This is a genomic window from Streptomyces sp. NPDC051677 (assembly GCF_044453465.1).
Lineage (GTDB): Bacteria > Actinomycetota > Actinomycetes > Streptomycetales > Streptomycetaceae > Streptomyces.
In genome coordinates, this window is the sequence record NZ_JBITCT010000038.1 from 55472 (window position 1) to 112481 (window position 57010).

Sequence of the window (57010 nt, forward strand, 5' to 3'; positions counted from 1 at the left end):
GCGGTGGCCACGGTGGCCTCGCTCCTCGGCGCGTTCCGGGAGGCGGTGCTCGACCAGTCGGCCCTGGAGGCGGTGGCCGCCCGCCTGGACCGGCGGCTGGTGGTGGACTCGGCGCGGGTCGCGCACGCCGAGCTGTTCGCGACGGCCGTCCTGCTGGAGTTCACCCCGGGCGCGGACGCCGTGCGGATCGTGGCCTGCGGGCATCCGGCGCCGGTGTTGCTGCGCGACGGCACGGCCACGGAGGTGGACGTCGTCCCGTGGACGCCGCTGGGGCTCGGCCTGATGGAGGACGCCCCGCTGACCGCCCTCGTCCTGCCGCTGCGCCCCGGCGACCGCCTCTTCGTGGCCTCCGACGGCGTCTCGGAGGCCAGGGACGCCGACGGCGTCTTCTACCCGCTCCTGGACCGGCTGCCCGCCCTCGCCGCCGGCGCCGACCCGGCGACGACGGCCGACCGTGTGTGGAGCGACGTCCGGCGCCACTGCCCCGCCGTCCGCGACGACGTCACGATGCTCGTTCTTGCGCCTTGGAGTCCGCAGCGCTGAGGGTCTCCGCGTCGCCCTCGGCGTCGATGTGCGGCAGGATCCGGTCCAGCCAGTGCGGGGTCCACCAGGCCTTCTCCCCCAGCAGTGTCATCACGGCAGGCACCATGAGCAGCCGGACCACGGTGGCGTCGATCAGCACGCTGACGGCGAGACCGAGGCCCAGCATCTTGACGACGATGTTGTCGCTGATGATGAACGCCGCGAACACGCTCACCATGATCAGGGCGGCGCAGGTGATGACCCGGGCGGTGATCTCCAGGGCGTGGGCGACGGAGTCCTTGGCGTCGCCGGTGCGCAGCCAGTTCTCGTGGACGCGGGAGAGCAGGAAGATCTCGTAGTCCATGCTGAGGCCGAAGATGATCGCGAACATCATCATCGGCACATAGCTCTCGATGGGCACATCGCCGTTGACGCCGAGCGCGGGGCCGCCCCAGCCCCACTGGAAGACGGCGACGACGACACCGTACGAGGCCGTGATGGACAGGACGTTGAGGACGGCGGCCTTGACCGCGACGAGCAGGCCGCGGAAGACCGCGAGGATGATCAGGAAGGCGAGGCCGACGACCACGCAGATGATCAGCGGCAGCCGGCTGGCGACGATGTCGCGGAAGTCGACCTGCGCGGCGGTGGTACCGGTGACATAGCCCTTGGCGTCGTAGCCGGAGACCGCGTCGGGCAGGGTCGTGTCCTTGAGCCGGTTCGTCAGGTCGGTGGTGACGGCGTCCTGCGGGGCCTGGGTGGAGTAGACGGTGGCGAGCAGGACGTCGCCGTCCTGGGTAGGCGTCAGCGGGGTGACCGTGGCCGCGTCGGGTACGGCGTCGAGGGTCTGCTGCGCCTGGGACTGGAGGTCGGAGCGCTTGTCGGAGGGGACGGACGTCTGGTCGACGACGACGGTGAGGGGCCCGTTGGAGCCGGGGCCGAAGGCGTCGGTCATCAGGTCGTAGGCCCGCCGGTCGGTGAAGGAGGTCGGGTCGGCGCCGTCGCCGATGTGACCGAGCTGGATCGAGAAGACGGGGATGGCGAGGATCGCGATGACGGCGACGCCGCCCCCGAGGTACTGCCAGGGTCTGCGCTCGACGCGCTTGGCATAGCGGTGCCAGGTGCCGTGCGGGGTGGCGCCCGGTTCGGCGTCGGTCTCGGCGACGGGCTTGCGCACGTGCCAGCGGTCGATGTGGTGGCCGATGAGGCCGAGCAGGGCGGGGACGAGGGTGAGGGCGCCGACTACGGCGGAGACCACGGTGATGGCGGCGGCGAGGCCGAGTTTGCCGATGAAGGACACCCCGGACGCGTACAGGCCCATCAGCGCGATGATCACGGTGGTGCCGGAGACCAGAACGGCGCGGCCGCTGGTGGCGGTGGCGTGTCCGGCGGCCTCGGCGGGGTCGGCGCCGTTCATCAGGTTCTGCCGGTGCCGGGTGATCAGGAACAGGGCGTAGTCGATGCCGACGCCGAGGCCGATCATGGTGGCGAGGGTCGGGGAGACGGTCGCGAAGGTGAACGCGGCGGCCAGCAGCCCGAGAATGGCCAGTCCGCCGACGACCCCGATCAGTGCGGTGATCAGGGGCAGTCCGGCCGCGATGACGCTGCCGAAGCCGATGAGCAGGACGACGACGGCGACCGCGAAGCCGATCGCCTCACTGATGAGGTCGTTGGCCTTGGGCCGGGCCAGTTCGCCGAGTGTGCCCCCGTACTCGACGTCGGCGCCGGCCGCCCGCAGCGGCTGGACGGCCTGGTCGACGCCGTTCAGGTAGTCGTCGCCGAGGGTGTTGGGCTGCTCGTCGAAGCGGACAGTGACGTATCCGGTCTTTCCGTCGCTCGACACCGGGCCGACCTTGGTCTGGGTGACCGAGAGAGGGTTCTGCACCGAGAGGACGTGGGGCAGCTTCTGCAGGTCGCCGACCGTGGTGGACATCTGCGAGCTCAGCGCGCTCAGGGGCTGTTCGTCGTGCAGGACGATCTGGGCGCTGTATCCACCGGCCTGCGGATCGTGCTCCTTCAGGACGTCGAGGCCCTTTTGGGACTGGGTGTCCGAGAGCTGGAAGTTGTCCTCGAAGGTGCCGCCGACGGCGCGGTCGACCAGCTGCAGGGCGACCAGGGCCACCAGCCAGGCCATGATGACGATCAGGAAGTGTCGGGCGCACCAGGCACCGAGCCTGCGCAGTCCCCCGCGTCGCGGTGTCCCAGCGGTGGTGGGTGCCATAGCGCCCATTGGACACCAGCCCGATCTTCCCAGCATCCCGGACGCGTCTGCTCCGGGCAGCGTGGGATTGCAGGGTGCGGCGCCAGGATGAATGGTGTTAGTGGACCCGATGACCGCACCGGGCCGAAGCAGCCCTTCGGACGCGAGGAGCAGACATCATGTCGACGTCACAGCCCGGCGCCGCCCGGCTCTCCCCGGACCGCGCCACCCCGGACAGCCTGCTCCACACGCGTACCGGCACCGAGGTGTCGCCGGAGGACGTGGTCCTGGCCGCGGGCAGGGACCTGACCCCGCGCAATCTCGAGTGGGCCAAGCGCAAGATCGACAAGGAGGGCCAGAGCGCGATCGAGAGGCTGCTGCCCTGAGGGCTGTCCCGTCGTCCCTGGCGGGACAGCCCTTGGCCGCGCTCTTTCGCGGCGGCCCCTCGCACTGCCAGACTGCGGAGGGTGCCCGACTTCGACATGCTCGTCCTCGGATCAGGTCCCGGCGGTCAGAAGGCCGCCATCGCCGCGGCCAAACTGGGCCGCCGAGTCGCCGTCGTCGACCGCTCCGACATGGTCGGCGGGGTCTCCCTCCACACCGGCACCATTCCCTCCAAGACGCTGCGCGAGGCGGTGCTCTATCTCACCGGCCTCACCCAGCGCGACCTGTACGGACAGAGCTACCGGCTCAAGGAGAACATCACCGTCGGCGATCTGACGGCCCGCACCCAGCACGTGGTCGGGCGGGAGATCGACGTCATCCGCAGCCAGTTGTCCCGTAACCATGTCGCCCTGTTCGCCGGCACCGGCCGGTTCGTCGACGCCCACACGATCGCCCTGCGGGAGATCACCGGGCAGGAGCGGCTGATCAGCGCCGAGCACATCGTGATCGCCACCGGGACGCGGCCGGCGCGGCCGGACAGCGTGGAGTTCGACGGGCGGACCATCCTCGACTCCGACAACGTCCTGACCATCGAGCGGGTTCCGCAGTCGATGGTGATCGTGGGCGCCGGCGTGATCGGCATGGAGTACGCGAGCATGTTCGCCGCGCTCGGCAGCAAGGTGACGGTCGTGGAGAAGCGCGCCGGGATGCTCGACATGTGCGACGTCGAGGTCATCGAGTCGCTCAAGTACCACCTGCGGGACCTGGCGGTGGCGTTCCGGTTCGGGGAGACCGTCGCCGCCGTGGAGCGGCATCCGCGGGGTGCGCTGACCGTGCTGGAGAGCGGCAAGAAGATCCCGGCGGACGCGGTGATGTACTCGGCGGGCCGGCAGGGTCTGACCGATGAACTCGACCTGGGCAAGGCCGGGTTGGCGGCGGACCGGCGCGGCCGGATCGAGGTCGACGAGCACTACCGCACGCCGGTGCCGCACATCTACGCCGTCGGTGACGTCATCGGTTTCCCGGCGCTCGCGGCGACCGCGATGGAGCAGGGCCGGGCGGCCGCGTACCACGCCTGCGGCGAGCCCGTCGGGCAGATGCACCACCTCCAGCCGATCGGCGTCTACACCATCCCGGAGATCAGTTTCGTGGGGCGCACGGAGGACCAGCTCACCGAGGACCGGGTGCCGTTCGAGGTGGGCGTCGCCCGCTACCGGGAACTGGCCCGCGGGCAGATCATCGGGGACGCGCACGGCATGCTGAAGCTGCTGGTCTCGCCCGAGGACCGGACACTGCTCGGGGTGCACTGCTTCGGCACCGGGGCGACCGAGCTGATCCACATCGGACAGTCGGTGATGGGCTGCGGCGGAACCGTCGACTACCTCGTCGACGCGGTGTTCAACTACCCGACGCTGGCGGAGTCGTACAAGGTCGCCGCCCTCGACGCCACCAACCGGCTACGGCAGTTGGACCGGATCGGCGACTGATCCGCGAGCGCTGCCCGCGGGCCTGCAGGACAGGTCCTGGTCGTCATGAACATTACCCATCCGTCAATCTTGAAAGCTCAAGCGGTAGGGCTATAGTCACTCGCACACTCGGTGTGACCGTTCGGCGACGCAGTGCTGGAACGGTACTCTCCGCGCGCTCTTCTCCGCCGACGTTTCCCGAGGTCGTTCCCTCTCGACGCGCGGCGGCGCTCCACTGCTCCACTCCTCACCCCCCATACGCCGTCGGGCGGTCCCCGCCCGGGCGGCGTGCACGAAGGAAAGCAGCACAACCATGAGCAACAGCACCGGAAGAGGGCTCCAGGCGAATGTCCTGGGCACCTTCGACACGGTGGTGATGGCGGTCGCCGGCAGCGCCCCGGCGTACTCCATCGCCGCCACCACGGCGGTCCTGGCCGGCGCCGTGGGACTGGCCGGTCCGGCGGCCCTGCTGTACTGCGCGATACCCATGCTGGGCATCGCGCTGGCGTTCAGCCGGCTCAGCCGGATCGACGTCAACGCGGGGGCCAGTTACTCCTGGGTGGGGCGCACGCTCCATCCCTTCCTGGGCTTCATCAGCGGCTGGGCGCTGGTGATCTCGGCGACCATCTTCATGGTGGCGGGGTCGCTGCCGGCCGGGTCGATGACGCTCGCCCTGTTCGACGAGGGCCTCGCCGACGACACCGCGCTGGCGACGATCGTCGGCGCCGCCTGGTTCCTGGTGATGCTGGCGGTGGTGCTCGGCGGGGCCCGGCTCACCGTGCGCGCCCAACTGATCATGTCCGGTGTGGAGCTGGCGATTCTGGCGCTGTTCGCGGTGCTCGCCGTCTTCCACACGGACAACGCGCTGCCGTTCGACTGGTCCTGGCTCGGGTTCAGCCACTTCCACGGGGTCTCCGGGTTCGCCTCGGGCGCGCTGGTCGCCGCGTTCTACTACTGGGGCTGGGACGTCACCAGCAACCTCAGCGAGGAGACCCGCAACAGCCGCCGTACGACCGGTCTCGCGGGACTGATCGGCGTCGGCATCGTCTTCCTGCTGTTCGAGGTCTTCACCATCGCGGTGAACGTCGTCCTCAGCTCGCAGCGGATCGAGGACAACGGGGCGAACGTGCTGGCGGCGCTGGGCGAGGAGGTGTGGCCGGGCTGGGGCGGCAAGCTGCTGATCGTGGCGGTGATGCTGTCGACCGTCGCCACCCTGGAGACGACCCTGATCCAGGTCACGCGCTCGCTGTTCGCGATGGGCCGCGACCGTACGATGCCGTCCGCGCTGGGCCGGGTGCACCGCACGTGGAACACGCCCTGGGTGGCGATCGCCGTGGTGGGCGGCGTGGCGCTGGTGCTGTTCGTCGCCTCCAACGCGCTGGGCTCGGTCGGCGACATCCTGGCCGACGCGATCTCGGCGATCGGCCTGCAGATCGCCGTCTACTACGGGCTGGCGGGCCTGGCCGCGGTCGTCGCGTACCGCAGCACCCTGCTGAAATCCGTGTCCGACTTCCTCCTCGGCGGGCTGTGGCCGCTGTTCGGCGCCCTGTTCATGTTCTGGATCTTCGCGGAGTCGCTCGGTGAGCTGGACCCCGCGGCGGTCGCCATCGGCATCGGCGGGCTCGCCGTCGGACTGGTGCCGATGCTCTGGTACTGGCGGCAGGGCAGCGACTACTACCGGCCCGCCCGGCTGGACGCCTCACGGACCGTGGAGGCCGGCTACGTGCCCGAAGGGCATCCGGCCGGGCACTCCACCGCCCATGAGGGTCTGTCCACCGACTTCTGAGAAGGAACCCGATGGCGCGGGACCGTTTCGCTCCCGATTTCGACCCCGACTGCGGGGACGCCCCTCTCTCGTCCACCCGGCACGACATCGTCATCGGCCGCTGGCAGGGGCTGCGCGACCTGCTGAACACGACCGGACCCGACTGGCTCGCCCGCGGTCACCGGGTCCGGCTCCTCGCCCAGGCCTGTGCGGGCAGTTCGACGGCGGAGACCTGGCTGGCCGCCGAGCCGCACAGCGGCGACGCGCTGGTGCTGCGGGCGGCCACGGAGACGGCCAGGGCGTTCAACCTGGCGATCACCGCGGGCCGGGGCATGCCGATCGACCAGACGCGGATCGACGCCGCCGTGCTGGCGTGTCTGGCGGCGGCCGAGGCGTACCTGGACGATCCGACGCCGTGGACCTCGCTGATCTCGGTCGCCCGCCTCTACCCGGCCGGGGTGCGCCGACAGGAACTGGCCCGCTGGTGGGACGAGTTGTACCAGCGGGATCCCTACAGCATGGAGGGCCACCTCCAGGTCCTGCACTACTACTCCGCCCGCTGGCACGGCTCGCACGGTCTGATGTACGACTTCGCCCGGGACGCGGCCGGTGTGGCCCCGCCGGGCTGCCCGCTGCCGGTGCTGGTGCAGTACGCGCGCGTCGAGGAGTTCCGTCACTCCCTCGACACCGCGCAGGGCCGTTCCGCGTCGGTGGGCCTCGGCCAGCACTGGAACAACGACGGCGCCGTCAGCGACGTCCGCCGCACCTGGGACCGCTGGATCATGGGCCGCAAGGAGGACACCATCGCCCCGGGCGAGCTGCGCGACGTCAACTACCTGGCCCACGCGGCGTGTTCGGCGGGCGTGGCGGACGTGGCGATGCCGCTGCTGGGACTCCTCGGCCGGCGGGCGACACGCACCCCCTGGTCGTACACGGGAGACCCGGCCCAGCAGATCGCGCGGTGGCGCAAGGAGTGGGGGGTACGCGACTGAGCGCGGACACCCGCGTCAGGTCGCCTGCGGGGCCGATCGTCCGTGCCGGCGGCGGTCCGTCAGGCGCGGTGGGGCGCCGGCTGCGGCTCGGCGAGGGGCGCTGCCGCGCGGCGGGGGAGCAGCAGCGGGGTCGCCAGCAGGAGCACGCCGGCCAGGCCGATGGCCGTGCGCAGGCCGAGCAGGCCGCCCAGGACGCCCCAGACGGCCGTCAGCAGCGCGGTCGAGGCCTTGGTCGTCACCGCCCAGGCGGACAGGGTGCGGGCGGCCCGCTCGGTCGCCGTGCGTTCGAGGCGACAGGTGGCGGAGACCGGGTTGAAGACGCCGCAGCAGAAGATGAGCCCGAGCTCGACGCCGATCACCAGCAGCAGCCCGCCGGCGCCGGGCCCCAGGAAGGCCAGGCCGACGGGCCAGACGGCGCGCAGCGCCCCGGCCACGACCAGGACCCGGTGCTGCCCGAACCGGGTGACGAGCGGCCGGGCCAGCCGCGAACCGAGCAGCCCGGCGATCGAGGGCGCGGCGAAGGCGAGGCCGTACTGCCACGGTGAGAACCCGAGCCGGCCGAGCATCAGGACGGCGAGCAGCGGCTGGGCGGCCATCACCAGGGCGTTGAACAAGGCGGTGTTGAAGAACAGCGGGCGCAGCGTGGCGTCGGCGAGGATGTACCGCCACCCGTCGAGCAGGTCGCGGGCCCGCAAGCGCTCGGCCGCCCGGGGCTCGGGCCGCGGCTCGGGCCCGCCCATCGCGCGGATGCCCAGGGCCGAGAGCAGGTAGCTGACCGCGTCGGCCACCACCGTCGCCACCGGACCGAGGAGCCCGATCGCCGCGCCGCCCAGCGGCGGTCCGATGATCGTGGTCGTCCAGGCCGTGGACTCGAACCGGGCGTTGGCGACGAGCAGGTCCTCGGCCGGCAGCAGCGTCTTCAGGTACGCGCCGGACGCGGCGCGGAAGGTGATGTCGGCCGCCGCGACGACGACCGAGACCAGCAGAAGGTGAAGGAAGGTGAGCACGCCGAGCGCGAAGGCGGCGGGGACCGTCAGCAGCGCCGCGAACCGCACCAGGTCCATCGCGATCAGCACCGGCCGCTTGCGGCGGAACTCCACCCACGGGCCGAGCGGCACCGCCACGGCCGCACCGACCGCAGCCCCCACGGAGGAGAGCGCGGCGACCTCGGCCGGTCCGGCGTGCAGCACCTGGATGGCGATCAGCGGGAATGCCCCGAAGGCGAGCCAGGTGCCGAGCGCGCTGGTCCCGTACGCTCCCCAGAGCCACCCGAACCGCCGCCCCAGCCGGTGCCCGCTCCTCATGCCCGCCACCCCTCGCCACTCACCTGCACAACCGATCCGCGATCGGAAGCATCAAAGCGAGCACCCTGTGCAGGGATCAAACAACCACAGGCCCTCCTGGCCACAACCGACGGTTGTACCCCTAGGGTGGCGACATGGACCTCGACACCGTCCGGACCTTCGTCGCCGTCGCCGACGCGGGACAGTTCCAGGAGGCCGCCGCCGAGCTGGCGGTCACCCAGCAGGCCGTCTCCAAGCGCGTCGCCGCGCTGGAACGCACCCTCGGCGTGCGGCTGTTCACCCGCACCGCGCGCGGCGCCCGACTCACCATCGACGGGCAGGCGTTCCTGCCCAACGCGCGCGAGCTGCTGCGCGTCGCCGAGCGCGCGGTCGCGTCCGTGCGCCCCGCCCGCCGTCCGCTGCGCGTCGACGTGATCGCCTCTCGCGTCGCACCGTCGGGCCTGATGCGCGGCTTCCACCGCGCGCACCCCGAGATCGAGCTCGACGTGGTGTGGCTGTTCGACGTCGAGGCGGCCGTCGCCGCCATCCGGTCCGGTGAGATCGACGCGTCCTTCCGTGCCGTCGCCATGCCCGGCCGCCCCCTCCCCGAGGACATCGAGTCCGTTCGCGTGCTCGACGAGCCTCTGCAGCTCCTGACCGGCCCCGCCCACGCGCTGGCGGGCGCCCGGTCGGTGACCGTCGCCGAACTCGTCGGGCACCGGATCTGGATGCCCGGCATCGTCCCCGGAACCGAGTGGGCCGCCTACTACGACGATCTCGTCGCCGAGTTCGGCCTCACCATCGAGGCGACCGGCCCCAACTTCGGCTCCGACGCGCTCCTCGACACCGTCGCCGACACCCCGGCCCTGGCCACCTTCATGAGCGAGCAGACCCGACTCGTCTGGCCCTCCGGCCACGGCCTGCGCCGCATCCCGGTGACCGACCCGACACCCGTCTACCCGCACTCGCTCCTCTGGCGCCGCGACAACCCCCACCCGGCGCTGACCGTCCTCCGCTCCCACCTCGCCGCGACGGCGGCCGACCACGACGCCGCCGGGACCTGGACGCCGGACTGGGTGATTCCGCGCTGAACGCCGCCGCGTCAGTGGTAGGACGGGACTGTGGTCGGCGCAGCGCAGCGCACCGCAGCCGGGGCGCGGGCCGAACGAGGAGCCGGGAGAGGGGAGTCAGGCATGGCGGCGGAGAACATCGACGATGTCGTGGACGGGCTTGCCGGGATCGTGCGGGAGGCCGGCCGCGCCGGTGACCGGGTGGGGTACTTCGCGGCGCTGTACCGGCAGGTGACCGTCCAGGTCCGGGCGGCCGTTCACGCGGGGCAGTTCGACGACGGCGCCCGAATGGACCGTTTCGACACGCACTTCGGCAACCGCTACTTCGACGCGTACGACGCCTGGCGTCGTGACCGGAGCGGGCCGCGTTGCTGGCGTGCGGCGTTCGGGCTGCTCGACGACGCCGACACCGTCATCGTCCAGCACCTGCTGCTCGGTGTGAACGCGCACATCAACCTCGACCTGGCCGTCGCCGCCGCGCGGACCAGCCCCGGCGAGGCCATCCACGCGTTGCGGCGCGACTTTCTGCTGATCAACGACATCCTGGCGCGGGTGGTGCTGGTGGTGGAGGACTCGGTCGGCGCCGTGTCGCCGCTCCTGTCCCTGCTGGACCAGGTCGGCGCCCGCACCGACGAGCGGATCCTCGACTTCAGTGTCCGTCAGTCCCGCGAGGAGGCGTGGTACAACGCCGTCCTGCTCGCCGGCCAGAGCGAAGCGGAACGCGAGGCCGCCATCGAGCGGCTCGATGTCCGGGCCGCCGTTCTCGCACGGTTGATCGCCCGGCCGGGCGGCCTCGTCCGGCCGGCCCTGGAGCTGATCCGGAGCACCGAGAGCGACGACGTGCCGGCCGTCATCGCCCACCTGGACGACGCCATGGAGCGACCCTCCGCCCGGCAGGAGACGGCGTGAGGCCCGGCGGATCGGCCAGGGGTGTCACACAGGGGCGTTCGGGCCGTCCGGGCTGCTGCGGCGCCGGTCGACCACCTCGCGGCTGAGCTGCTCCGTCTCCGACTCGGGCAGCCGCTCGAAGCCCTCCTCGGTGATGACCGAGACGATCGGGAAGATACGGCGGTTGAGGTCGGGGCCGCCGGTGGCGGAGTCGTCGTCGGCCGCGTCGTACAGCGCCTGGAGCGCGGCCAGCGCCGCCTCGCGCCGGGACATGCCGGCGCGGTACAGCTTCTTCAGCGACCCTCGGGCGTACGGGGAGCCGGAGCCCTCGGCGTGGAAGGGCGACTTCTCGTACAGGCCGCCGGCCACGTCGAAGCTGAAGATGCGGCCCCGGGCGCCCGGGGCGGCGGCGGTGTCGTAGCCGGCGAGGAGCGGGACGACGGCGAGGCCCTGCATGGCCTGGTCGAGGTTCTGCCGGATCATGGTGGCGAGCCGGCGCGCCTTCGCGCCGAGGGTCATGGGGACGCCCTCGACCTTCTCGAAGTGCGTGAGTTCGACCTGGTACAGCTTCACCATGTCCAGGGCGAGGCCGACGCTGCCGGCGAAGGCGACGGCGGTGAGGTCGTCCGCCGGGTGCACCTTCTCCAGGTCGCGCTGCGCGATGAGGTTGCCCATGGTGGCCCGGCGGTCACCGGCGATCAGCACGCCGTCGCGGTAGGCGAGGGCCAGCACGGTCGTGCCGTGCGGGAAGCTGTCCGGGGCGGCCCGGACGCCGTCGGGGAACGGTGGGCGCGTGGGCAGCAGTTCGGGTCGGTGCGCCGCCAGGAAGTCACGGAAGGACGAGCCGCCCACCGTGAAGAACTGGTCCGCGGGCCGTCCGTCGGTTCCGCTCTCCGCCATGCCGCTCCCCCTCGCCGTCGCCTCCGACACCCCACTACCTACCTGCGCCGGACGACCGGGAAACACGTGTACGACTCACAGAGGCCGATGGCCGGAAGCCGACGTCATGCCGCCCGGTGCCCGCGCGCCGTCGGTGCGATGTGCAGGTCCAGGCGGCCCACGTGGTGGGATTCCCAGGCGCGGGCGTAGGCAGGGGGCGGATCGCCCGGCCGGGTGAGGGCGGCGACGGGCATCCGGCGGGCGCTGCGCAGGATCGCCGCCTCGGTGGTGTCGGCGTTGTGGCCGCGCGTGCTGGCCGAGGAGCAGCCGGTGTAGAAGGCGACGGGGACCGCCTCGTGTCCGGTGAGCAGACAGGGCGGGCGGACGCCGAGCCGGTGCAGTTGTGCGGCGGCGCGGGCCCAGTCGCGGTGGTTCCTGGTGGTGCGGTCCACGGTGCGGTCCAGGACGGCGTACTGCACGGCCAGGTGGCCGGCGAGCGCGAGCGCGGCCAGGGACGCGACGATCGGACGTGGGCGGCCGTCCGGCCGGGTGACCAGGTGCAGCAGCGCGTCGGCGACCGGGATCGCGAGCAGTGCGTAGGCGGGCAGCAGGAAGCGCGGGGCGGCGTAGCCGATCAGGAACAGATAGGGGACGGCGGCCGTCGTGGCGCAGGCCAGCGGGAGCAGCGTGGGTGCGGTGCGCCGGGCTCGTACCGCGACCACGAGTCCGGCGCCCGCGAGCGCCGGCAGGACGAACCACCAGGCCATGACCGCCGGATCCGGCAGGGCTCCGGTGCACGGGCGGCACAGGGTCCGCCCGACGAGAGCGCGCAGCTGGTCGTCGACGGCGAGGTGCCAGCCCAGTCCGCCCTGGATGCGGGAGGCGTCGGACAGCCGCCGCCCGAGGCCGCCGTACGCGGCGTACGCCTCGATCACCCACGGTCCGATGCCCGTGGCGAGCCCCGCCAGGAGCGCGAGCGCGATGCGGCGGTGGCGGACGGCCGCCGGCACGAGAAGCGGCGAGGACAGCCACACGGCGTCGGAGGGCCGCATCCACGCCATCAGCGAGGCGCCCGCGGCGACGCCCCACAGGGCCGCCCGGTCGGGGCGGCCGGTGCGGGCCCGCAGGAAGCAGCCGACGCAGGCCAGGCCGCCGAGGGCGACCCAGTAGTTGGGCATGGCCTGCGGCCCGTAGAACAGGGTCACCCACAGCGAGGCGAAGAGCGCGCCGGCGACCGCCACGACGCGGGCCGGGAACAGGCCGCGCCACACGCGCAGGGCGAGGTACAGGCCGACGCCCGACGCGAGGGCCAGGTAGATCCTCAGCAGCTCCGTCGACGTCGACCAGGACGTCACCGGCGCCACCAGCAGGGTGACCCCTCGGGCGCGTGGCGCGCTGAAGAAGGCCGGCGGCGCCTGGGCGGCGACCTGGCTGACGTACACCGTCTCGTCCCAGCCGAGGCCCATGCCCGGGCGGACCAGGAGCAGTTGGGCCAGGGTGAAGACGCCGGCCACCGCCGCGAGCAGCCAGTGGCCGCGCGTTCGCCACGGCCTGCCGGGCCCGCCCGCGGGTACGCGTCGTCGTCTGCCGGCGAGCAGGGCGTTCGCGCCGTTGGCCATCGTCCGTCCCCTCACCCGAGCTCCGGTGAAACGCGGATAACCGAATAACCGGATAACCCAATTGCCGAAAAACCGAAAAACAGGGACAAACTAACCCGCACCGGTCGGGCGTGCAGGGTGGCGTGCGCCTCTCGCCTCGTCCTCGGCGTCAGTCGTGCGGGAAGGAGTGGTGCTCGTGGGCGATCAGCCAGCGGCCGCGCTCCTTGCGCAGGCCGAAGGTGAGCCGCAGCCGCAGCGAGGGGCATGCGGCGAGCTCCTCGGGCGTGCCGCAGCGCAGCAGGGCGTGCGCGAAGGCGACGTCGTGACCGGCGGTGACGTCGAGCGTGTCGATGTCGAAGCGGGCGCCCTGGGCCTGCCAGACGAAGAACGGCGGCCAGGTCGCCCGGTAGGCGGCCAGACCCCGGATGCCCTCGTGGGGCGCCGGCACGTCGTACATCACGAGGTCCTCCGCATGCTGGTCGAGGACGGTGTCGAGGTCGCCCCGGTGGACGGCGTCGGCCCAGCGGGTGATCAGCGCGCGGATCTGCGTCTCGTCGTCGGACACGGTCGTCCTCCTCTCGCTCACGGGTCTCCTTCCAGGAGACTGCGACACTCTGCTGTGTGCTCACTTTCGACGACCTGCTCATACGCGCCCGCGCCCTCGCCGGGGACCGTCGCCGACGCGCGCTCCTGGGCGTCACCGGCAGCCCCGGCGCGGGCAAGACGACCCTCGCCGAGCGCCTGGTGCGGGAGCTGAACGGGGCCGGGGACCCGTGGGTCGCGCATGTCCCGATGGACGGTTTCCACCTCGCCGACGCCGAACTGGACCGCCTCGGCCGCCGGGACCGCAAGGGCGCGCCCGACACCTTCGACGCGGCCGGGTACGCGGCCCTGCTGCGCCGGCTGCGGGAGGAGAGCGACGGCGACGACGTCGTGTACGCACCGGGCTTCGAGCGGGTCCTGGAGCAGCCGGTCGCCGGCGCGGTGCCGGTGCCGCCGACGGCCCGGCTGATCGTGACGGAGGGCAACTACCTGCTGCTGGACACGGGCGCGTGGAGGCGCGTGCGGGCCGCGCTGGACGAGGTGTGGTTCTGCGCGCCGGCGGAGGACGAGCGCATCCGGCGGCTGGTCGCCCGCCACGAGGAGTTCGGCAAGGAGCACCAGGAGGCGGTGGCCTGGGTCCTGGGCACCGACCAGCGCAACGCCGAGCTGGTGGCGGCGACCCGGGACCGGGCGGATCTGGTGGTCACCCTGACCGTCAGCGACTGACCGCGCGGAGCGTCAGCTGCGGCTCGGCGTGCGCGTCGTCCGGTCCGAGGACGGCGGTGAAGGCGTCCGTGCGCAGGGTCAGCCCCTGCTCGCCCCGCTCGACCGCCACCGTGAACGGCTCCTCGGCGCCGTACCGCACGGCGAAGACGTGCAGGTCGTCCGGTGCGTCGGCGACCGGTCCCGCCTCCAGGGCGGTCGAGCTGACCAGGTGGCGCCAGCCCTCGTCCGGGTCGCCGTAGCCGCGCGGGTCGGCGGCGAGGGCGAAGGCGGCCTGTTCCTGGGTGAGTTCGGCGCGGGCGTCGAAGTGTTCCGGCCCCTGTGCCTCCGGGTGCGTGAGACGCAGGGCGCCCGCCGAGGAGACGGCCGCGTGCGCCGTACGCCGGACCCGGTCGCCGTCGTCCTCGGCGTACGGCAGGCCGGCCAGCAGGTACGGCGTGCCGTCGAGGCGTTCCACGGCGACGGTCGTCCACAGGGTGGCGCCGTCGGTGACGTACAGGGAGCGTACGTGGCGCAGGACGTGGTCGCGGCCGACGACCGGCTTGGTGACGAGCTTGGCGGTGAGGCCGTCGGCGCGGACGTCGCGCACCCGGACCTCGCCCATGGGGCGGCACAGCAGGAAGCCGTCGGCGACGGGTCCGAAGCCGTGCCGGCGGTCCACCGCTGCGGGCAGGAGGTAGGCGCCGGCCGCCTCGATCACCGCCGGGGTCATCCGGTCGTCGAAGGCCACCGAGACCGTGCCGGCCCGCAGTTGGTGCCGTGCGGTCCGGGAGGAGGGCTCGCGGCGCCAGGGCGTGGTGTCCTGGATCTGCCAGACCAGCATCCACGCGAAGTGCCCGTCGACCCCGCCGTCGGCCTTCGCCGCGTATCGGGCCCAGCGGCTGTCGCCCCGGTAGCGGCCGAGGTCGGCGCCGATGCGGGCGCCGAAGTAGCGCAGGCCGAGGACGGACTCGAAGGCGGAGTGCTGTTCGCTGTAGCGGGGGCCGCCGTTGTCGAAGCCGCCGCCGGTGAGGCGGGCGTCGATGTAGCGGGCGAGCGCGTCGCCGTCCTCGGCGAAGACCTCCTCGCCGCTGACCCGGTGGGCCTGGGCGAGGAAGGAGAGGGAGATCGGGCCGTAGTTGTTGTCGTAGGCGCCGCCGTGCTCGGGGGGCAGCAGGGCGCCCCGGTCGCGGACCCGGTGGGCGCGGATCTCGTCGGAGTACAGCTCCAGGGCCCGCGCGCGGACCTTCGCGCCCTCGGCCTCGGGCAGCTGACGCGCGAGCATCAGGCCGCCGACCACACACCCGATCGCCTGGTTGCCCGCCTCCTGCGGGTTGAAGAAGGTCGCCTCGGTCAGCCAGCTCCAGTAGCCGCGCGCCACGTCCAGCAGTTCGGCGCGCTGGTCTTCGTCGACCAGGCCGTCGGCCGTGTCGAGGACGTTGACGGCCTGGAGCAGTGCCCACACCGTGCTCGGCCAGTCGCCGATGGGGTGCGCGCCGGCCGCCAGGGTGTAACGGGCGTACGGCAGACCGGAGTTGCGGATCCGCAGGTTCGGGTAGCCGGGGTTGTCCTCGCGGTAGACCCGGTCGCGCAGGTGGAAGGCGAGGCTGCGGCCCACCGCCGCCGGCAGCCGCGGGTCCTTCGCCCGCTGCCAGGCGAGTGCCAGCAGCGAGGTGATGCCGAGCGAGGTGTCGCCGATGTCATCGACGCAGTCGGGGTGTTCGAGATTGCCCTCCGGCGTGAGCCGGGCCAGAGCCTGCTCGACGACGTCGGCCAGGACGGTGTCGTACGCCTCCTGGGTGTCCGGGAGGTCGTGCAGCGGGCCGCGCTGGTGGAGGAGGTGCACGGGTGGATCAGCCCTTCATGCCGGAGGTGGCCATGGCGTGGTTCGTCGGGTCAGACGACAGGTGCGGGCCGGCGGGCGCGCAGTGCGACGGTCAGTGTGTGCGGGCCGAGCCCACCGAGGTAGACGCGGTTCCCGGTCGTCGCGTCGGTGCCGCCCACCACGGTGTGGTCCTGCCCCGGGTCGTACCGCAGTACGTCGCTGCGGTCCGGCCCGGCCAGCGGTTCGCCCGCCTCGACGTCGGCCTCGATCCGGATCTCGTCGTCACCGACCCGGTAGGTCATCGGCCCGGTCGTCAGGCACCAGCGCCCGTCGCCGATCGGTACGGCGCCCGTCGGCACGCCACCCGGCCGGAAGGTCAGTTCGAGGGCCCAGGGCACCCGTGGTCCGCTGATGTCGATCCGCAGGTCGGCGCCGTCCTCCCGCAGGTCTGCCTCGACGCGGGTCGTGTGGGAGACCTCGTCCCGAGGCCGGTCGGGGAAGGCCATCGCGGCCGAGAAGCGTCCTTCGTCCACCAGCCGGTAGACGCCGTCGTCCCGTCGATGGTCCGGCGGCAGCGGCTGGTAGTAGGAGGCCGTCAGGGTTTCCGTGAGCCGGTACCGGTGGTCGGCGGGCTGCTGCATGCCGGCGGCGCGGAACGGGCCCAGGTCGAAGAACCCCCGCGAGAGGCGGACCGCGTCGAGGACGGCGTCGCCGGCGAACAGGCGCAGGAAGGTGGGATTGCAGGCGAGGCCCGAGCGGATGCGCCGGTGCTCGGGCACGTCGGAGCCGCCGTACACCACCGTGTGCGCGGTGGCCGAGGCGTGTACGGCGAGGCGCGCGGTGGTCAGGTACCGGTCGCGCGGGAGTGTCTCCTCGGCCGGTGCCGGCAGGACGCGGCACAGGTCCGGGGTGAGGAGGGTCTCGGCCAGCAGGTCGGGGTCGTCGATGCCGCCGGCGGCCGCCAGCCGCGCCGCCCGGCTGAAGTCGCCCCGGCCGGTGCGGATCGCGAGCAGCCGGTAGTGCGGCAGGTAGGGCGCCAGCGGGAACGGGTGGTTCTGGTCCTGGCGTCGCGAGTGGACGGTCTCCACCGTGCCGTCCGGCCTGATGAGGTCCAAGGTGGTGGCGAGGTTGCGTTCGACGGCGTCCCGCAGGTCGTCGCGGCCGAGCACATCGGCCAGCAGGAGCAGGGCGGGGTTGGACACGAGGGCCGCGTAGACGGCGCTGCGTTCCGAGTACAGGCCCTCCGCGTCGATGTCGACGCCCTCCGCGAGCCACCCCTCGACGCGGTCGAGCAGCCGGTCGTCGGGGAACGACCGGTGCAGCCGGGCCAGCGCCGCGCACAGCTCCCAGCGGTGGTTCGGGGTGTGCACCCCACCGGTCAGGAGAGCGCCGGTGGCGGCGTCGGCGATCTCGGCGAGCGCGGCCGTGACGTCCTGCAGTTCCGGCCCCGCGCCGGCGGCGAGGACGTGCGCGTCGCACACGTCGTTGACGGTGAACGCGGAGTCCGGCGGTGACTGCACGTTGTCGCCGCCGGCGAAGAGGCCGGTGGCGGTCTGTGCGGCCCGCAGGGCGCGGACGTGGGTCATCGCGGCGGCGACGGCCTGCCTGCTGCCGTGCAGTGCGGAGTCCGGGGAACGGTATGCCGCGACCAGCGTCTTCACCCGGCGTGCCAGAGCGCGGTGGGTCACACCGGCGCGTTGCTCGTCGGGGCCGGCCGCCAGCGGGGCGGCCGGCCGGTCGGCGGCGCGGGCCGCCGCGCGGACGAACTCGTGGTCGAGCGGGGTGGACAAGGTCAGTCCTTCAGTCCGGCGTTGATGTCGGCGCCCATGACGTAGCGCTGGAAGACCAGGAAGACGGCGATCAGCGGGATCATGGAGATGACCGATGCGCCGAGCAGTACCGACCAGTTGATGTTCTGCGCGCCGACGATGCTCTGGATGCCGATCTGCACGGTGAACTTGTTGGGGTCGTTGAGCATCAGCAGCGGCCAGATGTAGTCGTTCCACCGCCACTGGAAGGACAGGATGGCGAGGGTCAGCATGATCGGCCGGGAGAGCGGCACCATGATCCGCAGGAAGATCGACAGTTCGCGGGCGCCGTCGATGCGTGCGGCCTCCACGAGTTCGTCGGGAACCGTCAGGAAGAACTGGCGGAACATGAAGCATCCGGTCGCGGTGAGCACGGCCGGGAGGATGATGCCGGCGAACGAGTTGTAGAGGCCGAGGTTGCGGACCACCAGGAACTCAGGGGCGAGCATGACCTCGGACGGCAGCATCGTGGTGGCCAGGATGCAGATGAAGAAGAACTTGAGCCACCTGTTGTCGTACTTGGCCAGCGCGTACCCCGTGCAGCAGCTGACTCCCACCGTGAGGATCGTCGTGATCACGCACACGATGGCCGTGTTGATGAAGTACTGGGAGAAGTTGGCGCTGTCCCACGCCGCCTTGAAACCCGACAGGGTGGGGTTGTGCGGAACCAGCGTCAGCGGATAGGAGAACAGGTCGCTGGACGGCTTGAAGGAGCTGAGGATGAACCACAGCACCGGCAGCCCGTACAGGCACGCCATGATCCACAGCAGTGTCGTCGCGGACACCGCCTGGCGGAGCCCACCGGTGGCCGCCCTGCGGGGCCGCTTCTTGGAGACGGCTCGTCCGGGACCGGCGTCGGCCGGGCGCGGCATGTCTGTGGTTGTCATCGGTTCTCCACCCGCCGGTTGACGATCAGCTGGATGATCGCGACGGCCATCAGGATGAGCATGAGCACGAACGACGCGGCGCTCGCGTAGCCGATCTGGCCCCGTTTGAAGCCCGTCTCATAGATGTACTGGACGAGCAGGTTGTTCGAGGTGCCGGGTCCGCCGTTGTTGAGGGCGACGAACACCGGGTATTCCTTCATCGCGTTGATCGTGTTGAGCAGGATGACGATGAACGAGGTGGGCGCGATGCTCGGCAGCGTGATGCTGAAGAACTGGCGCCACGGGCCGGCGCCGTCGAGCGAAGCCGCCTCGTAGTACGACACCGGTACGTTCTTGATCGCCGCGATGAACAGCAGCATCGAGAAACCCGTCCAGGCCCAGGACGCCGCCATCACCACCACGATCAGCGACAGGTCCGCGTTCGACTGCCACGGAACGGCACTTCCGCCGAGCTTCTCGATGACGTAGTTGACCAGTCCGAAGTTCTCACCGAACAGCCACCGCCACAGGACGCCCACGACGATGGGCGACAGAAGCCACGGGATGAAGAAGATGACGCGGGCGACCGACGCGCCCTTGGCGTGCTTGCTCACCACCAGGTTGGCGGCGAGCAGCGAGAGCACGAAGTTCAGCGGCACGAAGAGCACGGCGTACAGCAGCGTCCGCGTCAGCGCGTCGTAGAAGGTGGAGTCCCCGAACAGGTTGTGGTAGTTGTCCAGCCCGATGAACTGGAACGCCCCCACGCCCGTGTAGTTCGTGAAGGAGTAGACGAGCCCGATCACCGCCGGCCAGACGAAGAACAGCGCGAAGAGCACGACATTGGCCGCGATGAGGACGAGGGGCGCGACGACGTACTTGTTGCGTCTCCTGGGCGGGCTCACGGACACGTCCGAGGCGCGTTTTGTCATCTTCCTGACTCCGTGCTGGTGGATTGGATTGCTGTGGGCTCACGCCATGAGCCGGGCATCGTGGGGACGCCGGAGACCGGGCGGCGGTGTCTCGACCCCGCCGCCCGGGCCCGTCGGCCTGGGCTCAGCCGCCGACCTGCTGGTTGTAGCCGGCCACGATGTTCTCCAGGGCCTTGTCGGCCGACTGCTGGCCGTTGATCGCCTTGCCGAGCTCCGTCTTGGTCGGGTCCTCGGTGAGGCTCTTGCCCTTCAGCACCCAGTTCGTCTGCGCGCCGTTGAAGTAGCCGGAGATCGGGGCGTAGAGCGGGATCTCCTCGTTGTACAGCTTGAACGCCGCCTGCGCCGCCTCCGAGGTGAAGGGGTACTTCGGGTCGAGTCCGCTCTCGACCGGCAGGAAGCCGGACGTCTCGCACAGCACGCGGTAGTGGTCCGGCTCGTAGAGCCAGGACATGAACTTGGTCGCGGCGGTGGCCGCGTCGCCGTTGTTGTTGAAGCCCACCATCAGGCCGCCGCTGTTGACGTCACTGGCCTGCACCGGCTGGGCGGGGGTCGGGACGCTCGCCCAGTCGAACTTCTTGATGCTCTCCGCGAAGGAGGCGACCTGCCACACGCCGGACCAGTAGGCGACCACGTCACCGCTCTGGAACATGGCCGACGGGTCGGCGCCGCTGGTCCACACCGACTTCGGCATGGTCTTGTCGTCGTTCAGTCCGACGAAGTAGTTCACGGCCTTCTTGGTGGCGTCGTCCGCCGAGAACTTGCCGGAGGAGTCCGCGTGGACGTACTTCCCGCCCATCTCGTACACCATGGCGCGCAGCCGGGACGGCGACTGGTCGAACGTCAGCGAGTACTTGGCGCCGGTCTTCTCCCGGACGGTGTTCGCCGCCTTGATGAAGTCGGTCCAGGTCCAGGTCTTGTCGGGCGAGGTCGGGAAGGCGACGCCGGCCTTCTTGAACAGCGTCTCGTTGATGAACATGCCGGACGCGGTGACGTCCGAGGGGATGGCCAGCACCTTCCCGGAGGAGTCCTTGGCGATGAAGTTCGCGTTGATCTTGTTGGTCTTGTTCTCGGCGATGGACTTGAGGTCGATCAGCTTGCTCGACCAGATCGGGTCCAGCGCCGGCACGGCCGCCACGTCGGGCAGGGAGTTCGCCTGCGCGGCGTTCTTCAGCTTCGTCGCGTAGCCGTCGTAGGGAATGTTGACGAGCTTGACGTCGACGCCGGCTTCCTTCTTGTACTGCGCCACGAGCTTCTTCCAGCCCGCGTCCTGTCCCGGAACCGTGGAGATCCAGAACGTCAGCGACTTGGAGGTCCCGCCCGAGCTGCCGCCCGACCCGCAGGCCGAGAGCAACAGGGCGCCTGCCGTGGCCACGGCAGCGAGGGGAATCACCCGGCGTATGCCGCCGCGGCCGAGTCGGCGGGAGCGCCGCACACCCACACTGGTCATCTTCGATCCCTTTTCGTCGTAGGGGGGACGGAGCACGGCGCCGATCGAGGCGGCACGGGTGCATTTTGCAGGAAGGTTCGCTTTCCGGGGGGCGCGGCCTCGCCCGGCCGCGTCGTTCCTTCGGGTGCGATCCCCGGCCTCTGGGCCGTCGCCTCGCGAGTACGCCCTCGCGTAGCTGCCGTACATCTTGGTGTACCGGCGGGACGCTCACCCCAAGCCGGTGTCCCGACCGACTTAGAAAGCGCTTGTCCGGACATTGGCAGACCGAGTCGGAGGCCGTCAATCCTTAGCCCGCGCGGTCTCGGTCACGGTTTGGACTCCCCGGGCGACCGCGAGCCGCGCGGCCCCCACGACGGTGCCGGAATCGCCGACCGTGCTGCTGACCACCTCGGTGGGCCAGCTCAGCCGGGCGAGCTCGGCCCGCACCCCGGGCAGGAGCCGCGGATCCGCGCCGGTGCTGCCCCCGAGCACGATGAGCCCCGGGTCCAGCACGGCCGTCACGGCGGCGGCGAGCCGGCCCACGTCCGCGGCATGGCGGCCGACGACGGCGCCGGCCGTGGCTCTGCCCTCCCCCGCGAGGGCGAAGAGCCGTTCGGTGGTGCGCGGGCACGGCCCGTCCGCGGCCTCCCAGGCCTCCCTGGCCCGGCGCAGCAGGGAGCGGGCCCCGATGTACTCCTCCAGGGCCTCCTGGCGCGGCTCACGGTCGTCGTCCCAGGGATAGGGCAGCCGGGCCAGCTCGCCGGCGGCCCCGTTCGATCCGCGCAGCACCTGTCCCCCGACGACGATGCCGAGACCGATGCCCACGCCGATCCGCAGATAGCCGAAGGTGTGGCGGCCCCGGGCGGCGCCCTCGTGCAGTTCGGCGAGGGCCGCGCAGTTGACGTTGTTCTCCAGGTGGACGGGCACGCCCGGCGGCAGCGCGACGGCCATGGCGTCGAAGACCGGGCCTGCTTTGGCGGTCGCGGGACGCATACCGCTGCCCTGGCGGTCCCGCGCGGCGACGTCGCCGACGGCGACGACGATGGAGCGCAGCGGAACGCCAGGGGGCAGCGCGTCGAGCGCCTCGCGCACGGCCTCGGCGGCGTCCTTGCGGGAGGCCGTCGCCTCGGCGAGCAGCCCGCCGTCCAGGGCGCAGCCCCGGACCCGGGTGAGAGCCGGGCCCAGGTCCACGGCCAGCACGGCGCCGGCGGCCGGCCCGAGGCAGTAGACCGCGGCGGAGCGGCCGGTGCCGCTGGAGGCGGTCCCGGAGTGCGCGGCGAGCCCGGCTGCCTCCAGTTCCGCCACGGCGGAGGACACCGTCGGCTTGGACAGTCCCGCGAGGCTCGCGAGCTGCGGCCGGGTCGCGCTGCCCGCCTGGGCCAGCACGGCGAACACGGCGCTCGCGCTCTCGGTCAGGCGGGGGGCGTCCACCACGTCGAGTTCCACAGTTTCCCCCACACGGGTACAGGGCCGCGCGCCCCGCCGATCGGCTCGGCTGGCTGCGGCGATGGGATGCTCCGACGTCGCGCGTTCCCGCCCCGCGGCGGCCCGGACGGGCCTGACGGTGGTCGAGTGCGCGATTCCTCTTGACGCACTGTACTTCGTTAGTTAACTTCCTAACGAACTTCACGGTATACGCCTGCCGTGTTCGTCAGAAGCCCGTCCCGGGGCTTCCCTAGTTCGCTCAAGAGTTCATCCAGGCTCGCCTTTCCTTCGGTCACGGTTCGCCCGCCGTTGCAGCTCGACGCATCGACGAAAGAGGATCCGTGCAGGACTCTCCCCCTTCGCGCCCCCTTGTGGTCGGCATCGACGTGGGCGGTACCAAGACGCACCTGCGCGCCACCGCGGGCGACGACGTCGTGTCCGACCACGTCCGTGCCAGCAGCGGCTGGCGGCCGCACGACCCGGCCGCCGCCGCGCACTGGCTGGCCGCCCTCGTCCGTGAGGTGCTGCCGGAGGCCGCGCACCCCGCCGCGCTCGCCGTGGGGGCGCACGCCTGCGAGACCCCCCTTCAGTGCGCACGGATCCGTGTCGCGCTTCAGGAACTGCTCGGCGTTGCCACCTGCATCGTGGGCGACGCCGAGTTGCTCGTTCCCGCCGCCGGACTGGACAAGGGCGTCGGTCTCGTCGCCGGCACCGGTTCGGTGGCCGTGGGCCGACTGCCCGACGGCGCGCCCGTCCAGGTGGGCGGCTGGGGCGCGGTCCTCGGCGACGAGGGCGGCGCCGCAGGCCTGGTCCGCGAGGCGGCCCGGGCCGTGTGGGCCGCGCACGACCGGGGCGAGAAGCCCGACGCCCTCGCGCTCGGCCTGGTCGCCTCCTTCGGCGTGCCCGAGGTCCAGGCGCTCGGCGCGGCCCTGGAGAGCGCCACGGACGTCTCCGCCGAGTGGGGACGGCACGCCCCCGTCGTCTTCGCGGCCGCCGCCGAGGGCTCCGCGCTCGCCCGGACCGTGATCGCCGAGGCCGGCTCCGCGCTCGCGTCGCTCGTCGGCCGGCTCGCCGCGCGCGGGGTCCCGGTCGACGACGTGGTCGTGGCCGGCGGTACGGTGCTCGGCCAGCCCGCGCTGTACGAGGCGTTCACCGCCGCGCTCGCCGACGCCGTGCCGGGGGCCCGGCCGCAACCGCTCACCGCGGCCCCCGTCGAGGGCGCGGTGGCGCTGGCGCGTTCGCTTCTGTGAGCCGCCGGTCTCACGTTCACCTGCACGCCATGTACCGGTCGCCGGGCCATCGCAGAAGAGACACAGCCCGGCCGTAGATCTTCGCTCGTACGCGTCATCCGGCTCACGGGTCAACACAAGGCCCACGAGCCGCACATGATCGCACCTCCCCTCTGGCCTCACGGCCGTAGAACTCGAGAGAGGCACACCCATGCCGTCATCCGCCGGGCTCAGCTCCCCCTCGGCCGTGAACAGAAGGCGTTTTCTGAAGGTCTCCTTCGGTGGCTCGGCGGCTCTGGTCGCCGCTCCGACGCTGGTCTCCTGGCTGGGCGCAGCGGACGCCAAGGCCGCCACCGCGCCGCTCCCGTTCGTCGACGACTACAAGACGAACGTCATGGCCAACCTCACGGCGGAGACCAACGCCGTGGTGCGGGTCCTCGGCGGCTTCGCGCAGGTGTGGAAGACCGGCTCGGCCTGGAACACCGGCACCCCGCTGCGGCCCGACGTCCTGCGCGCCAACATGCGCTACTGCATCGCCGTGACCCGCTCCCGCACGGAGGCGCAGGGCAGGGAGGCGTTCGTCTACGACCGCCAGCACCAGAGCTACGCGATGATCGGCGGCCTGGGCCCGCTGGCGGACCTGTACAAGGCCGGCGCCAAGGCGGTCACCTCGATCACCAGCGCGCCCGACACCACCCCCGCCGCCAAGATCGACGACGCCGTGCCCGCCGGCGCGCCCGCCGGTTCCGCGACAGGCGCCGGCTCCTACACCTCCGACCTGGGCCTGGTCGCCAAGCTGGTGGACACCGTGCGCGGCCCGTTCGCCTCCGGCAACCCGGGCAAGTACGCCTTCCAGTACCCGCGTCCGTGGCGCATGAACGAGAACAGCGAGATCGTCGACACCGGCAGGACCGACGCGCTCGGCTTCCCGGTGTACGACTCGCAGGTGGTCGTGGTACCCCAGCTGCTGCGCCAGCGCGGCGCCTCGCCGACCGACGACGGCGGCTTCCCCAGCGGCCACACCAACGCCTTCCACCTGGCGTCGCTGGCGTTCGCGTACGCCGTGCCCGAGCGGTTCCAGGAACTGGTGACCCGCGCCCTGGAGCTCAGCCACACCCGGATCATGTCCGGCATGCACTCCACGGTGGACGTCATCGGCGGCCGCATCATGGCCACCGCCCTCGCCGCCGCCACGCTCGCCGACCCGGCCAACGCCGACCTGAAGGCCGCCGCCCGCGCCCAGGCCCTCGCCTACTTCCAGGCCAAGACCGGCACGACCGCCGACACCCTGTACGCCTACGCCCACTCCGACGCCGGCGACGCCTACGCCGACCGCGAGGCCAACGAGCGTGCGGCGCTCCCCCGGCTGACCTATGTCCTCGACCGGGAGGGCCGCCGGCAGCCCCTCGCCGTGCCCAAGGGCGCCGAGGTGCTGCTGGAGACCCGGCAGCCCTACCTCACCGCGGCCCAGCGCCGTGAGGTGCTGCGCACCACCGCGCTGCCCTCCGGGTACGTCCTGCTGGACGGCTTCGAGCAGTGGGGCCGGCTCAACCTGTTCGCGGCGGCGGACGGCTACGGCGCCTTCGACTCCGACGTCACGGTCACCCTGGACGCGTCCAAGGGCGGCTTCCAGGCGGCCGACGCCTGGCGCAACGACATCGAGGGCGAGGGCGGCCTCACCAAGCGCGGCACCGGCACACTGACCCTGACCGGCCACAACCGCTACCACGGCGGCACCGTGGTGGAGGAGGGCGTGCTCGTCGCCGGGCACGCGAACGCCCTCGGCCAGGGCGATGTGCGGCTGGCCGGCGGCACGCTGCGCGCGGACGCGCCGGTGCGGGTGCGCGGCGCATGGGCCCAGGAGTCCGGGGCGGTGCTGGATCTGACGCTGCGTGGACACCACGGGCCCGTCCTCACCGTGTCCGGGCGGGTCCGGCTCGACCGGGGCTCGGTGCTGACGCTGCGCCTCGACGCCGAGCAGCCGCCGGCCGCGGGGACGACCGTCCCGGTGATCGACGCCTGCGCGCTGCGCGGTCAGTTCGACCGCGTCGAGCTGAACTCCGACCGCCTGCGGGCCGTACCCGTGTACACGGCAGACGGTCTGTCGGTACGACTCCTGAAGCGGTAACGCCCCGAGTGGCGGGAGCTGATGCAGAGTAGGCCCATGAGGCTGCTCCGGCTCGCTCCCGCCACCGCCCGGCCGGTGTCACCGCAGGGCGGATGATGGCGCGCGAACTGCACACGGTCCTGGAGCCCGCCTCCGACGCCGGGCCGCGAGAGCCCTCGCCGTCGGCCCGCCGGCGCCGGCTCGTCCCGCTGCTGGCAGCCGTGCTGCTCGCCCAGATGGCCGTCGCGATGGTCACTGCCGCGGTGCGTCAGACGCCGACGATCGACGAGCCGGTGTACGTCGCCACGGCCGCCGACTACCTGCACGAGCACCGTGTGCACTACAACCCGGAGCACCCGCCCCTCGGCAAGCTGGTCGTGGCCGTCGGCGTGGCCTTCGCCGACCCGCACGTCGATCCCTCGTTCACCGGCGCCCAGGAGGCGGCGGGCCGGCATCTGCTGTACGAGTCCGGCAACGATCCCTGGCAGGTGATGCTGTGGGCCAGGCTGCCGGTGATCGTGCTGACGCTGCTGTTCGGCCTGGTGGTGTTCGCCTTCGCCCGCGACCTCGCCGGCCGCGCCGCCGCGCTCACGGCGCTCGCCCTGTACGCCTTCTCCCCCGACGTCGTCGCGCACGGCTCGCTGGCGACGCTGGACGTCCCGGCGGCGGGCTTCCTGCTGACCTCGGCGTGGCTGCTGTGGCGGGCCCGGCGGGGCAGGGCGCGCCTGTACCTGCCGCTCGCCGGGGTCGCACTCGGCGCGGGCCTGGCCACGAAGATGAGCACACTGCCCGCGATCCCGGTCCTGATGGCCCTGGCGGCCCTGTCGATGTGGGCCCGGCGGCCCCGCGACCTGCGCAGGGCCCTCCTCGCGGCGGGCGTCGTGGCGGTGACCGCCGTGGCCGTCGTCTGGGCCGCGTATCTCGTCGTCGATCCCCTGCTGCGCTGGGATCCGCGGTCGGTCCACGTGCCCGTGGTGCACGGTCTGCGCGGGCTGCTCGTGCAGCTGCTGCCCTTCCCGGAGGCGTACCGGGACGGCATGCGGATGCAGTTCGGGCTGGAGAACGAGGCGTGGCAGGGCTTCCTCTTCGGCCATGTGTACTCCGGCTCACGCTGGTACTACCTGCCGGTCGCGCTGGTCGTGAAGACCCCGCTGGGCATGCTCGCCCTGTGGGCGGCCGGGGCGGTCACGATGGTCGCGGTGCGCCGGCTGCGGCCCGCGGCGCCGTACGTGCTGGTCCCGGCCGCCGTCCTGCTGGCCTCGGCCATGACCGGGTCACGCGACCTGGGCACCCGGTACGCCGTGTTCCTGCCGATGTTCCTGGCCGTGGCCGCGGGATGCGTCCTGGCGGCGCGCCGGCGGTGGACGCCGTGGGCGGTGGCGGCGCTGACGGCTTTCGTCGCCGTCAGCTCGCTGCGGACGTATCCCTACTACCTGCCGTACTCCAACGAGGCGTTCGGCGGGCCGGCGAAGACGCATCTGCGGCTGCACGACTCCAACGTGGACTGGGGCCAGGACCTGGGACGGCTCGCGTACCGGCTGCGCAGCCGGTACCCGGGCGAGCGGGTGTGGCTCGTGTACAAGGGCAGCGGGGTGCCCGCCTTCTACGGCATCAAGGCCTCCGATCCGCGTGAGGCGCCCGCGGGCGAGGTGCACGGACTGCTGGTCGTGTCGGACTCCGCCGCCGCCAAGGCGAAGGGCCCGCTGGCGGAGCTGCTGCGCTCCAGCCGGCCGGTCGACGAGGTCGGACACTCGATCACCCTGTACCGCCGGTGAACCGCGGTCGCCGGGCACCGGAAACGGCGTCTTCGCCCTCCCTGACCGGCAGGGTCCCTGAAGTATGTTGAGTTTCGTGGAAGACAAAGGAGGCGCACCGGTGCCATCGCCGCAGCAGGCACGCGCACAGGCATCCGCGATCACCTCGGGCAGAACCGGTCCGGAGACGGAGGCGTCCCCGACCTCCCGGCTCCGGGCGCTCTTCGACGGGCCCCATCTGTCCCCGGGCCAACGGCGCATCGCCCAGTATCTGATCGAGCACATCACCGAGGCGGCGTTCCTGTCGATCACCGACCTCGCGGACCGTGTCGGGGTCAGCCAGCCCTCGGTGACCCGGTTCGCCGCGGCCGTCGGTTTCAGCGGGTATCCGGCGCTGCGGGAGAGGCTCCAGTCGATCGCGCTGGGCACCCTGGCCGGCGGACCGGCGGCGGCGGAGGAGGTGAACCGGAGCAACGAGCTGCAGGCGGCGGTGGACGCGGAGATCGAGAACCTGGAGAACCTGCGGCGCGACTTCGCCGACCCGGACCAGGTCATCGACGTCGGCCGGAAGCTGTCGCAGTCGACGCCGCTGACCATCGTGGGACTGCGGATCTCCGCCTCGCTCGCCGAGTACTTCGCCTACGCCGCCCGCCGGGTCCACCCGGACGTACGGCTGGTGACCCGGGGCGGCAGCGTCGCCTACGACGCGCTGCTGCAGTCCCGGGAGGCGGGCGGGACCTGGGTGCTGGCGTTCTCGATGCCCCGGCACGCGCAGGAGACCCTGACGGCCGTACGGGTCGCGCGCAGCGCCGGTCTCAAGGTCGCGCTGATCACCGACCTGGCGCTGGGGCCGGTGGCCGACGAGGCCGACGCGACCTTCGCCACCGGCACCGGCTCCCGCCTGGTCTTCGACTCCTACGCGGCCCCCGGGGTGATGGCGGCGGCACTGCTCCAGGCCATGAGCGACGCGGGTCCCGAACGCACCCAGGCCCGGCTCGAGGAGTACGAGCAGATCGCCGAACAGCACCGGTTCTTCCTGCGAGAGTGACCGGCTCTCCCGAAAGCCACCCCCCTCCCCCAGAAGTACGCAGAGGGATCATTGCGCCCATTTCGCGCATGAATGTTTTCATACTCCTTGCAAAGCCGACGGCATATATAAATACTGCTCACGGCCGCACCCGCCCGCGAAGGGCTCCCGTACGGGCACCCCAAGCCGCCGTCTCCTACCCGCGTCGGCGCGCAGGGTGTTCGGGGCATCGCTAGCGCGAGCGCCCGTGGCGGCCCCGGTCATCCCCTGGGCCGGGGCCGCCCCCAACCGTCGGACCACCGTCACGACGCCACACACCCGGAAGCGATGATCATGACCCTGACGACGACGCGCATCAGCTCGGACTGGCCGTGCCAGGTGAAGACGCCCGGCAGCTACGACTGGGAGCGCTCGGCGGCCAAGTGGCTGCGCGAGCTGGTGCCCGCGCGCTACGCGAGCTACCCCGCGCTGCTGCGCCACCCGGTGCTGCTCGCCCGCCATGCGCAGATCCAGGTCCAGAACGAGGTCCGGGTGGCCCGCACCGCTCTGCAGACCGCCCGCGCCGACCTGCCCCGGCTCGGACTGCCCGAGTCGGTCATCGAGCACACGATCAAGATGTACGCGGCCGAGGTCATGCAGTTGCAGCACATCGCCCGCAGCGTCCGCGCGGTCACCCAGGCCCTCGTGGAGCAGAGCTCCGGGCGCTGAACGGGACGATCCGTTCCGGTGCGCCGAAGGGCATCATGCCTGGCGGGGGCGTTGCGCCAAGACCCCGATCGAATCCCCGTCCGTGTGCCATGCTCAAGACGTGACGAGCGAACCCGCCCTCCCCGCGGACTCCGGCGGCGTGCCCGACATGGCCGCGCTGACCCGGGTCGTGGCGCGCCAACGCGCCGAGATGGACCGGCTGCAGGACCTGGCGGCCACCTCGGCCGTGCTGGAGCGCGCCAAGGGCGCGGTGATGGCACAGCTCGGCTGCTCGCCGGACCTCGCGCAGGAGGAGCTCGAGCGGCGGGCGAAGAACGCTCGGCGGACGCTGCTGGAGGAGTGCTGGATCACCCTCGGCACCCTCACCCCGCCGTCGCGCACCGACCCGGAGCAGCCGCCGGCCGCCGCTTCCGCACCGGCGGCCGTGCCCGCGCCGGCCCCCGAGGAGATCGACGCCGCCGCCCTCGGCCGGCTGGGCCGGGCCCTCGTCCGGGTCAGCACCCCGCACGATCTCGCCCGGTGCCTGCTGGAGCACCTCGGCCCGGACGTCGCGGCCGACGCCGTGATGCTCTACGCGCGGCTGCCCGCCGGCGGGCTGACCCTCGTCGGGCACGCCGGCCTCGACGACACGCTGGCCTCGCAGTGGAGCCAGGTGCCGCCGCTCGCCGGGATCGCCGCACTGGACGCCCTCGACACCGGCCGGCCGCGCTGGCTTGAGGACCTGCGCGAGGACGGGAAGCGGTACCTGCTGATCGGGGACCCGCCCGAGCAGTGGGGGTCACGGGCCTGGCTGCCGGTGGTCACCGGGGACACGGCCGATTTCGCGCTCGGGATCCTGCGCCGCCGCGAGGGCGCCTTCCCGCCCCGGATCCGCGAACGCCTGCGGGCCGTCGCCCGGTTGTGCGCGGGCCCGCTGCGCACGTTCGGCACCCGGCACAGTCCTGCCGCGGACGCGGACGCCGTGCAGACGGTCTTCGACCGGCTGCCGGTCGCCGCGGTGCTGCTCGCCCCCTTGCGTACCCCGTCGGGGCGCGTCGAGGACTTCCGCATCGACGCCGCGACCGGCACGACGTCCGACGCCGTCGGCCGCAGCGGGCGCGAGCTGGTCGGTCTGCGCTTCCTGGAGTGCTGGCCGGAGATCTCCGACGAGCCGCTCTGGCAGGGCTGCCTGGACACCCTGGCCGGCGAAGAGCCGTACGAGGGCGAGCCGTTCGCCCGGCAGCAGACGGTCGCCGGGGTCAGCGAGCTCGCGACGTACTCCGCGCGGGCGGCGCGGCTGGGCGACGGACTGGTCGTCAGCTGGGACCGGCACGACCCGTCCGACCGGCAGGAGCAGCGACTGGCGGACGTGCAGCGGCTCGGCAACCTCGGCTGGGCGACCTGGAACCTGGTCACGGGCGAGACGAACTGGTCCGCCCAGGTCTTCGCCATCTTCGAGCGTGATCCCGCTCAGGGCGTCGTCCCGCTCGCCCGGCTGCCCCGCCTCGCCCTGCCCGAGGACGTGCCCATACTGGCCCGCGCCATCGGGGAGCTGGTGCGGCACGGGCGGCCGTGCGACGTGCCGTTCCGGATCGTCAACGAGGACGGCATCCGGCATCTGCGGGTGGTCGCCGAGGCGGTGCCGGACATGGACGGCACACCCGTCGAGGTGCACGGCTTCGTGCAGGACCTGACCGCGCAGCGCAGCGCCGAACTCGCGCTCGTCGCCAGCGAGCGGGCCATCCTCACCCAGCACGGCGTGCTGCAGGCGGAGCGCACCGTGGCGGCCCGGCTGCAGGACGCGCTGCTGCCCCTGCCGAAGCAGCCCGTCCGGCTGGCCGGGCTGCGCATAGACATCGCCTACCTGCCCGCGCAGTCGGGCCTCAGCGTCGGCGGCGACTGGTTCAGCGCCATCGAACTGCCCGACGGCGACGCCCTGTTCGTGGTCGGCGACGTCGCCGGTCACGGCATAGGCGCCGTCGCCGCGATGGCCCTGCTGCGGTTCACCGCCAAGGGCATGGTCATCACCGGCTCCTCGCTGACCGGCGCGCTCGCCCGGCTCAACGCGCTGCTGCTGCACTCCCGCGACCCGCACGGCTCGGCGACCATGGTCCTGGCCCGCTACAGCCCCGAAAGACGGCGGCTGAAGTGGGCGCAGGCCGGCCATCCGCCGCCGTTGCTGGTGCGGGCCGGTGCGGCACGCTACCTCGAGCGCCCCTTCGGGATGCTGCTCGGTGCGACCGACACCCCTCGCTACGAGGAGGCGGAGGTCCGCCTGGAGCCCGGCGACCGGCTCCTGTTCTACACCGACGGCCTGGTCGAAAGACCCGCGGAGAGCATCGACCGGGGCCTGGAGCGGCTCGCCGGCGCCGCCGCCCACCGCAGCGCGACCGGTCCGGCCCCGCTGGACCGGCTGCTCGCCACGATGCTGGATCCCGAGGGCCGCGACGACGTGTGCGTGCTCGACATCCAGGTGCCCCGGCCCCGGGACGTCGAGCGGTAGGACCTTCGGTCGACGCCGTGCCGTCGGGTCATCCGCCGCCGGTGCGGGACTCCAGGTCCCGACGGGTGTCGTCGCCGTAGACGCCGCTCTCGTCGCCGCGGATGCCGTACCAGAGCTGGAAACGGGCTACGGCCTCGGTGAGGACGGTGTCGTAGCGGCCGTCGGTGGGGCCCTTGTCGTACACGTTCGGGATGCGCAGCAGGCGCTTCTGGAGGTCGGTCACCTCGGGGCCGCTGTCTCCCTCGCGGAGGGTGCCGGCGCCGTCGGGGTCGGCGGAGCCGGTCGCCGTGACGGTCGGCGTCGGAGCGGGGCTCGCGGCGGGAGTCTCCGCGGCGGCCTCGCCGCCCCGGCCCGGCAGCAGGAGCGCGCCGGCGAAACCGACGAGTGCCGCCGCGCATACGCCGATCGTGATGGCGGCTCGGCGCCGGCCCGCACCGGAGTCGGTGCGGGCGCGTGGCCGTGCGCCGCCCTCGGCCGGCGCGGCCCGGGATCCACTCCGCTTGCGCGCCGCGCTCCTGCCGCCGGCGGGTCCGGGCCCGGGGCTGCCGCGCTCGCTCGTCCAGTCCCGGCCGCCGCGGGGCGGCGGGGTGATGGCCGGGCGTGGGCCCAGGGGCGGGAGCTCCTCCGTCTGCGCCTCGTCGGCGGCCTGCCGCGACGGCAGGTTGATCGCCTCGTAGGCGTCGGTGTCCTGGGTCAGTTCGGTCATCTCGCGGAACAGCTCCGCGAGGGCGTCGGTGTTGCGCGGTCGCAGGACCCGGATGGGTTCCAGGACCGGGCGTTCGTGCGGCTGTCCGGGTTCCTCCGGTGTCGGCACGCTCGTCTCCCTCCCGTGGGTCCCCCGGGAGAGATACGGACGCGCGGGCCGCCGGGTTCAGCCGCGGGGATCAGCCGCGGGGTTCAGCCGGCGAGGAAGCGGTGCAGGGAGCGGGTCGTCGCGGCGACGAAGGCGTCCCGTCCGGCCTCGTCGAGGGCGTCCAGGGAGAGATACGGGTTGAGGTCCTCCAGCTCCATCAACAGCAGCTCGCCGTCGGGGGCGCGGCAGGCGTCGACTCGCTGGATGCCGTGCGCGAGACCGTTCCAGTCGACGAAGCGACGGGCGAACTCCAGGTCCCGAACAGCGGGTTCGTACGGCTGGAGCTGCCAGCGGCGGTCGGGGTCCGGGGCGTGCAGGGCGTACTGGAAGTCGTGGTCGACGTAGACGAACGAGACCTCGTAGGCGAAGTCGACGCGGGGCTGGACCAGGACCGAGCCGTCGACCAGAGCGGGGAGGGCGTCGGGCGTGACGATCCGCAGGCCTATGGAGTCGGCGCCGATCCTGGGCTTGACGACGTACCGGTCGGCCGCGGGCAGGAGGTGCAGATCCTCGGGGCGCTCGACGGTGGGGATGACGGGGAACCCCTCGGCGGTCAGGTCAAGGAGGTACTGCTTGCCCGCCATGTCGGCACGGCCCGTCAGCGGGTTGTAGACGCGCACCCCGTCGTGCAGCGCGCGCTCCCGGAAGGCCGCGTACTCCTCCTGGTAGCCGAGGACCGGTCCGCTGTTGCGGACGACGACGCCGTCGAAGGCGTGCATCAGGGCCGCCGCGTCCTTCGGATGGCACAGGGCCAGGTCGAAGTCCGCGCGCAGCCGCGAGGTGAGGAAGACGTCCTCATCGCAGTAACGGCGCCCGCGGGCCGGGTAGGCCAGGTCGGTGACATAGAGGAGACGGGGGCGCGCGGCGGGCATACGGGTCTCCTGGTGGCTGTCGAGCGGTGCGGAGATGTTACGCCAGTGGGCGCGGGCGGCGTGTGGGGAGCGGGGCGGGGCGGCGGCGACGGGCGGGACTCCTGGTCGGCGGCGGACGGGCGGGTCGTACGATGACAGGACCGTCGTCTTCTCCTGAAGGGCTCGTCGACTCCCGTGACCACCGCAACACTTCTCGACGGCAAGGCCGCAGCGGCCGACATCAAGAGCGAACTCGCCCTCCGCGTCCAGGCGTTGAAGGAGCGCGGCGTCACCCCGGGGCTGGGCACGATCCTCGTCGGCGACGACGCGGGCAGCCGTTCCTACGTCGGCGGCAAGCACCGCGACTGCGCACAGGTCGGCATCGCCTCGATCCGGGTGGAGTTGCCCGCCGACGCCTCCCAGGCCGATGTCGAGGCCGCCGTGCTGCGACTCAACGCCGATCCGGCGTGCACCGGCTTCATCGTGCAGCTCCCGCTGCCCGCCCACATCGACACCCATGCCGTGCTGGAGCTGATCGACCCGGTCAAGGACGCCGACGGGCTCCACCCGACGAACCTGGGCCGGCTGGTGCTGGGTATACCGGGGCCGCTGCCGTGCACCCCGCGCGGCATCATCGATCTGCTGCGCCGCAACCACGTGGAGATCACCGGCCAGCAGTTCTGCGTGATCGGCTGCGGGGTCACCGTGGGCCGGCCGCTGGGCCTGATGCTGACCCGCAGCACCGAGCACGCCACGGTGACCCTGTGCCACGAGGCCACGCAGGACACGGCCGCGCACGCCCGGGAGGCGGACGTGGTGGTGGCCGCGGCGGGCGTGGCGCACCTGGTCCGCCCCGACTGGATCAAGCCGGGGGCGACCGTGCTGTCCGTGGGCCTGACCCGCACGGTCGAGGGCATCCTCGGCGACGTCCACCCGGACGTGAGCGACGTCGCCGGTTCCTTCGCGCCGCCCATCGGCGGGGTGGGTCCGATGACCCGGGCGATGCTGCTGACCAACGTGGTGGAGGCGGCCGAGCGGATCTGACGCGTCGGCCTCGGATCCCTGCGTCTGTGGCACTCGGTTCCCCCTCGCGAGGGAACTGAGTGCCACCGGTGGCCTTCAGGTGTTACGTTCCCGTCCATGAGCGCCACTGAGAAGGCGGAGGCCAAGCCGCCCATGCGGGACGCCCTGGTCGCGGCAGCCTTCCGGCTGTTCCTGGAGCGGGGCTACGAGCAGACCACCGTCGACGACATCGTGGCGCTCGCGGGGGTCGGCCGGCGGTCGTTCTTCCGCTACTTCCCCTCCAAGGAGGACGTGGTCTTCCCGGACCACGAGCGGTGCCTGGCCGACATGACCGCCTTCCTCGCCGCGAGCGGGACCGACCACGAGCCGGTGCGCCGCGTCTGCGACGCGGCCCGGCTGGTGCTGCTGATGTACGCGGAGAACCCCTCCTTCTCGGTGCAGCGCTACCGGCTCACCAAACGGGTGCCGGGGCTGCGCGCGTACGAGCTGTCGGTGGTGTGGCGCTATGAGCGCGCCCTCGCCGAGTATCTGCGGGACCGCTTCACCGGCCGGCCCGACGGCAATCTCCGCGCCGACGTGATCGCGGCCGCGGTGGTCGCCGCCCACAACAACGCGCTGCGTTCCTGGCTGCGTTCGGACGGCCGGGGCGACGCGAGCACGACCGTGGACCACGCACTGGGGTATGTACAGGCTGCGTTCGGCACGACCCCGAAAGCCCCGGCTGCTCCCATCTCTCCGGCTGTTCCGGCTGCTCCGGCGCCTCCCGCCGACGAACCGCCGAAGGACGAGGACGTCGTGGTGGTGGTCTCGCGGCGCGGGGCGCCCCTGTGGCGGGTGGTGCAGGAGATCGAGACCACGCTCGGCCGGGACCGAACCCCGCCAGAATAAGGGTACGCAGTGCCTTTACGCCTGGCACTGAGTGCCATACGCTGTGGGCGTGCACGGTGGCACGGTGAACCGGGCACGTGCGTGCACGGGTGAGCCGCGCACGTGGATTCCGGCCGAGTGCAGGGAGTTGACCCGCGTGTACCACCACCACTCAGGAAACGCCGTTCAGCAGGCCGCCGGCTCCGCGGCGGGCGTCCTCGACCGCGCGAACGCCGACGGCGACACCATCCTCTTCCAGCGCTGCACCTGGTGCGGCACCGCCATGTACCACCGGCTGCTGTGCCCGTCATGTCAGGGCAGCGACCTGCGCACCGAGCGCAGCGAGGGCGCCGGCACGGTCCGCCACGCCACGGTGGTGCACCGCAACACCCCCGCCGCGCGCAATGTGTCCCTGGTCGAGATGGCCGAGGGGTTCGTCGTCCGCGGCCGCGTCATGGGCCCGCTCATCGGCATCCACAGCGGCGACCGCGTCCGGCTGTCCACGGTCAAGGACCCGGTACGCGGCGAACCGGTCTTCCAACTCGTCGACGAGCCGTACCGGGCCTGGCACTAGCACTTGGGCAACTTGGGCACTTGGGCACCAGCGGCATCAGGACCCCCGGGTGACCGGGCCGAGGCCTGGCAGCAGGTCGCCGATGCGTACCGGCCGGCCCGTGCCGAAGGACTGGTTCGCGGCGAGCCCCACGGCGAGGGCGAGCGCGCCGTCGCGTTCGGTGGCGGTGCTCCCCGTCGCGGCTGCGCTCCCGGCGTTCCGGGACTCCCCCGGTCCGAACAGCACGTCCAGCATCCGGGTGTCTCCGCCGCCGTGCGCCTCGTGCCGCGCCGCGACCGGGAGGTCGACCGGCGGCTGCCACAGCGGGCGCAGCGTCAGCCGGACGCCGCCCGCGTGCTCGGCCGCCGTGTCTCCGTGCAGCGCGCCGCTGCCGGAGGTGACACGGGTGCGGGGCGGCTGCCAGCGGCTCTCCTCGACCTCCAGCTCCAGGCGTCCGGCGCTGCCGTTGACCATCACCCGGTAGCCCTCCCACGGGGAGTAGGCGGTGAGGTGGTACGTCATCGTCGCGCCGCGCGTGTAGCGCACCAGGACCGCCATGTCGTCCTCGATGGTGACGGGCCCGCCGAAGACGTTGCGGTCGCGGTGGTAGCCGTCGTCCCGCTCCGCGTCGAGGTACAGCGCCCGTAGGGTGTCGTCGGCCGCGAGGTCCAGCGCGAACGGGTCGTCGGCGGCCTCCTCGGCGCCGTGGGCACGGTCGTACGCGCGGCGCAGACCGTGCCGGGCGCCGGCCTCGGGGCCGTAGAAGGCGAGCCGGCCGTAGCCGAAGACCTCGTCCGGCTCGTCCGCGAGCCACCAGTTGACCAGGTCGAAGTGGTGGCTCGCCTTGTGCACCATCAGTCCGCCGCTGTGCCGCTTCTCGCGGTGCCAGCGGCGGAAGTAGTCCGCGCCGTGCCGGGTGTCGAGCAGCCACTCGAAGTGGACGGAGAGGATCTCCCCGACCGCGCCCTCGGCGAGCAGCTCGCGCACCCGCTCGTGCACGGGGTTGAAGCGGTAGTTGAAGGCGACGGTGAGGGAGTTGCCGGTCTCTCGGACAGCGTCCAGGATGCGGGCGCAGCGGACCGCGTCGACGGTCATCGGCTTCTCGGTGACGACCCGGCAGCCCGCCTTCAGCGCGGGCACGATGTAGCGGTCGTGCGCGGCGTCGACGGTGGTGACGACGACCTCGTCGACGTCCTCCGCGGCGAGCAGCTCGGCGAAGCGGTCCGGGTCCCACTCGGCGGCGGGCGGCGCGCCTGCCCGGGCCAGCAGCCGGTTGTGGAAGGCCATGCGGGTGGGGTTGGGATCACAGAGGGCGACGACGCGGTGGCCGGGCCGGACGGCGAGATCCCGGGTGAAGGTCTGGGCGCGGTGTCCGGTGCCGACGACTGCCGTGCGCAGGCGGGGAGTTCGGCTCATGCAGGGGGCCTTTCCCCGGGGTCCTGCGGGCAGTCGTCCAGCTGGCCGGTTTTCTCTGCCCCTGGGGGCAGAGTCCGCCGGCACAGGCAACCCACAGGACCCGTACGGCTTCCTTCGGGACGTGAGGGGCTCCCGGTACGGACGGGGCCCCCGCGCTCCGAGTGTTGAGGAGTGGACCCTTGATCCGTGCCCGGCGCATAGGTGTCACCGCCGTGGCCGCAATCGCGGCCCTGGCGGGAACACCGGGACTGGCACAAGCCCAACAACCGTCCGAGACAAGACCGTTGACCTCGTCCACCGACAGCGGGCTGCCGCAGGGGTGGCGGATCGGCGGACAGGGCGCCGCACGCGAGCTGATATGGCGCTCGCCCACGCCCGTGCCCTTCGGCGACGCCCGTGTGGAGTTCCACGCGGGCGACCGGCTGCTCGGCATACCGAAGCCGGGGACCGACGGCCGCACGTTCCGGCTCTCCCTCGACGAGGCCGGCCACACCCCCCTGAAGGACCTGCAGGTCCTCGCGAGCGGACGCCGTCTGGACGCGCCCGCCGACGACTCCCCCGCGGCCGGACGGCGTTCACTCGCCCCCGGGCAGCCCCCGGCGCGGACTCCGGCTCCGGCTCCGGCTCCGGCCAACTCCGTGGACCCGGGCAAGCCCGGCTCCTACCGTACGGTCAGCGGCGAGTACGCCCTCGACCCGTTGAAGCTGCCCGGCTACGCCCAGCCGATCGAGATGCAGGCGGTCGTCGTCGCGCCGAGGGGCGCCACCGGCAAGCGGCCGCTCGCGCTCTTCCTGCACGGCCGGCACACCACCTGCTACACCCCGGGCAGCGACGACCTCGACATCTCCTGGCCCTGCCCGGCAGGCATGAAGTCGATCCCCAGCTACCAGGGTTACCTCCAGGACCAGCAGCTGCTGGCCTCGCAGGGCTATGTGACGGTGTCGATCTCGGCGAACGGCATCAACGCCCAGGACGCCCAGGCCGAGGACGCCGGCGCGCAGGCCCGCTCCTCGCTGGTGCGCCAGCACCTCGCCAAGTGGGCCGACTGGGCCGCCCACCCGGCCACCGCCCCGGCCTCGGTGCCCGACGCGGCGAAGGCCGACCTCTCCCGCGTCCTGCTGGTCGGCCACTCGCGCGGCGGCGAGGGCGTCAACCGGGCCGCGATGGACAGCCTCTACCCGGCGCCCGCCGCCGAGGACGGCTACCACGGCCCGGTCCGCTGGAAGATCCGCGGCACCGTCCTCATCGGACCGACGATCTTCGGCCAGAATCCGGTCGCCGACGTCCCCTCCGCGACCATCCTGCCCGGCTGCGACGGCGACGTCGCCGACCTCGAGGGCGAGACGTACCTCGACGGCACCCGCGGCATCAGCAACGGCGCCGCCCTGCACAGCGCCGTGTACGTGGTCGGCGCCAACCACAACTTCTTCAACACGGAGTGGACGCCGGGCAAGGCCGTGGCGCCCTCCTTCGACGACTTCTCCGAGGACCCGGAGGAGACCGACCCGGTGTGCTCCAAGGGCGCCCCGACCCGGCTGACCGCCGACCAGCAGCACCAGGCCGGCGCCACCTACATCGCCGCCGCGGCCCGGCTGTTCGTGGGCGGTGACGACCGGGTGCGCCCGCTGCTCGACGGCACGGGGCTGCGTGCTCCCTCCGCGGACCCGGCCCGTGTCCTGACGCACGCGGTGGGCGCCCGTCGCACGGGCGGTTTCGTGCCCGACGGGTCGGTCGAGGTGACCGGCGGCCGGGTGTGCTGGGCGGACCCCGACCCGGCCAAGGCGTGTCTGGGCGAGGACGCCACGGGGATGTCCCCGCACTTCGGGTGGTGGGATCTGCAGAAGGACTCCGGCAAGAGCGCGATCGCGCTGAACTGGTCGGCGCCGGGCGCCCCGGCGAAGATCACGTCCACGGCTCCCGTCTCCCTCGCCGGCGCCAAGAGCCTGGCGTTGCGCGTGTTCGTACCGCCGAACACCACCGGCACCGCACTGGACGTGGCCGTCACCGACTCCGCCGGCAAGCGCGCCGCGCTCGGCCGCATCACGGCCGACGGACTGCCGGGATCCGACCGCACCGCCTCCTACTGGGCCCGCGAACTGCGCGTCCCGCTGACGGCCGCCGCTCGCGCCGGGCTCGACCTGAGGCACGTCAAGTCCCTTGAGCTGACTCCGCGTTCGGGGTCCGGGCAGGCATGGTTCATGGACGCCTGGGGCTGGGCGCCCGGTACTTTGGCGGTGAAGGCCGCCGCACTGCCGCGCGTCGACATCGGCCGGATCACGGTCAAGGAGGGCGACTCCGGCACCCGCACCTACCACATCCCGGTCCAGGTGTCCGGACACGGCAGCGGCAGGGCCCGCTTCTACGTCGTCGACCCGGCGACCGGCGAACCCACGGAGAAGGTGGTCGCCGTCCGGCCCGGCAGCACCCCGATCGACCTGCCGGTCGAGGTGAAGGGCGACACGCTCTTCGGCAACGACCAGCAGAACGACCTTCTCGCGAAGGCCGTGCGCGGTGCGGTCGTCGGCTCCTACAAGGGCGGGGTCACGGCACTGAACGACGACCCGGCGCCCAAGGTCACCCTGACGCCGGTCGCGGACAAGGTGACCGAGGGCGAGACGCTGAGCTGGCGGATCTCCCTGTCGGAGCCCGTCGCGGTGGACATCTGGCAGCCGGTCCGGGTGCTCCCGGTCACCGAGGGCGCCGAGCTGTCCACCAAGGACGTGGACGCGCAGTGGCTGATGGACTACTCCGGTGACCTGCCCGACCCGGAGCGCCCGCTGTCCGAGGCGAACCTGTGGGTGTGGATGGGCATCCCGGCCGGGACCACCACCACCGACTTCACCGTGCCGACGGTGAAGGACCAGCTGGCCGAGCCGGTCGAGTCGATGCGCCTGACGCTGACGGACGAAGACGTCGAGCCGGTGCCCCCGACACTGACGGGGACGGTGACCGACGCGTCGTAAGCCGCCCTGATCAGAGAGGGGGCATGGACCGACCGGTCCATGCCCCCTCACCTGTTCGAGGCGTCCGGTCGCTCACAGCGTCACGCGGATCCCGACCGTGCCGTCGAGCCCTCGCCGCAGCCGGCTGCCCAGGAGCGTCAGGCGCCCCATGACTCCGTACTTGCGCGCGAGCAGCGTGCGGTAGCGGGCGGTGGTCTGCGCGTCGCAGATCTCGGCGGTGGCCGGGACCTGCTCGCCCGTCGGCCTGCCGCGTACGTCGCACGGGCCGACCAGGACGTCACCGCGGGCCCGGATGCGCTTGACCTTCCAGGCGTCGGCGGCCGACCAGGCCCCGAGGGCGTCCCCGTCGCGCACCACCCAGACGGGGGTCGCGACCCCGGTCCCGTTCTTCCGATAGCTGGTGATCAGCAGGTACTTGCCCGCCCCGAGCCGATCGAGCGCCGTGTCATCCATTCCCGCAGTCTAGGCACCCGGTGCTCCAGGCGCCCGGGCACGTCACCACCTCGGCAGTCGTAGCTCGTAGTGGGGCGCGAACCGCCGCATGGAGCCGGTGTCGTCCCGGCTGCGGACGCCCGAGTCGAGGCAGCGGCGGTGCGGCGCAGTGCCACGAGGGTCCCGTGACTCAGCGCACGGCCTGCGCCATCCGCCGCACCCCCTCGGTGAGGATCTCCGGCGAGGTGGCCAGATTCAGTCGTACGTGCCCGGTTCCGCCCGTGCCGAAGTCCGGCCCGGAGCTGAGCGCCACCCGGCCTCGCTCCAGGAACACCGAGGCCGGATCGTCCCCGAGGCCCAGCGCCCGGCAGTCGAGCCAGGCGAGGTAGGTCGCCTCGCCGGGCCGGTACGCGACACCGGGGAGGTGCTCGGCCAGGAGGGCCGCGAGCAGGCGCCGATTCTCCTCCAGGCCGTCCAGCAGGGCGTCCAGCCAGGCCGTGCCCTCGCGCAGGGCGGCGGTGTGGGCGAGCACCCCGACATGGCTCGGCCCGTGGCCGACCTCCTCGGGCAGCAGAGCCAGGTCGGCCGCCGCCTCGGGGCCCGCGACGGCCAGGGCCGCCTTCAGCCCAGGCAGGTTCCACCCCTTGGACGCCGACATCAGCGACAGTCCGCTCTCGCCGCCGGGGACGGAGAGGTAGGGCACGAAGTCGACGCCGGGGGCGGTGAGCGGGGCGTGGATCTCGTCGACGACGATCCGGACGCCGTACCGCCCGGCGAGCTCGGCGACGGCGGACAGCTCCCGGGCCGTGTGCACGGTGCCGGTGGGGTTGTGCGGGCTGCACAGCAGATGCGCGGCGCGTCCGCCTCCGGCGACCGCCCGCCGGTACGCCCCTTCCAGCGCGTCGAGGTCGAGCCGCCCGTCGGCGCCGAGGGGCGCCTCGGCGATCCGCCGGTCCATGTGCTCGACGAACTGGAAGAACGGCGGGTACACCGGCGGGTTGACGACCACCGGATCACCGGGGCCGGTCACGAGCTTCAGCATCTCGACGATGCCCAGCATCACATCGGGCACGATCGCCGTCCGCTCGACGGCGAGCCCGTCCCAGCCCCACCGCTTCGCGGCGAATTCGGCCAGCGCCTCGGCGTAGGCCGTGCCCGCCGGATAGCCGGTGTCGCCGAGCGCGAGGGCCTCCGTCACCGCGCGGACGACCGGCTCGGCGAGGGGCACGTCCATCTCCGCGACCCACAGCGGCAGCACGTCGGCCGGATGGGTACGCCACTTCATGCTCGTACGACATCGGAGCCGGTCGAGGGTGAGGGCGCGCAAAGGGTTCGACTCACGGGGCGTCTCGTGCGGGATGCTGGTCATGGGGCACAAGATAGGGGGCTGTGGTGTGACCTGGGATCATGTGAACGGGAAAATCGTGGCGGACGCCGCCGAAATCCCGGAGATCGCCTGTGACGAGTCGGGATCGGACGGCGAGAATCTCACCGGCGGAAACACGGACGTGTTCGCCCATGCCAGTGTGCGGCTGTCGGTCGATTCCGCCGCCGGGCACGTTCAGGAGATCCGCGACCGGATCCGTTCGCCCGCCGAGGAGTACAAGGCGAACCATCTGCTCCGGGAGAAACACCGGGCCGTCCTGGAATGGCTGCTCTCCATGCCGGGCCCGCTGTACGGGCACGCCCATGTTCACCTCGTCGAGAAGGCCTTCTTCCTCGTGGACCGAGCCGTCGACCTGCTGCTGGGCTCCCCGGAGACGGCCGCTTCCCTCTTCCGCGAAGGGCGCCGGACCTTCACCGACGCGGAGTGGCGGCGATTCCTGGAATCCGCCAACCAACTGCTGCGCGTGCGCCACGAAGGCGAACCGGATGCGCCCGTCGAGGATTTCTTCCGCACGGTCGAGGACCTACGGCGACGCTATGCGGGGACGCCGGCGGCGGACACGCTCTCGCGGCTCTCGCAAGAACGCTCCCGCGCTTTTTCCTACCGTGCCGGGATTCAGGACGGCCCGTTCGTCCTCACCCCGGTCCTCAATCCTCTTCTCCCCTCCATCCTGCACACGGCCGCGCACTGGAGCGACGCAGGACGTCCGGTCCGGCTCGCGCACGACCGACAGAACATGCTCACCCCGGAGCGCATCGCCTGGATCGAGGACGCGGCCCGGAAGCGGGGCATCCGGCTCGCCGGGCTGCGGCTGGTCGTCTCACGGCTCGACGCCCGGGTGCAGCTCGCCGACTTCCTCGCCGGCATCGCCCGCAAGATCGCGTCGGACGAACTCAACGGCCACGGCGACCCTGCGCTCACGGCGCTGCTGCGCCCCTACACCGGCACGGCGGCCGTCTGGGGCGACGAACGGAGCTGGGCGCGGCTCGGCCCCGCCCCGGAATCGGGCGGACGGCCGGCACCGGTCGACTCGGCTGTCTAGATTGCTTGTCGACCGAGCACGTCGCCTGTCCTGCGTACCCCTTCAGGAGCCCGTCCATGACCGAGCACGCGCCGGCCGTCGGCCTGGCCGCACCGTCGCCGTACACACGCATCGACACCCACCGGCCGCACACCGCCCGTATCTGGAACTACTGGCTGGGCGGCAGGGACAACTACGAGGTCGACCGGACGGCCGGTGACCGGATCCGGGAGTTACACCCGGGCATCAGCGAGTACGCCCGCGCCGACCGGCTCTTCCTGGGCCGCGCGGTGGAGCACCTGGTGACCGAGGCGGGGATCCGCCAGTTCCTCGACATCGGGACCGGACTGCCCACCGCCGACAACACGCACGAGGTCGCGCAGCGCCTCGCCCCGGAGTCCCGGATCGTCTACGTCGACAACGACCCGCTGGTCCTGGCGCACGCCCGGGCCCTGCTCACCAGCACGCCCGAGGGCCGCACCGACTATCTCGACGAGGATCTGCGCAACGTGGACGCGATCCTCGAACACGCCGCGAGGACACTGGACTTCACCAGGCCCGTGGCGCTGGTCCTGCTCAGTGTGGTCATCTTCATCGGCGCCGACGAGGACCCGTACGGCCTGGTGCGGCGGCTGGTCGACCGGCTGCCGTCCGGCAGCCTGCTGGTGCTGTCGCACACCGTGACCAGCCCGGCGATGCCCGAGGTGGACGAGGCGGTGCGGTTCTGGAACGAGCACGGCACGCCCAGGCTGACCCAGCGCACGCCCGCGGACGTGGCCCGCTTCTTCGAGGGCCTGGAGCTGCTGGAACCGGGCGTGGTGTCGTGCTCGCGCTGGCGTCCGGAGAGCGCCGGGGGCGGGGCCGAGCCGGCGGAGGTCGCGATGTTCGGCGGGGTGGCACGCAAACACTGAGGTGTAGCACGCATGTGATCACTTCCGGGCTGAACGCTGCCGGGTCCCGGCACGTATGGACAGTGAGGGCGCTCAACGACCGGAGGGCCCCGCGGTGTTGAGGCCGCCTGTTCGGGTTTCGGGAGCCATGCATGAGGCACGTACGACGACGGACCGTCCGGCGAGCGACGCGGCTGGCGGCAGTCGGCGGACTCCTCCTGGGAGGGGCCATGGTCACGCAAGCGGCCATGGCGAGCGAGCCGCCCACCACGTCGGCGGTGCCGCGCAGTGCGCCGCAGACCGTCGTCACGAATCCGGGGGCGGCGCTCGTCGCGAAGCTCGGCACCGCGCGTACGGCGGGCACCTGGATCGGTTCCGACGGGCAGCCGGTCGTGGCGGTCACCGACGAGCAGACCGCCGACTCCGTCCGGGCGGCGGGCGCCGAGGCGAAGGTCGTCTCCCACAGCATGAACGAGCTCAAGTCGGCCACGGCGACGCTGCGCTCGGCGCCCAGGGTGGCCGGCACCGCGTGGGTGATGGACTACCGGTCGAACCAGATCGTCGTGCAGGCGGACAGCACCGTGTCGGCCACCGACTGGTCGCAGCTGACGCGGACCGCCACCGGCATCGGCAGCTTCGTGCGCATGGAGCGCACCACCGGCAAGTTCACCACCCGGATCAACGGTGCGCTGCCGATCCTGTCGACCGGCGGACGCTGTTCGGCCGGCTTCAACGTCACCAACGGATCGAACGACTTCATCCTCACCGCCGGACACTGCGGACCCACCGGGTCGACCTGGTTCGCGGACGACCAGGCCGCCCAGCAGGTGGGCCAGACGGTCAACTCCAACTTCCCCGGCAGCGACTTCTCGCTGGTGCAGTACGCGAGCGGCAAGGCGGGCGACGGGGCCGACGTGGTGGCGATCGGCAACGGCAACGGGGTGAAGATCACGGGCACGGGCGACGCGGCCGTCGGCCAGCGGGTGTTCCGCAGCGGCAGCACCAGCGGGCTGCGCGACGGCGAGGTCACCGGTCTGGACGCGACGGTGAACTATCCGGAGGGCACGGTCGGCGGCCTCATCGAGACGAACGTGTGCGCCGAGCCCGGCGACAGCGGCGGCCCGATGTTCTCCGAGGGCATCGCCCTGGGCATCACCTCGGGCGGCAGCGGCGACTGCAAGTCGGGGGGTACGACGTTCTTCCAGCCGGTGACGAGGGCGCTGGCCCAGCTCGGGGTGCAGCTGATCGTGGCCGCGCCGTCCGCGGCCAACAACCAGGGCGGCGCTCCCGCGGCGTCCGGCGCCCCTCAGCCGACCGCCTCGAACACCCAGGCGGCGATCGCCCCGGGCGGGACCTCGCCGGGTTCGACCACTCCCGTGACGGGCATCGGCGGCGGCGCGACCCTCGCCTCCCGGCTCACCGACCCGAGGAACATCGGCCCCGGGCTGCTGGTGATCGCGGGCAGCATGGTCGCCCTCGTCGCGACCCGCTACATCCGCGCCGAGCAGGACCGCAAGGCCTACCAGCGGCACTACTCGGCGACCTGGGGCTGAGCGGGGCCCGGCCGGGAGGGCGCCGGGAGGACCGGAAGGCCCGGGAGGACCGGAAGGACCGGAAGGACCGGAAGGACCGGAAGGACCGGAAGGGCCGGGAGGACAGCGAAAAGGGCACCCGGTCAGGGTGCCCGCTTCGGAAAGGGAGCCTCGGGGGTCCTCGGGGAGCGTCAGGCCGCCTCGACGGGCTGGGGCGCGGCGGCCCACTCCAGGACGAGCCGCTGATATTCCTCGCGCTGCTCGACGCTCAGTGTCCCGCCCGACCGAAGCCACAGGGCCCGGATCTCCTCGTTGACCTCCGCGGCCGATCGCTCGGAGAGGGATTCAACAGTGGTGGACATGGTGTGAATCTTACGATGTCCGAGGTGAAGGCAGCGTGAGTCACCGCACGCGAACCGGACATACCGGACGTGTTACTGATCACGTCCATCTGTCAACCCCCACACCCGATTTCACCCCTCCGCAGCGCCCAGCACCAGCACCTGGATCGCCAGCACGGCGGCCCCCTGCGCCCAGTCGTGGAAGTCGGACACCTTGGTCTCCAGCGCCACCGGGGCGGCCAGCGGATGCCGTTGGGCGCGGATGGTCGCCTCCACCGTCGCCCCGCCCACATCCATCAGACCGACGCCCTCACCGGCGAGCAGGATCTTCTGCGGCATGACGAAGTTGGCGATCTGCGCGACCAGCGTGCCCAGGGCGCGGGCCGCCTCGTCGACGACCCGGGCGGGCATGGACTCCCCGGCGGCAGCCAGGGCGAGGATCTCCTCGTAGGTCCGCGCCCGGCCGGTGGCGGCCTGCACCTGGTAGCGGATGTTCGGGATGGTCAGCAGCGAGACGGCGCTGCCGCGCTCGCCGTCGGGGGTGAGCGGGCCGTGCGGGTTCACGATCCAGTGCCGGCCGAAGTCGCGGTCCTCCTCGGCGCAGGAGACCCGCTTGCCGCCCAGGACCAGGCCGTAGCCGATGCCCGCGCCGATGGTGAGGACCACGAAGCGGTCGAGGCCGCGGCCGGCGCCGAACCAGGTCTCCGCCTCCACGAGCGCGGCGACGTCGTTCTCGACGACCACCGGCAGCCCCGTGCGTTCCTCGACCAGCGCGGCCAGCGGCACGTCCCGCCATCCCAGGAAGCGTGACTCCCCGACCACCGCGCGGTCCTGGACGAGCCCGCCCACCCCGATGCCGATCCCCGCGAGGCGCGGGTGGGCACGGGCCAGCCCGTCGGCCATCTCGCCCAGCACGCCGACGACGTCGTCGGGGTCGTGCGAGGTGAGCGGGCGGTCGTAGCGGGCGACGATGTCGCTGCGCAGGGTGGTGACGACGCCGTATGCCATGTCCTCGGTGATCTTGAAGCCGATGAAGGAGCCGGACTCCGCGACCACGTCGAGCGGTTGCGAGGGGCGGCCCTGCCGCGACTCCGCCGGGGCGCCCGCCTCGGGCCTCTCGACCAGCAGGCCCGACTCGATCAGCGGTTTGGTCAGCCGGGTGAGGCTGCCCGCGGAGAGGTTCAGCCGCCGCGCGAGGTCGGTGCGCGACAGTGGGCCGTGGACGAGCACCTCGATCGCGACCGAGCGCTCCCCCGAACTCAGCGGCAGCCAGCCGGCCGCGGTACCTGTGGTCATGAGGGTCAGACTCCCACACAATTTCTTTTGCCTTGGAAGTATCCAGGTCACTATAGGTGCCATCGGGATCACCGGAAAAGATGTTCGCGCACCTCTTGACGCATGGATTCTTCCGGCTCAAAAGTAAGTGGCGCCGAGAACGAGCCGCCGCAGACGAGGGAGTCTCCCGATGACCATCGCCTCCAGCAGTCCCCCGTCGCACCGTGAAGGGCAGGGTGACGGCCGGCTCGCCGCGCTGTTCCTCGCCCCGGCCCTGCTGGGGTTCGCGGTCTTCCTGCTCTGGCCGACGCTGCGGGGCGTCTACCTGAGCTTCACCCGCTTCAACCTCCTGACGCCGGCGGAGTGGGTGGGCCTGGACAACTACGTGCGGATGGTCCACGACCCCATCTTCTGGGACTCGCTGAAGGTCACCGTCGAGTACGTGCTCCTCAACATCGGCGTGCAGACGGTCGCGGCCCTCGCCATCGCCGTGCTGCTGCAACGGCTCACGCAGTCGGCGGTGCTGCGGGGCATCGTGCTCACCCCGTACCTGATGTCGAACGTCGTCGCGGGCCTCGTCTGGCTGTGGATCCTCGACACCCAGCTCGGCATCGGCAACGAGATCGTCAGCGCCCTCGGCTTCGACCGGATCCCGTTCCTGGCCGACGAGACCTGGGCCATCCCGACGATCGCCATGATCAACGTCTGGCGGCACGTCGGCTACACCGCGCTGCTGCTCTTCGCCTGGTCTCCAGGCGATCCCGAACGACGTGTACGAGGCGGCCAAGGTCGACGGCGCGGGCGAGTGGCGGATGTTCTGGCGGATCACGATGCCGCTGCTGCGTCCGGTGCTGGCGGTGGTGCTGATCATGACCGTGATCGGGTCGTTCCAGGTGTTCGACACCGTGGCGGTGACCACGGCGGGCGGTCCCGCGAACGCCACCAACGTCCTCCAGTACTACATCTACGGCTCCGCCTTCGGCCGCTTCCAGTTCGGCTACGCCTCGGCGATGTCCGTCGCCCTGCTGGTCGTCCTGAGCGCGATCACCGTCCTGCAGTACCGGCTCACCCGGGCCGGCCGGACCGACCTCGGCTGAAAGGAGACGCGGACATGGCTGTCGCGACGACAACGGCACCACCACCGGCCACCGCGACGACGACCGGCGCCCCGCCGGTCCGGCGCACGATCTCCTTCGGGCGGGCCGCCGCCTGGACCGTGATGGGCCTGATCGTGCTCATCACCCTGCTGCCGTTCTACTGGATCCTGCGCACCGCGCTCTCCTCCAACGCGGGCCTCAGCGCCGACCCGGCCAATCCGCTGCCGGTCGGCCTCGGCGCCGGCGGCTTCGAGCGGGCCCTCGGACTGCAGTCCGCGAAGGAGGCGATCGCGCAGGGCGGCGCCGGTGGCGGGCTCGACTTCTGGCGCTATCTGCTGAACTCGGTGTTCGTCTCGACCCTGATCACCGGCTGCCAGATCTTCTTCTCGGCGATGGCCGCCTACGCCTTCGCCCGGCTGCGCTGGCGGGGCCGGGACAAGGTGTTCGGCCTGTTCCTGGCGGGGCTGATGGTGCCGACCATCTTCACGCTGCTGCCGAACTTCGTCCTCATCAAGCAGCTTCACCTGGTGGACACCCTGTGGGGCATCGCGCTGCCCAGCCTCTTCATGACGCCGTTCGCGGTGTTCTTCCTGAGGCAGTTCTTCATGAACATCCCCGGGGAGATCGAGGAGGCGGCCCTGCTCGACGGCGCCGGAAAGGTGAAGATCTTCTTCCGGGTGATCCTGCCCATGGCGTCGACGCCGGTCATCACGCTGTCCGTGCTGACGTACATCACCTCCTGGAACGACTACTTCTGGCCGCTGATGGTCTCCTACAGCGACAGCTCGCGCGTGCTCACGGTGGCACTGGCGGTCTTCCGCGCGCAGACGCCGGCGACCGGCGTCGACTGGTCCGGGCTCTCCGCGGCGACGCTGATCGCGGCGCTGCCGATGCTGGTGCTCTTCGCCTGCTTCGCCCGCCGCATCGTCAGCTCCATCGGCTTCACCGGGATCAAGTGAGGGAACAGTGAACCGACTTCGTACGCTCACCGCGCTGGCCGGGGCGCTCGCGCTGTCCCTGGCGACGGGCTGCGCGCAGGGCGGCTCCAGCGGGGCGTCCCAGCACACGGTGACCTACTGGCTGTGGGACGCCAACCAACTGCCCGCCTACCAGGCCTGCGCCAAGGGGTTCGAACGGGAGAACCCCGGACTGGACGTCAAGATCACCCAGTTGGGCTGGAGCGACTACTGGACCAAGCTCACCGCCGGGTTCATCGCGGGCACCCAGCCGGACGTGTTCACCGACCACATCCAGAAGTTCGGCCAGTTCGCCGATCTGAAGGTGCTGGAACCGCTGGACGACCTCGGCATCGAGGACTCCGCCTACCAGCCGGGGCTCGCCGCGAACTGGCTCGGCCAGGACGGCCACCGCTACGGCGCCCCGAAGGACTGGGACACGGTCGCCCTCTTCTACGACGCGAAGTCGGCGCAGGCCGCCGGGCTCACCGCCGGACAGCTCGACGACCTGTCCTGGAACCCGAAGGACGGCGGCAGCTTCGAGAAGGCCATCGCCCGTCTCACGGTCGACCGCAACGGACGGCGCGGGGACGAGCCGGGCTTCGACAAGCACCATGTGAAGGTGTACGGCCTGGCCAGCCAGGGCGGCGGTTACGGCGACGGCCAGACCCAGTGGAGCATGTTCACCGCCTCCGCCGGCTGGAGTTACACGGAGAAGGCGCGCTGGGGCACCCACTACCAGTACGACAGCAAGACCTTCCAGTCGGTCGTCAAGTGGTACTTCGGGCTGGCGAAGAAGGGGTACATGGCCCCGTTCTCCGACTACAACGTGCAGTCCAACCAGGGCAACACCCAGGTCGCCGCGGGCAAGGCGGCCGCCACCTTCGACGGCGCCTGGATGATCTCCACCTACCACGGCTTCAAGGGCAAGGACATCAAGGCCGCCCTGACGCCCGTCGGCCCGACCGGCAAGCGGGCCACGATGATGAACGGCCTCGCCGACTCCATCACGAAGGGCGCCCACAACAAGGCGGGGGCCCGGAAGTGGGTCGCCTACCTGGCCTCCGACGCGTGCCAGACCGTCGTCGGAAAATACGGCGTCGTCTTCCCCGCCGCTCCGGCCGGCACCCGGGCCGCCATCGCCGCCTACAAGAAGCAGGGCATCGACGTCTCGGCGTTCACGGAGCCCGTCGCCGACAAGAAGGGCTTCCGGACCTTCTCCTACCCGATCACCAACTACGCGGCGGACGTCACGGCGCTCATGCAGCCTGCCATGGAGGACATCTACGGCAACGGCAAGCCGGTGAGCAGTCTCGACGAGACCAACAGCCAGATCAACCTGATCCTCGACCAGTAAACCGACTTCGGAAGGGCACGCCACCCATGACGTTCTCCCTCGGCATCGTCGGCGCCGGGCAGTTCTCGGGCCAGTTCGCCAAGCTGTTCCTGGCCCACCCCGGCGTCAGCGACGTCCACGTCACCGATGTGCTGCCCGAGAGGGCCGAGCGGCTCGCCGCCGACGTGGGCCTGACGGGCACGTTCCCCTCGTACGAGGCGATGCTCGAGTCGCCGGCGGTCGACGCGGTCGCCGTCTTCACCCAACGCTGGACGCACGGCCCGCTGGTCCTGAAGGGCCTGAACGCGGGCAAGCACGTCTACTCCGCCGTCCCCATGGCGATCACCACGGCGGAGATCGCGGCGATCATCGACGCCGTCAAGGCGACCGGGCTGACGTACATGATGGGCGAGACGAGCCAGTACAACCCGGCGACCGTGCACGCCCGCAACCAGATCGCTCAGGGCGCCTTCGGACGGCTCTTCTACGCCGAGGGCGACTACGTCCACGACATGGACCTGGGATTCTACGAGGCGTACCGGTACAGCGGCGGCGCGGACTGGAAGGCGACCGCCAGCTATCCCCCGCTGCTGTATCCGACGCACTCGGTGGGCGGGGTGCTGGGCGCCTGGCGGACGCACGCGGTGAGCGTGTCCGCGATCGGAGTGGTCGACGAGCGGGGCGACGGCGTCTTCGACAAGTCCGTCAGCCAGTTCGGCAACGACTTCTCCAACGCCACCGCGCTGTTCGAGGTGGCCGGCGGCGGCTCGTTCCGTACGAACGAGTTCCGGCGGGTCGGCTACCCCTCGCACATCCGCGAGTCCCGATTCCGCTTCTTCGGTACGGAGGCGAGCATGGAGCAGCTCGCGACGGTCGCGCTGTGGCAGGACAAGAACGGCGTGAAGGACATCAGCGAGCTGCTGGAGCCGAAGCCCACGCTGTCCCCCGACGACCCGTCGCTCCAGCACATCGCGCCCGATCTGCGGGCCGCCTTCACCTCGGGTTCGGCGCCGGTGCACGACCGCGCGCGTCTGCCGCGGGAGTTCGACGAGCTGCACAACGGGCACGAGGGCAGCCACCACTTCCTGGTGGACGACTTCGTGACGGCGGTCAACGCCCGGACGCTGCCGTCCGTGAACGCCTGGGTCGCGGCCCGCTACACCCTGCCGGGCATCGTCGCGCACGAGTCCGCGCGGCAGGGTGGGGCGAGGCTGGAGATCCCGGACTTCGGGGACGCGCCCGAGGCGTGACGCCCGGCGACGCCGGGCGCCTGCACTGCTTCGGTGGGCCTCAGGTGCCCGGCTTGCGGCCGTAGACGAAGACGTCGTCGCCGTTCTTCAGCAGCGACCAGTACTTCTTGGCGGTCGTGCTGGTCATGTTGACGCAGCCGTGCGAACCCGGCGGGTTCCACATGCTGAGACCGACGGAGTGGAAGGCCTGGCCGCCGTCGAAGAACTGGCTGTAGGGCATGGGCACGTTGTAGATCGTCGAGACGTGGTCGATGTCACGCCAGTAGATCTTCTTCAGGCCGGTGCGGGTCTCGTACCCGTTCCGGCCGGTGCGCACCGGGACGGGGCCGTAGACGAGCCTGCTGCCGTCCTGGATCCAGCTGAGCTGGAGGGTGAGGTTGACGCAGGCGATGCGGCCCTTGTTGGTCGGGCACGCGCCGGACCTGTTGGGGTTGTTGCCCACCGCCTTCTGCTTGTTCATGAGGTCCATCACACCCCAGGTGACGGGCCCGGCGTAGCCGATGTTCGGGGTGATGCCGTGCTTGTTCTGGAAGGCCTGGATGGCCTTGCAGTCGGCGGTCGACTGCCTGCCGTCGACGGGCCGGCCGAGGAACTTCTCGACCTGCTTCTGGTACGGCCCGGCCTGCGTCGAACAGCTCGCGGCCTGGGCCGGCGCCGCGCCCAACGCGAGTGTCAGCGGCGCGACAAGACCGGTGACCCCGAGCACGACGGCCCCTCGTCTGCGTATGTCCCCCATGGTTGCCCTCTCCTGGCACGATTGCGGCGATCTCGTCACCGTAGACCGGTGTCCAGGGTTATCGGTTGTAGTCATCCTCAGGCTGTGACGAAACGGGTACGTTCGCCGCGGTGAATCGCCGAGCGTGCACGCGGCTGCCCGGCTGCAGGCGGGGCGGCTGAACCATCGTGCATCGGTCCAGTTTCTCCGACGTGGACCGGGTGCCGGTCCGGGTGCCCGGCCTAAAGTCCCCGACATGCACCCCACGCTCGCCGACGACCTCTCCCGGCTCCCCGAACTCCTGCAGTCCGCCCGCGACTTCGCCGCCCGCGAGGTGACCGGTCTGGACGCGCGGCCGGTGGTCCACCTCGACAAGGCGCCGGACCTGACCCCGCTGCCCGCCGAGGGGGTCGGGACCGACGGCGCCCTCGCCCGGTTCGCCGAACGCTGGGCGCCGGGCTTCTCCGGCTCCGCCGGGCCGCGCTACCTCGGCTTCGTCACGGGCGGCGCGACGCCCGCCTCGGTCGCCGGGGACTGGCTGACCAGCGCCTTCGACCAGAACGTCGCCGGAGCCACCGGGTCCTGGGCGACGGCGCTGGAGCGGGAGACGGTGACCTGGCTGCGGGAGCTGTTCGGGCTGGGCGAGGCGCACTCCGGGGCGTTCGTGACCGGCGCGACCGTGTCGAACACGGTGGGACTGGCCGTCGCCCGGGAGTGGCTGGGCGAGCGGCTCGGGGTGGACGTGTCCCGGGACGGCGCGGCCGCGCTGGGGCCGGTCGACGTGCTCTCGGGCAGCCCGCACTCCAGTGTCACCAAGGCGCTGTCGGTGCTGGGGATCGGCCGGGACCGGCTGCGGCAGGTGCCCGTGCTGCCGGGCGACCGGGAGGCCGTCGACGTCGACGCGCTGGAGGCGGCCCTCGCCGCGCTGGACGGCCGGCCGGCGATCGTCGTGGCCAACGCGGGCACCGTCAACACCGTCGACTTCGACGATCTGCGGGCGATCGCAGCGCTGAAGGAGCGGTACGGGTTCTGGCTGCACGTGGACGCGGCGTTCGGCGGGTTCGCCGCGCTCTCCCCCGCGTACGCGCACCTCGTCGAGGGGCTCGACGCGGCCGACTCGGTCTGCGTGGACCTGCACAAGTGGCTCAACGTGCCCTACGACGCGGCCGTCCAGTTCACCCGCCGCCGCGACCTCCAGGTGCGGGTCTTCCACAACGCGTCGCCGTACCTCGGACTGCCCACCGGTGAGCCCGACTTCGTCCACCTCACCCCGGAGAACTCCCGGCGACTGCGCGCACTGCCCGCGTGGTTCTCGCTGACGGCCTACGGGCGGGCCGGGCACCGGGAGATCGTCGAGCGCAACGTGGCCCTCGCGGCCCGGCTCGGCGAGGGGATCGCGGCGCTCGGCGGACTGCGGCTGCTGGCGCCGGTCCGGCTGAACGTCGTCTGCTTCACCCTCGCCGAGGATCCGACGCGGCAGCGGGTGGCCGCGCTGGCGGACGCGGTGGCAGCCTCCGGGGAGGCCTTTGTGACGCCTACGGTGTACGGCGGGGTACCGGCGCTGCGGGCGGCGTTCAGCAACTGGCGCACGGCGGAGGCGGACGGCGAGCGGGTGCTCGTCGCTCTCACTTCCGCACTGTCTGACTGACTGCCACGGAGAGCCGTTGTCGGGGCAGTTCGCGTCGGGTGCGGACCGGGGAGAGGAAGACGGGCAGGAAGTTCACCGCCAGCAGTACGCCGCCCACCCAGAGGGTGACCCGCACTCCGGCCAGTTCACCGATCAGGCCGGAGACGGCGGCGCCCACGGCCAGCGCCCCGGTCAGCAGGAAGCGGAACGTGGCGTTCATCCGGCCGAGGAGGGCGTCCGGCGTCATCCGCTGACGTAGGCTCACGCCCAGGACGTTGTCCACCCCGGTCTTGAACAGGACCAGCACCCAGGCCGCCCCCGCGATCCACAGCCAGGGGCCCCGGTCGATCAAGGGCATGACCAGCCCCGCGGGCGCCAGGACCAGACCGACGAGGCCGAGTGCCCGGCCGTGCCCGAGACGCCCGGCCAGCGGACGCGCGCACCAGGCGCCGAGCAGCAGGCCGAGTCCGCCCGCTCCCCCGAACAGGCCCAACGCGCCTGCGGAGAAGTGCAGTTCACGGACGAACAGGATCGGCAGCATGGTGGTGACGAGTTGCGAGCCGAAGTTGGTGAGGGCGGCGGTGAGGGCGAGCGCGCGCAGTTCCCGGTCGCCGAGGACGTGCCGTACGCCCTCCGCGATCTGGGCGCGCAGCCGGGTCGGGTGCGGCGGCCGGGAGCTGTCGTCCCCGCGCCCGAGGGCGAAGAGCTGGAGCGCGGAGGCGAGGTAGGCGCCCGCCGCGCAGACCACGGCGGCGGGCGCGGTGAGCAGTTGGACGAGTCCGCCGCCCGCTCCCCGTCCCGCGATGTTGCCCGCCGCCTGGAGGCTCACCACGGCCGAGTTCGCCCGTACGAGGGCGGCGGGGCCGACGAGTTGGGGCAGGGCGCTCTGCGAGCCGACGTCGAAGAACACGGTCGCACAGCCGTTGAGCAGGACCACGACGTAGAGGTGGCCCAGGGTGAGCGCGTCGAGCCGCCAGGCGACGGGCACCGAGGAGAACAGCACGGCCCGCGCGAGGTCCGCGCCGATCAGGATGCGGCGGTGCCGCATCCGGTCCACCCAGACCCCGGCCGGCAGCCCGATGAACAGGAACGCCAGCGTGCTCAGGGTCGCGAGGGCGCCGACCTGTCCGGGGCTCGCGTCGAGTGCGGTCACGGCGACGAGGGGCACGGCGACGTAGCTCACGTTCGTGGCGAGCTGGCTCAGGGCGGTGGCCGAGAACAGGACGCGGAAGTCGCGGACGCGCCAGGGTGAGGCGGCGGCCGACTCTGTGGGGGTCTGCACGGGTGAACGCTGCCCGACGGCCTTCCGGAGGACAAGTGAGAAAATCTCCAGGTGCTGTTAAGCACCGCTACCACGTCAGCTCAGCGGTAGCCCGTCGGGTCCGCCGGCTTGCCCGCGTCCTGCACCTCGACGAGGTAACGCCAGGCGTCCGGCCTGCTGCCGTCGAGGTCGGTGAAGCCGTACACCGGGGCGAGACCGCCGCTGGAGAGGGACCGTCCGTTGTGGCGGGCGACGTCGGGGTCGGCGGCGAGGGCGGCGACGGCACGGCCGACATAGCGGGGCGTCTCCGAGATGGCGAAGTGGGGGACGCGGTCCAGGGCGTCGCGCCAGTTGTCCTCCCGCACGCCGAAGTGGTCGAGCATCAGCTCCGAGCGCAGCCAGCCGGGGGTGAGCGCGACAGCGGTGGCGCCGCGCGGGCCGAGTTCATGGCCGAGGGCGAAGGCCATGCGCAGCACGGACGCCTTGGCGAGGTCGTAGAAGAAGCTCACGCGGTAGGTGTCGCGGTTGTACTCGGCGGTGCCGTCGGTCATCTCGACGACCAGGCCGCCCGGGCGGCGCAGCAGCAGCGGCAGGGCGTGGTGACTGGTGATCGCGTGGGTCTCGACGGCGAGCCGGAGCAGCCGCAGCCCCTTGTCGAGGTCGTGTTCCCAGAGCGGTGTGTCCCACTCGAAGAGATTCTCGCCGCCCCAGATGTCGTTGACCAGGACGTCGAGGCGGCCCTGTTCCTCCGCGATGCGGTCGACGAGGGCGCGCACCTGGTCGGGGTCCAGGTGGTCGGTGGGGACGGCGATGCCGTGGCCGCCCGCCTCGGTGACCAGGTCGGCGGTGTCCTCGACAGTCTCGGGGCGGTCGTACTCGGAGCGCCGCTCCCGGGTGGTGCGTCCCGTCACGTAGACGGTGGCGCCGGCCGCCCCCAGCTCCACGGCGGTACCTCGCCCCGCGCCCCGGGTCGCCCCCGCGACCAGTGCGACCTTGCCTTCCAGCGGACCTGACATGTCCGGCCTCCCTGCCTCGTGCGAGTGGTGTCGCTTCGAGGGTCCCGGGAAAGCCGGACATCTTCTGTCACCTTTCGGCGGCGCTCACCCGACCGGGCGCAGCCGGTCCTCCAGCGCGCCGTCGTCCGCCACGAACCACAGCTGGCCGCCCTGGTTCGCCTCGTACACGAAGTCCCGCAGCGCGGAACTCTCGGCGAGGTGCGGGGAGATGTCCCCGACGACGGCCAGCCTCAGCCGGTAGTTCGCGAACTTCTGCACGACCGCGCCCGCGACCCCCGACCGCAGCTGGAAGAACGCGTCCCCGACCCGTTCGGCGGGCACGGCGACGACAGTCGCGTCGTGCCCGAACGCGTCGCCGATCAGGTCGAGGGCGGCGCTCTCCCCGTCGAGCGGTGGGCCGTCGGGGGCGCACCGCAGGACGCGGGTGTCATGGAGGGTCACGAGTGCAGTGGTCATGCCCGTGATCGTAG

The 57010-nt window shown here is 72.0% G+C and carries 47 protein-coding genes and 1 pseudogene (1 of these 48 only partly in view); 26 read left to right on the forward strand and 22 right to left on the reverse strand.

Annotated features, from left to right (window positions below; all coding sequences use genetic code 11):
* Nucleotides 1–543, forward strand: the end of a protein-coding gene (locus ACIBAF_RS34830; RefSeq protein ID WP_399468211.1) for a PP2C family protein-serine/threonine phosphatase. It extends 546 nt beyond the left edge of the window; 543 of the gene's 1089 nt are visible here — the last part of the coding sequence; the start codon falls outside the window, past its left edge; its stop codon occupies nt 541–543.
* Here ACIBAF_RS34830 and ACIBAF_RS34835 read toward each other — a convergent pair.
* Nucleotides 503–2743: an MMPL family transporter gene (locus tag ACIBAF_RS34835; protein ID WP_399468212.1), complete on the reverse strand. Its 2241-nt coding sequence runs from the start codon at nt 2741–2743 to the stop codon at nt 503–505. The genes ACIBAF_RS34830 and ACIBAF_RS34835 overlap by 41 nt on opposite strands.
* 158 nt (nt 2744–2901) lie before the next feature.
* On the opposite strand from ACIBAF_RS34835, the gene ACIBAF_RS34840 reads away from it, so the two are divergent.
* From ACIBAF_RS34840 to ACIBAF_RS34855, 4 genes are all read left to right on the forward strand, one after another.
* Nucleotides 2902–3108: a hypothetical protein gene (locus ACIBAF_RS34840; protein ID WP_399468213.1), complete on the forward strand. Its 207-nt coding sequence runs from the start codon at nt 2902–2904 to the stop codon at nt 3106–3108.
* An 81-nt stretch (nt 3109–3189) separates the two neighbouring features.
* Nucleotides 3190–4593 carry a Si-specific NAD(P)(+) transhydrogenase gene (gene sthA, locus ACIBAF_RS34845; RefSeq protein ID WP_399468215.1) on the forward strand — a complete coding sequence of 468 codons (1404 nt, stop codon included), beginning with the start codon at nt 3190–3192 and terminating at the stop codon, nt 4591–4593.
* Between the two features lie 292 nt (nt 4594–4885).
* Nucleotides 4886–6358: an APC family permease gene (locus ACIBAF_RS34850; RefSeq protein WP_399468216.1), complete on the forward strand. Its 1473-nt coding sequence runs from the start codon at nt 4886–4888 to the stop codon at nt 6356–6358.
* An 11-nt stretch (nt 6359–6369) separates the two neighbouring features.
* Nucleotides 6370–7329, forward strand: coding sequence for a hypothetical protein (locus tag ACIBAF_RS34855; protein ID WP_399468217.1), 960 nt, complete (start codon nt 6370–6372; stop codon nt 7327–7329).
* 59 nt (nt 7330–7388) lie between these two features.
* Here the strand turns inward: ACIBAF_RS34855 and ACIBAF_RS34860 are convergent, their stop codons facing one another.
* Nucleotides 7389–8633: an MFS transporter gene (locus ACIBAF_RS34860; protein ID WP_399468218.1), complete on the reverse strand. Its 1245-nt coding sequence runs from the start codon at nt 8631–8633 to the stop codon at nt 7389–7391.
* A 134-nt stretch (nt 8634–8767) separates the two neighbouring features.
* Between ACIBAF_RS34860 and ACIBAF_RS34865 the strand changes: the two genes are divergently transcribed.
* On the forward strand, nt 8768–9703 hold the full coding sequence (locus tag ACIBAF_RS34865) for a LysR family transcriptional regulator (protein WP_399468219.1): 936 nt from the start codon (nt 8768–8770) through the stop codon (nt 9701–9703).
* 102 nt (nt 9704–9805) lie between these two features.
* On the forward strand, nt 9806–10591 hold the full coding sequence (locus tag ACIBAF_RS34870; RefSeq protein WP_399468220.1) for a DUF5995 family protein: 786 nt from the start codon (nt 9806–9808) through the stop codon (nt 10589–10591).
* Nucleotides 10592–10615: 24 nt separating this feature from the next.
* Here ACIBAF_RS34870 and prcB read toward each other — a convergent pair whose 3' ends face one another.
* From prcB to ACIBAF_RS34885, 3 genes are all read right to left on the reverse strand, one after another.
* Nucleotides 10616–11470, reverse strand: coding sequence for a proteasome subunit beta (prcB, locus tag ACIBAF_RS34875; RefSeq protein WP_399468221.1), 855 nt, complete (start codon nt 11468–11470; stop codon nt 10616–10618).
* 104 nt (nt 11471–11574) lie between these two features.
* Nucleotides 11575–13068, reverse strand: a complete 1494-nt coding sequence (locus ACIBAF_RS34880) for a hypothetical protein (RefSeq protein ID WP_399468222.1) — start codon at nt 13066–13068, stop codon at nt 11575–11577.
* Between the two features lie 148 nt (nt 13069–13216).
* Nucleotides 13217–13612 carry a nuclear transport factor 2 family protein gene (locus ACIBAF_RS34885; RefSeq protein ID WP_399468269.1) on the reverse strand — a complete coding sequence of 132 codons (396 nt, stop codon included), beginning with the start codon at nt 13610–13612 and terminating at the stop codon, nt 13217–13219.
* A 56-nt stretch (nt 13613–13668) separates the two neighbouring features.
* On the opposite strand from ACIBAF_RS34885, the gene ACIBAF_RS34890 reads away from it, so the two are divergent.
* Nucleotides 13669–14316 (forward strand): nucleoside/nucleotide kinase family protein, encoded by a 648-nt coding sequence (locus ACIBAF_RS34890; protein WP_399468223.1) that lies wholly within the window; start codon nt 13669–13671, stop codon nt 14314–14316.
* Here ACIBAF_RS34890 and ACIBAF_RS34895 read toward each other — a convergent pair.
* From ACIBAF_RS34895 to ACIBAF_RS34920, 6 genes are all read right to left on the reverse strand, one after another.
* Nucleotides 14306–16138, reverse strand: coding sequence for a hypothetical protein (locus tag ACIBAF_RS34895; RefSeq protein ID WP_399468224.1), 1833 nt, complete (start codon nt 16136–16138; stop codon nt 14306–14308). The genes ACIBAF_RS34890 and ACIBAF_RS34895 overlap by 11 nt on opposite strands.
* A 50-nt stretch (nt 16139–16188) precedes the next feature.
* The gene (locus tag ACIBAF_RS34900; protein ID WP_399468225.1) at nt 16189–17907 is read right to left on the reverse strand and encodes a hypothetical protein; all 1719 of its coding nucleotides are present in this window, start codon (nt 17905–17907) and stop codon (nt 16189–16191) included.
* Between the two features lie 2 nt (nt 17908–17909).
* The gene (locus tag ACIBAF_RS34905) at nt 17910–18812 is read right to left on the reverse strand and encodes a carbohydrate ABC transporter permease (protein WP_399468226.1); all 903 of its coding nucleotides are present in this window, start codon (nt 18810–18812) and stop codon (nt 17910–17912) included.
* A complete protein-coding gene (locus tag ACIBAF_RS34910; protein ID WP_399468227.1) occupies nt 18809–19720 on the reverse strand; it encodes a carbohydrate ABC transporter permease in 912 nt (303 codons plus the stop codon). The genes ACIBAF_RS34905 and ACIBAF_RS34910 overlap by 4 nt, the downstream gene beginning before the upstream one ends.
* A 124-nt stretch (nt 19721–19844) precedes the next feature.
* On the reverse strand, nt 19845–21167 hold the full coding sequence (locus ACIBAF_RS34915) for an ABC transporter substrate-binding protein (RefSeq protein WP_399468228.1): 1323 nt from the start codon (nt 21165–21167) through the stop codon (nt 19845–19847).
* A 279-nt stretch (nt 21168–21446) separates the two neighbouring features.
* On the reverse strand, nt 21447–22580 hold the full coding sequence (locus ACIBAF_RS34920; RefSeq protein WP_399468271.1) for an ROK family protein: 1134 nt from the start codon (nt 22578–22580) through the stop codon (nt 21447–21449).
* A 332-nt stretch (nt 22581–22912) separates the two neighbouring features.
* Between ACIBAF_RS34920 and ACIBAF_RS34925 the strand changes: the two genes are divergently transcribed.
* The 6 genes from ACIBAF_RS34925 (at nt 22913) to ACIBAF_RS34950 (ending at nt 31878) form a co-directional block, all read left to right on the forward strand.
* The gene (locus ACIBAF_RS34925; RefSeq protein WP_399468229.1) at nt 22913–23821 is read left to right on the forward strand and encodes an N-acetylglucosamine kinase; all 909 of its coding nucleotides are present in this window, start codon (nt 22913–22915) and stop codon (nt 23819–23821) included.
* A gap of 190 nt (nt 23822–24011) precedes the next feature.
* Nucleotides 24012–25928 carry a phosphatase PAP2 family protein gene (locus ACIBAF_RS34930; RefSeq protein ID WP_399468230.1) on the forward strand — a complete coding sequence of 639 codons (1917 nt, stop codon included), beginning with the start codon at nt 24012–24014 and terminating at the stop codon, nt 25926–25928.
* A gap of 92 nt (nt 25929–26020) precedes the next feature.
* Nucleotides 26021–27682 (forward strand): ArnT family glycosyltransferase, encoded by a 1662-nt coding sequence (locus ACIBAF_RS34935; protein ID WP_399468231.1) that lies wholly within the window; start codon nt 26021–26023, stop codon nt 27680–27682.
* A gap of 100 nt (nt 27683–27782) precedes the next feature.
* Complete coding sequence (locus ACIBAF_RS34940; RefSeq protein WP_399468232.1) at nt 27783–28709, forward strand: MurR/RpiR family transcriptional regulator; 927 nt, start codon at nt 27783–27785, stop codon at nt 28707–28709.
* Between the two features lie 306 nt (nt 28710–29015).
* Nucleotides 29016–29396, forward strand: a complete 381-nt coding sequence (locus tag ACIBAF_RS34945; RefSeq protein WP_355702841.1) for a hypothetical protein — start codon at nt 29016–29018, stop codon at nt 29394–29396.
* A 148-nt stretch (nt 29397–29544) separates the two neighbouring features.
* Complete coding sequence (locus ACIBAF_RS34950) at nt 29545–31878, forward strand: SpoIIE family protein phosphatase (RefSeq protein ID WP_399468273.1); 2334 nt, start codon at nt 29545–29547, stop codon at nt 31876–31878.
* Nucleotides 31879–31906: 28 nt separating this feature from the next.
* Here ACIBAF_RS34950 and ACIBAF_RS34955 read toward each other — a convergent pair whose 3' ends face one another.
* Together ACIBAF_RS34955 and ACIBAF_RS34960 are read right to left on the reverse strand one after the other, a co-directional pair.
* On the reverse strand, nt 31907–32692 hold the full coding sequence (locus ACIBAF_RS34955; protein ID WP_399468233.1) for a peptidoglycan-binding protein: 786 nt from the start codon (nt 32690–32692) through the stop codon (nt 31907–31909).
* Nucleotides 32693–32775: 83 nt separating this feature from the next.
* Nucleotides 32776–33603: a hypothetical protein gene (locus ACIBAF_RS34960; protein WP_399468234.1), complete on the reverse strand. Its 828-nt coding sequence runs from the start codon at nt 33601–33603 to the stop codon at nt 32776–32778.
* 174 nt (nt 33604–33777) lie between these two features.
* Here ACIBAF_RS34960 and ACIBAF_RS34965 point away from each other — a divergent pair, with 174 nt between their 5' ends.
* The 3 genes from ACIBAF_RS34965 (at nt 33778) to ACIBAF_RS34975 (ending at nt 36046) form a co-directional block, all read left to right on the forward strand.
* A complete protein-coding gene (locus tag ACIBAF_RS34965) occupies nt 33778–34626 on the forward strand; it encodes a bifunctional methylenetetrahydrofolate dehydrogenase/methenyltetrahydrofolate cyclohydrolase (protein ID WP_399468235.1) in 849 nt (282 codons plus the stop codon).
* A 132-nt stretch (nt 34627–34758) separates the two neighbouring features.
* The gene (locus ACIBAF_RS34970) at nt 34759–35493 is read left to right on the forward strand and encodes a TetR family transcriptional regulator (RefSeq protein WP_399468275.1); all 735 of its coding nucleotides are present in this window, start codon (nt 34759–34761) and stop codon (nt 35491–35493) included.
* 136 nt (nt 35494–35629) lie between these two features.
* A complete protein-coding gene (locus ACIBAF_RS34975; RefSeq protein WP_399468236.1) occupies nt 35630–36046 on the forward strand; it encodes a Zn-ribbon domain-containing OB-fold protein in 417 nt (138 codons plus the stop codon).
* Nucleotides 36047–36082: 36 nt separating this feature from the next.
* Here ACIBAF_RS34975 and ACIBAF_RS34980 read toward each other — a convergent pair whose 3' ends face one another.
* Nucleotides 36083–37441 carry a Gfo/Idh/MocA family protein gene (locus ACIBAF_RS34980; RefSeq protein WP_399468237.1) on the reverse strand — a complete coding sequence of 453 codons (1359 nt, stop codon included), beginning with the start codon at nt 37439–37441 and terminating at the stop codon, nt 36083–36085.
* Between the two features lie 179 nt (nt 37442–37620).
* On the opposite strand from ACIBAF_RS34980, the gene ACIBAF_RS34985 reads away from it, so the two are divergent.
* Complete coding sequence (locus ACIBAF_RS34985; protein WP_399468238.1) at nt 37621–40404, forward strand: hypothetical protein; 2784 nt, start codon at nt 37621–37623, stop codon at nt 40402–40404.
* Nucleotides 40405–40476: 72 nt separating this feature from the next.
* On the opposite strand, the gene ACIBAF_RS34990 is transcribed toward ACIBAF_RS34985, so the two are convergent.
* Nucleotides 40477–40857, reverse strand: a complete 381-nt coding sequence (locus tag ACIBAF_RS34990; RefSeq protein ID WP_399468239.1) for a PPOX class F420-dependent oxidoreductase — start codon at nt 40855–40857, stop codon at nt 40477–40479.
* A 169-nt stretch (nt 40858–41026) separates the two neighbouring features.
* On the reverse strand, nt 41027–42205 hold the full coding sequence (locus ACIBAF_RS34995) for a MalY/PatB family protein (RefSeq protein WP_399468240.1): 1179 nt from the start codon (nt 42203–42205) through the stop codon (nt 41027–41029).
* Between the two features lie 25 nt (nt 42206–42230).
* Between ACIBAF_RS34995 and ACIBAF_RS35000 the strand changes: the two genes are divergently transcribed.
* From ACIBAF_RS35000 to ACIBAF_RS35010, 3 genes are all read left to right on the forward strand, one after another.
* On the forward strand, nt 42231–43265 hold the full coding sequence (locus tag ACIBAF_RS35000; protein WP_399468241.1) for a hypothetical protein: 1035 nt from the start codon (nt 42231–42233) through the stop codon (nt 43263–43265).
* A gap of 56 nt (nt 43266–43321) precedes the next feature.
* A complete protein-coding gene (locus ACIBAF_RS35005) occupies nt 43322–44155 on the forward strand; it encodes an SAM-dependent methyltransferase (RefSeq protein WP_399468243.1) in 834 nt (277 codons plus the stop codon).
* Nucleotides 44156–44286: 131 nt separating this feature from the next.
* Nucleotides 44287–45687, forward strand: a complete 1401-nt coding sequence (locus ACIBAF_RS35010; protein WP_399468244.1) for a S1 family peptidase — start codon at nt 44287–44289, stop codon at nt 45685–45687.
* A 170-nt stretch (nt 45688–45857) separates the two neighbouring features.
* Here the strand turns inward: ACIBAF_RS35010 and ACIBAF_RS35015 are convergent, their stop codons facing one another.
* A complete protein-coding gene (locus ACIBAF_RS35015) occupies nt 45858–46028 on the reverse strand; it encodes a hypothetical protein (RefSeq protein ID WP_399468245.1) in 171 nt (56 codons plus the stop codon).
* A 111-nt stretch (nt 46029–46139) separates the two neighbouring features.
* A complete protein-coding gene (locus ACIBAF_RS35020) occupies nt 46140–47303 on the reverse strand; it encodes an ROK family protein (RefSeq protein WP_399468246.1) in 1164 nt (387 codons plus the stop codon).
* Nucleotides 47304–47472: 169 nt separating this feature from the next.
* Here ACIBAF_RS35020 and ACIBAF_RS35025 point away from each other — a divergent pair.
* The 4 genes and pseudogenes from ACIBAF_RS35025 (at nt 47473) to ACIBAF_RS35040 (ending at nt 51921) form a co-directional block, all read left to right on the forward strand.
* A pseudogene (locus tag ACIBAF_RS35025) lies at nt 47473–48379 on the forward strand (carbohydrate ABC transporter permease).
* A gap of 14 nt (nt 48380–48393) precedes the next feature.
* Complete coding sequence (locus ACIBAF_RS35030; protein ID WP_399468247.1) at nt 48394–49338, forward strand: carbohydrate ABC transporter permease; 945 nt, start codon at nt 48394–48396, stop codon at nt 49336–49338.
* Nucleotides 49339–49345: 7 nt separating this feature from the next.
* Nucleotides 49346–50692, forward strand: a complete 1347-nt coding sequence (locus ACIBAF_RS35035; protein WP_399468249.1) for an ABC transporter substrate-binding protein — start codon at nt 49346–49348, stop codon at nt 50690–50692.
* 26 nt (nt 50693–50718) lie between these two features.
* Nucleotides 50719–51921 (forward strand): Gfo/Idh/MocA family protein, encoded by a 1203-nt coding sequence (locus tag ACIBAF_RS35040; protein WP_399468251.1) that lies wholly within the window; start codon nt 50719–50721, stop codon nt 51919–51921.
* A 40-nt stretch (nt 51922–51961) separates the two neighbouring features.
* Here the strand turns inward: ACIBAF_RS35040 and ACIBAF_RS35045 are convergent, their stop codons facing one another.
* Nucleotides 51962–52657, reverse strand: a complete 696-nt coding sequence (locus tag ACIBAF_RS35045; RefSeq protein ID WP_399468253.1) for a L,D-transpeptidase family protein — start codon at nt 52655–52657, stop codon at nt 51962–51964.
* 235 nt (nt 52658–52892) lie between these two features.
* Between ACIBAF_RS35045 and ACIBAF_RS35050 the strand changes: the two genes are divergently transcribed.
* Nucleotides 52893–54284, forward strand: coding sequence for a pyridoxal phosphate-dependent decarboxylase family protein (locus ACIBAF_RS35050; RefSeq protein WP_399468255.1), 1392 nt, complete (start codon nt 52893–52895; stop codon nt 54282–54284).
* Here ACIBAF_RS35050 and ACIBAF_RS35055 read toward each other — a convergent pair.
* The 3 genes from ACIBAF_RS35055 to ACIBAF_RS35065 all read right to left on the reverse strand — a co-directional run bounded on the left by ACIBAF_RS35055 (nt 54262) and on the right by ACIBAF_RS35065 (nt 56996).
* On the reverse strand, nt 54262–55545 hold the full coding sequence (locus ACIBAF_RS35055) for an MFS transporter (protein WP_399468257.1): 1284 nt from the start codon (nt 55543–55545) through the stop codon (nt 54262–54264). The two genes, ACIBAF_RS35050 and ACIBAF_RS35055, sit on opposite strands and share 23 nt — an antisense overlap.
* Nucleotides 55546–55625: 80 nt before the next feature.
* Nucleotides 55626–56540, reverse strand: coding sequence for an SDR family oxidoreductase (locus ACIBAF_RS35060; protein ID WP_399468259.1), 915 nt, complete (start codon nt 56538–56540; stop codon nt 55626–55628).
* A gap of 84 nt (nt 56541–56624) precedes the next feature.
* A complete protein-coding gene (locus ACIBAF_RS35065) occupies nt 56625–56996 on the reverse strand; it encodes a DUF4180 domain-containing protein (protein ID WP_399468261.1) in 372 nt (123 codons plus the stop codon).
* Nucleotides 56997–57010 lie beyond the last annotated feature (14 nt).

Excerpts from the sequence above, each read along its gene's own strand:
- ACIBAF_RS35060 (WP_399468259.1), bottom strand. The coding sequence starts at position 56,540 with ATGTCAGGTCCGCTGGAAGGCAAGGTCGCACTGGTCGCGGGGGCGACC.
- ACIBAF_RS35065 (WP_399468261.1), bottom strand. The coding sequence starts at position 56,996 with ATGACCACTGCACTCGTGACCCTCCATGACACCCGCGTCCTGCGGTGC.
- ACIBAF_RS35045 (WP_399468253.1), bottom strand. The coding sequence starts at position 52,657 with ATGGGGGACATACGCAGACGAGGGGCCGTCGTGCTCGGGGTCACCGGT.
- ACIBAF_RS35030 (WP_399468247.1), top strand. The coding sequence starts at position 48,394 with ATGGCTGTCGCGACGACAACGGCACCACCACCGGCCACCGCGACGACG.
- ACIBAF_RS35040 (WP_399468251.1), top strand. The coding sequence starts at position 50,719 with ATGACGTTCTCCCTCGGCATCGTCGGCGCCGGGCAGTTCTCGGGCCAG.
- ACIBAF_RS35010 (WP_399468244.1), top strand. The coding sequence starts at position 44,287 with ATGAGGCACGTACGACGACGGACCGTCCGGCGAGCGACGCGGCTGGCG.
- ACIBAF_RS34865 (WP_399468219.1), top strand. The coding sequence starts at position 8,768 with ATGGACCTCGACACCGTCCGGACCTTCGTCGCCGTCGCCGACGCGGGA.
- ACIBAF_RS34855 (WP_399468217.1), top strand. The coding sequence starts at position 6,370 with ATGGCGCGGGACCGTTTCGCTCCCGATTTCGACCCCGACTGCGGGGAC.
- ACIBAF_RS34915 (WP_399468228.1), bottom strand. The coding sequence starts at position 21,167 with ATGACCAGTGTGGGTGTGCGGCGCTCCCGCCGACTCGGCCGCGGCGGC.
- ACIBAF_RS34840 (WP_399468213.1), top strand. The coding sequence starts at position 2,902 with ATGTCGACGTCACAGCCCGGCGCCGCCCGGCTCTCCCCGGACCGCGCC.
- ACIBAF_RS34960 (WP_399468234.1), bottom strand. The coding sequence starts at position 33,603 with ATGCCCGCCGCGCGCCCCCGTCTCCTCTATGTCACCGACCTGGCCTAC.
- ACIBAF_RS35020 (WP_399468246.1), bottom strand. The coding sequence starts at position 47,303 with ATGACCACAGGTACCGCGGCCGGCTGGCTGCCGCTGAGTTCGGGGGAG.
- ACIBAF_RS34835 (WP_399468212.1), bottom strand. The coding sequence starts at position 2,743 with ATGGCACCCACCACCGCTGGGACACCGCGACGCGGGGGACTGCGCAGG.
- ACIBAF_RS34880 (WP_399468222.1), bottom strand. The coding sequence starts at position 13,068 with ATGGCCAACGGCGCGAACGCCCTGCTCGCCGGCAGACGACGACGCGTA.
- ACIBAF_RS34980 (WP_399468237.1), bottom strand. The coding sequence starts at position 37,441 with ATGAGCCGAACTCCCCGCCTGCGCACGGCAGTCGTCGGCACCGGACAC.
- ACIBAF_RS34850 (WP_399468216.1), top strand. The coding sequence starts at position 4,886 with ATGAGCAACAGCACCGGAAGAGGGCTCCAGGCGAATGTCCTGGGCACC.
- ACIBAF_RS35015 (WP_399468245.1), bottom strand. The coding sequence starts at position 46,028 with ATGTCCACCACTGTTGAATCCCTCTCCGAGCGATCGGCCGCGGAGGTC.
- ACIBAF_RS34910 (WP_399468227.1), bottom strand. The coding sequence starts at position 19,720 with ATGACAAAACGCGCCTCGGACGTGTCCGTGAGCCCGCCCAGGAGACGC.
- ACIBAF_RS34930 (WP_399468230.1), top strand. The coding sequence starts at position 24,012 with ATGCCGTCATCCGCCGGGCTCAGCTCCCCCTCGGCCGTGAACAGAAGG.
- ACIBAF_RS34870 (WP_399468220.1), top strand. The coding sequence starts at position 9,806 with ATGGCGGCGGAGAACATCGACGATGTCGTGGACGGGCTTGCCGGGATC.
- ACIBAF_RS35050 (WP_399468255.1), top strand. The coding sequence starts at position 52,893 with ATGCACCCCACGCTCGCCGACGACCTCTCCCGGCTCCCCGAACTCCTG.
- ACIBAF_RS34905 (WP_399468226.1), bottom strand. The coding sequence starts at position 18,812 with ATGACAACCACAGACATGCCGCGCCCGGCCGACGCCGGTCCCGGACGA.
- ACIBAF_RS34990 (WP_399468239.1), bottom strand. The coding sequence starts at position 40,857 with ATGGATGACACGGCGCTCGATCGGCTCGGGGCGGGCAAGTACCTGCTG.
- ACIBAF_RS34935 (WP_399468231.1), top strand. The coding sequence starts at position 26,021 with ATGATGGCGCGCGAACTGCACACGGTCCTGGAGCCCGCCTCCGACGCC.
- prcB (WP_399468221.1), bottom strand. The coding sequence starts at position 11,470 with ATGGCGGAGAGCGGAACCGACGGACGGCCCGCGGACCAGTTCTTCACG.
- ACIBAF_RS34995 (WP_399468240.1), bottom strand. The coding sequence starts at position 42,205 with ATGACCAGCATCCCGCACGAGACGCCCCGTGAGTCGAACCCTTTGCGC.
- ACIBAF_RS34945 (WP_355702841.1), top strand. The coding sequence starts at position 29,016 with ATGATCATGACCCTGACGACGACGCGCATCAGCTCGGACTGGCCGTGC.
- ACIBAF_RS34970 (WP_399468275.1), top strand. The coding sequence starts at position 34,759 with ATGCGGGACGCCCTGGTCGCGGCAGCCTTCCGGCTGTTCCTGGAGCGG.
- ACIBAF_RS35005 (WP_399468243.1), top strand. The coding sequence starts at position 43,322 with ATGACCGAGCACGCGCCGGCCGTCGGCCTGGCCGCACCGTCGCCGTAC.
- ACIBAF_RS34860 (WP_399468218.1), bottom strand. The coding sequence starts at position 8,633 with ATGAGGAGCGGGCACCGGCTGGGGCGGCGGTTCGGGTGGCTCTGGGGA.
- ACIBAF_RS34950 (WP_399468273.1), top strand. The coding sequence starts at position 29,545 with ATGGCCGCGCTGACCCGGGTCGTGGCGCGCCAACGCGCCGAGATGGAC.